This window comes from Ruegeria sp. BC7 (assembly GCF_056539165.1).
In genome coordinates this window covers 221,788-279,458 of record NZ_JBQFUL010000003.1, presented here as the reverse complement: position 1 = coordinate 279,458, position 57,671 = coordinate 221,788, and the positions used below count along the sequence as shown (strand labels likewise).

The window sequence follows — 57,671 nt, the reverse complement described above, 5'->3', positions numbered from 1 at the left end:
GTTCGGCACCCAGACCCCAAAAGGAAAGCAATCTTCTTGAGTGTATACAGTTCGGGCTTGTCGTGGCGCGGCAGGGTAAGTTGGGCGGCGGCTTTCAATAGCGCCTCAGCTTCTTCTGGATGGAGCCAGCGAACTCGCTTGTTATCTGTGGATGGCCTTTCCCGATCCAAAGGCTTGCTTGAAATTTCTTCCGATTTCGGTGCTTCAATCTGCCATCACAGACCGCTCACCAAGGGATGACGAAGAAGCCTTTATGATCTCTGCGGAGAAGCGGCACCTGAGAGGTCTTGAGAGGGCTGCAAAGAAACGGAGGAAGCAGGAATCCCGCTATGCGCTACAACCCCTCTCAGAATTGCCCAAAACCATCGAGAGATCAGCTAAAGACGCCGGAGTGCTGGATGCCTTTCGTCCCAAACATTTCGACATCCTGACTAGACAAAGCTTGGAAAGCCTAAAGGGCTTGAAGATTCGGTTTCCCAACGCCGAAGCAGCAATTGGCCTGGTGCACGATCAGCTCTATAGGCATTGGCAGTTTGGTAACGACCGGTTGCAAATGCGTCCGATCATCCTCGCCGGCGAACCCGGGGTTGGTAAAACCAGATTGTGCCGCGAGATCGCAAATGCTCTCGACATTGATGTTACCATCCGAAGCGTTGCGGGTCATGCTGACGCAAACATTTTTGGAGTAAGTGCCGGCTGGTCGACCGCAATGCCAAGCGTCATCACAAAGGCTGTTTGCAGTTCAGGAGCAATCAATCCGCTCATCATGATCGACGAGTTGGACAAAGCGTTGCCAAGCCACAATGGTAGTGTTTGGGCGGAACTTCTGGGGCTCCTCGAAAATACAGAAGCTCAGACATTCTACGAGCGATTCCTGGCCACAAACGTGAATGCGTCCCACATCAGTTGGCTGTTCACAGCAAACGATTTGAGCAAGCTTCCTCGGCCACTGCTAAGCCGCTGTTTAGTCGTTCACGTCGACAGTCCTAGCGTTGAACAGGTTCCTAGTATCATTCAAAGCCTGAAGGCTGACTACGCTCAAGAACTGGGTGTTGACGAGCGGATGTTTGGGATGACCGTGGATGACCATGACTGGTTGTTAAACACATGGCCTGAACATCAATCTATCCGCGTTCTTTCAGAACTTTTAAGAAATTTGATCGACAGATCTCAAACTCTGATTGCCTCGGTCTAAAAGGCAGAAAGTGAGTTGAACACATCCATCGAAGATGGGGTAAACCGGGAACAGTCTGCGATATCCTGTACGGGTTTTGTACGAACAACCGACAAAGAAAGAGACCTGATTGACCGCTGGGTACATGCTGGTCGGTGGAATATCGCGGTATAGACAGAAGCGAAGAACAAAACTTGAATATTTGTTGCCAGAATCTTGCCTCTTACGTGCGCGCATTCATGCTTTGTTCTGCTTGGTTTACATTTTTTGCGGCATTCCCACAAAACTCAATCTCCCATCCTTTTTGGCCTTGTGGGCATGGCGAATAGAGTTGTATACGCATCAGCGGAGACGTGGCCGAGTGGTCGAAGGCGCTCCCCTGCTAAGGGAGTAGGCGGGAAACCGTCTCGAGGGTTCGAATCCCTTCGTCTCCGCCACCATGCCCGTAAAAGCTTTTTGATTATAAAGCCTTATTGGGCGTTATTGTGCGGAAACCCACCAAAAAACCCACCATAACGATCTTGATTGCCTTAATTTGCGTTCTTGCTTGAGTTCTGTGAGTCGACAGGAGCGCCCCGTGACGCGAGAAGTTCTAGACCGGGGTTGGTCGCCCACGATATCCCTGCTCCGGAGTTCAAACTATCAGAATCTATTCGAGTGCGAAGCAATGTTGCTTGATTCGGGTAAAGCCGATTTGCGCTTTAATTCTCTGCGTAACCAAGACCACTTGGGGCTTGGTTTGATCATTCGCCGAAATTTCGAGAGTGACCACAATACGGACAACGCTAAACGCAGTTACAAAAGCCTCCGCTTGCCGCAAGAAAAGTCTTCGAAAATGACCTGTCAAGTATCTGTTTTTCGCCTAACCAGCTTAGACTTGTAGGAAAGCAAGGTTCAGAAAGCGAAAATACTTACTAGAACACTGCTAGCTAAAACTCACTAGTCTCGCATTCCGTGTTGAACTCGGCCCACGTGTCGAAAAATATCAGTGAGCATAGCCGTCATCAGGCCAAACATAAAAAAACCGTTTGCGCCCGTCATCCCACCTAGAAGGCGCTGGTTTTGCGGGACCACCACGTCGCCAATGCCCAAAGTTGTATAAGCTACCAGTGAGTAATAGACCGCCTCCTCCCATGTCGTGAATACCGACATTTGCACAAAAACCAAAGCCCACAACCAAACGCCAATTGAAGTTACGGTCATTATGCAAAACAAAACCATGAGCAAAACAACGACGAACGAAATAAAGCGATATTTTGGACGGCGAAGCCATAGGTCCATCCTTCCAACTACCTCGTTGAGAATGCCCCACATTATTGCACCAATCATTATAGCAACTACCGAAATGACTGAACCCAACAATAATTGACCAAGCACGAGGTGTTTCTCCTTTTCCAACTTGTGCAGCAGGGCCGCCAAGGTTGACACTACCACCCGCTTGTGCCCGCGCTCAGACGACGAAGTCGTCCAGCCTACAACCGAACTGCATCTCGTAGGCGTTCAAGCGAAGGGAAATAATAGATGCAAATAGAAATCGCGACTTTAGCTCTGATAATCTTGCCGTCGGTAGTCACTGTACTGATTGTCGTCATTTTGCCAAAAACCTGTTTGGTGATCGCAGTCGAGGGGACAAGAAGCAATGATTGGTATGGATGACGTCATTGAAGACGCGCAGTTTCTTGAAAACGGCAAATAGAAGGGAAAAGATTTTCACCTGAAATAAGAGATGAAATCAGAGATCTAGAGGTCTAATTGGGGCTCTCTGCGGACATCCTACAGATTTGGTCAGATGACTTGTTTGAGACGCAAGCAGAAAATCTTTTCAGATAATCAAGCCAACTCTAACCAACGACCTTGTGGAGATTTTGGTGGAACACATAGGATCTTCAAAAGTGGAACGAAATCCGGTGGTGGCCCGCTCAACAAATCCTTAGGTCGCTAAATTGTTTCATTTTCAATTCAAAATGCCGTCCCCGTCTTTGTCGCCCGATACGAAGTCTTCACTCATTTGAGTGGAAAACTCGCTGGGAGATACCGTTCCGTTTCCGTCATCATCCAGAATTTCGAAGGCGTCTCCAGCTAAGTAGTCATCCACTTCGTCTGCAGACAGTTCACCGTTGTTATCTGTATCAATAATGTCAAACGCATAGTTGGAGAATGCATCGTACTCGGATTTCGATACTGCGCCGTCACCATCTTTGTCCAATGTGCTAAGGTCACTTTGGTCCATCTTTAACTCTTCAGTCAGTGCTGTGCCTGAACAAGCGAACAGAATTGGAATCACGAGTTGCCGCACTTTCATAGCGCTCTCCAAGTTAACACGCGTATCTTTGGCCAGCTGCACCGCCAGCAACGGCGCCTCCAGCTGTCAGAATATCCTGACCACTGCCACCACCGAACTGATTTCCTATCGCCCCTCCAATCAGAGCACCCCCGACTGTCCCAGACAAACATGCAATTTCATGTTGTCTTTGTGCCTGTTGCTCAGCTGTTGGAGCAGGCCCGCAAGCTTGCAGCACAAGCGCTAGACAGCTGAAAACTATGGAAGCAAAAAAGATACTTTGTTTCATTTCTTCCTTCTCCACTGATCTAATGGCTAGTCTTTAGAGCCTCACAAAAAATCTGTGTGGTACCTTGCGGCCAAACCCCGATTGTACGAGCTCAAGTCAAGAGAATGCTCGAACCACGTAATACAACAATCTCAAGCGAATAGAGAGCAATTCGACAAAGCGTCTCCGATTTTGTCGTGAAATGGGAATGACAAGCTCTCAAAAATCTCAAGAATTTGTATTTGAATAACGGACTGGCATGGGATTTTCGCTGTCGCCGAAATACGTGAAGAGTTGGATTTTTGATGCGGGTGCGGACGTTTCGACCAGACTAATAATCCGTGTCGAACATGATGCCGAAAAGCCGTATGAAAACAAGAAGTTGCGACCTCTGTTGACGGGAAGAGGGCCCTATCAAAGGGAGTAAGGGAGAATGAGATTTCGGGCATTTCTTGCATTGATAATTTTTGTCATATGCTCAGGCCAGGCTAGTGCGCAGTCTCCAGTGGATCTGGGCAGCTTGTCCTGTTCTCTCGCGCAAGCTAGGAACTTCATTTTGGTTAGCAAAATGGACTTGGACTGCACCTTCATTCGGATTGATGGCGGTAAGGAGAAATACCAGGGCAGAATCCAACGGGTTGGAGTCGATCTTTCGATCAGAAAAAACTTCGTTGTCGTTTGGAATGTGATCCTCTCCGGCAACACGAAAAATCCTGGCTCGCTGGCCGGAGAATATGCAGGGGTTGGCGCCGATGTATCTTTAATCGTGGGTCCTGGAGCGCGAGTGCTTGTTGGCGGTGGAGACGACGCTATCACTCTCAAACCTCTCAGCATTACCGGCGTGAGAGGTACGGGTGCCTCACTGGGTGTAGAGAGCTTCGTGCTCTCGCCAGCGTCGTGACTAGGTAGCGCAGCCGTTTCCCCAAGTGGGTTAGAAGGCAGAGCCGATATCCATTCCTTAAGCGGTTTCTGATCAATTGGCCCTATAGACACGGGACCGCAACCAAAGGTGAAACCAATATCGCTACGGTGGTGCAGTTTGAACCACTTCCTGCGGAAGGCCTTAAATTTATAGTGTCCGCGTTTCTTACAACGGAGTGCGCATTGCGCTGAATAATGGATAGGCTTGCTCTTGGACGGCGTCGCGTCCGAAGCAGAAAACGCCAAGAAATCGAAGCAAACGAATGCCCGCTTCGGCTTCACTAAGCAAATAGCAGACGTCGGTTACTCGCCGGGAAAAGAAACCGCAGTGCGATCCATACACCAGCAGGTATTTTAGTCCCGCTGTGATGTTGGTTCAACTTTTGCGTCATCTAGAACAGTTTGCAAATTAGGTATCGATGTTTCGACAATTCACAGCGTTCATGTCTTCGTTTTTGCTAGTTGCGACCTCGGCCCTGGCAACTTCGGGTCAGGTGACTGCGAACCTTAATCTCCGAAGTGGCCCCAGCACGCAAGACGCGATTATTCTCACGATTCCAAATGGGAGCGCTGTAGAGATTCTCGACTGCAACGAGTCTGGGTCATGGTGTGCGATCAGTTTCGGGGGGCATTCAGGATTTGCGAGCGGTCGTTATGTGGTTTTGACCGTACCTGAAAGCGCCACGAGTTTCCCGCGCGCCTATGCGGGCAAGAACGACACTTTCATCGTACTTTACGAACCTCAGTACAGTGCCTGGACTGATTTCAAGGACCTCCATGCGCTAATTGCTACAGAGGTACGAAGGAGCGAAGAGGCGGAACCAATCTTCGGAGTGATCGGTGTCAGCGCGTCCACAACGGCGGTGACCGAGGATCGTAAGGTTATCGCCAGTAATATAAGGGTTACGCAACTTGATTTCTCGTCCTTGTATCGCGCCGAACTCGAAGGCTTAGCCGTAGGTGTCGGCGGCCTGCTACCAACGGAGCCCATTACTCTTGCCGAGGAAAGAATACTGGCAGGTCTTGCCAGCTATCAAAACGTCCGGGATGTCGAAGGTATTAAAGCCGACCCACCTGTCATTTTGGTCTCTTATGTACCAAGCAGGCTTGTTCAAACTGACGGACCAGCAATTTTTGCACCAGTCCCGGGCTCTCAGGGTATCGAGTTCGTAGTAAACACCAATTGGGACATCCTTCGTGTAGATGGCTCCTTCTGGATACGTGACCAAACATCCTGGGTAACCGCTTCTACTCTGGAAGGACCATGGACTGTTGTTCAAGAGTTGCCTGACGCTATCAAAGACCTTCCCGACGACGGAAACTGGGACGCAGCGCGGGCGTCCCTGTTGCCAGTCACTTATGACGAAGGTATGCCAGAGTTTTTCTACAGCGACCGGCCGGCCGAGATTATCGCTTTCGATGGGCCCGCCGAGTTTGAGGCTGTCCCTGGTACCGAACTTCGTTGGGCGTCCAATACTGAAAGCGATCTTTTCCATCACCGGTTGACAGATCAGCTGTACTACTTGGTGTCCGGGCGTTGGTTCAGTTCACCATCGCTGAAAGGTCCGTGGTCATTCTCGACTTTAGACTTGCCGCCGGATTTTCTAAGGATCCCTGAAAACAAGCCTTATTACACGGTTCGTGCAAGCGTTCCCGGGACATCGGAAGCCAACGAAGCTCGACTGCGAGCATCGATCCCGGAAGTTGCACAGGTCACGCTTGACGGCATGGAGAGTCCAGAAATCGTCTATGATGGCGATCCGCACTTTGTGCCGATCGACGGAACGGATTTGGCCTATGCCGCCAATACATCGGCGCAAGTGATCCATGTCGCGGACCAGTATTTTGCCGTAATCGACGGGATATGGTTTGTCTCCGATAGCGCCATGGGACCCTGGGAACCGGCCTTACAAATTCCGCAAGACGTCTACACGATACCTCCTTCTTCTCCGATGCATAACGTTACATACGTGAAAGTTTGCGACACGAACCCAACGTCAGTCACGTATTGCTACACGTCTGGGTATAAAAACACCTTTCTTGCATGGGGTGTGCTGGCCTTTGGATTAGGATGGTGGTTCGGAGACCGGGGGAATAAGTATTACTATCACTATTACCCTTACTATCCTCCCGGCAGATACCCGCCCGGTTACTATCGGCCACCGCCGGTGACCTATGGCGGCGGAGCGTATTATAATCCAGCGCGCGGATCCTTCGGGCGCTACGGATATGTTTATGGTCCTTATCGGGGCGTCGAAGCCCGAAGTGCATATGATCCCGCAACGGGAACTTTTGTACGCGGCGCGCGTGCTTATGGTGCAGAGCGTACCCGTGGTTTCGTGCATGCATCAAACCCGCGCACGGGTACTACCGCAGTAGTGCGAGGCAAAGAGAGTATTTACGGAATGTGGGCCACTGGAGCGGTCAAACGCGGCTCTGACTACGTGCGCGTGACGGCGGGCGAGGGTGCCCGGGGCGGTCAGGGCGTCAAATGGGACAGCTCTCGTGGCAGTGGCTTTGCGTTGAACGATCGTCGCGGTAACACTTTTGCCGGTAGGGACGGAAACGTCTACCGCAAGTCAGGCGACAATTGGCAACAGTGGGACCCTAATGGCGGTTGGCAAGTCGTCCCGAGACCTAGTCGCGATCAGTTAGGGCAACAAGGCCAAAGTTGGGAGACACCTGAGAGGGGGCGGCAACGACTGGGTGACAAAGACCGGTCCTGGACCGGGCAACGCGTGAATTCCGGGGCGCCGTTGCCCAGCCAAGTTCATCGTGATGCCGCGGCTCGCGCTTCAGCCAACCAACGCTCGCACGCAGTGCGCAAACAACGTTCCCCTAAGGGCGCAAGGGCACCTAAGAGCTCTTCTCCCCGAGCCACATCGCAAAGAGCGCAAACCCCGACAATTCCTCAGTCGTCAAACAAAGCTCGATCCTCCGCCCCTCGATCGCCGTCACGGGCAAAGGCCGGCGCAGTTCGAACCGGCAGAGCGCGAAGCGGAGGCACGCGAGGCGGAAACGCCAGAGCGGGAGGACGACGCTGATGTCTCCAACAGATTAGACTCGCTTTATCATTGCCAGCGGATTCAAATTCTAGAATCACCTTGGTGGTCACTGGCGAGCTTGGTAATAGTCTTGTCAGAAGGAATTGGGAATTGGCGGGCACGCAAGGGGCGTAAGCGGTATCCCAAGCTGCCCGGACAATAAAATAAAAGTATCTGCTGTCCAAGCGGGTTTAACAGACGCGAAACCGCTGCATGATTGCTTTCACCTTTGTCGACTTATAGGCACTTTTAGATGGCAGCATAGCCCGCAGTGTGGACCTCAGGGCAAATTAATTCTAACCGCCCTTCCACGAACACAGAAGACAGCTCATTCTAGACCAAATAGGACTATTAAAAAGGATATGCGTAACGCAGGGCAACCATTTCGCTTCCCGGATTGAATGGATTGGTCGAAGCGTTCGACTTGTGATCGATCGCGAAAGATATCTTGGCGCTGTTTTCGAGACGGTACCCAAGTCCTATTAGTGATCTGAATTGAAAATCTCCGCCAAGGTCTAGGCCATCTGAACCTTTGTGATAGAGACCTGGCATCAGACTACCTTCAATGAACCAATGGTCGGAAATTGACCATACCGCCGAAATGCCAATACCAGCCCAGAAGTCTGCGTCCGAATCGATCTGCGCTGCAACGCCAATAGCATATTCCGAAATTTCTCCTTTGAAAAAGGGAGTTAACCGGTACTCAACAACTAGTGCTGGCGCTATTTCATGTTCAAAGGAGTCCTCCGCGCCTACTCCTATCAAGAACTCACCTGCAACTGCGGGTGCTGTCCAGAAACTCAAAACGAAAAACAGAGATCTTGGAGCGATATTGCTCAACATTGGATTCAAACCAAAAAAAAACACTAGTCATTCAGCGGGTGCGTATGGATCCAGGGTTCCAGGCTTAATCGGAGGCTCTTTCTGAAGAGAGACAACGTGCTCCGTAAGCTGTCGTAGGGCAGCTTGAGGAACCCACGTCTCAGGGAACAAAACGTTCTGTGTTTCGCCAGGATCTTTATATAAATTGTAGATCCGCGGCACACCGTAGTCCACGGTACCCGTAAGAATGTTCTCCTGCTCCTTAAGATGTACTTTCCAGTTGCGCCATTTTACGCCCCAAACGTTGTTGCCCATGTAGACAACTACGCCTTCTCGATTTGAAACATCCTGATTTCCAAGGAAAAATTCAGTTTGATCGACCCCATCTATCATCCGGTCGTCCGGTACCACACCGTTGGCTATGTTGGCGAATGTCGGAAACAGATCCATTTCGTGAACGATTTCATCACTGGTTGCACCAGCTGGAATTCTTCCCGGCCAGCGCACAGCGAAAGGCACACGTAGACTGCCCTCGAAACCGGTAAATAACGATCCGCGCCATGGGCCCGCATTGCCAGGTATGAAGTATTCAATAGAGGGTGTGTTTGACCCTTCGGGCAATATCTCTGGACCATTATCGGCGGTGAAAATGAAGATCGTGTCGTTGCGAATGCCCAATTCGTCAATAGCGTCCAAAAGCATTCCGGAGTACGCATCGATCTGCGCCAACACATCTGCGAACCTCCCGTTTCCGGTAGAGCCTTCGAAGTCCGGATGTGGAACAAGGGGGTAGTGCGTCATGGTGTAGGGCAGATAGAGGAAAAATGGGGTTTCAGCTGCGACCTGACGCTCCATAAAGTCGATTGCCCGACTAGTTAACTCGGCGTCTATCAGCGCGCGCTGCTCAAGATCATAGTCCGTGACCTGTTGAGGCGTTGACCCGCGCCTTCCCTCGTAGATATAGGTGCCCGAAACACCGCTTTCGGCAAAGCCATCAAGCGTCGACCAGGGCGTTTCGTCGCTTGAGTTCGGAATCCCGTACCACTCATCAAAGCCTTGATCTGTGGGAAATCGACCTTCTGTGTGACCGAGGTGCCATTTGCCAAACATGCCCGTTGCATATCCCGCGTCAGAAAGCATTTCGGCCATGGTAACTTCCCACTGCACCAAGCCGTATACACCCCCGCCGAGGGGGATTGTGCCGTTGCCAGTCCTAACAGCGTAACGGCCAGTCATTATCGCTGCGCGTGAGGGAGTGCATTGCGATTCAACGTTAAAGTTGGTGAGTTTCAAGCCTTCAGCCGCCAATTTGTCCAAGCGTGGAGTTGGTGCGCCTCGCGTTATGCCACCGCCATTAAATCCCGGTTCGCCCCAACCGAAGTTGTCCATGAACACCAAAACAATGTTAGGTTTTTCCGCTGCGCAGACAGTCGCGCCAAACAGCGTCGTGACTGCAACAGCAAATGCATTAAGCGTTCGGCCCTTCATTTTGCCCTCCAATAGGAAATTTGAGTAGTGAAGGAACCAGAGTTCAAAAGATGTATTTGATCCCGCCCTCAAAGTTCCAATCCAGTGGTTCGTCCGGTCCCAAGCCAACCCCAGGGCGACCATAAAGAGTCACCCCAGTTTTCCACGTGTACCCAACCTCCGCGTCGAATACACCGCCTTGGAGATCGTTTTCCCAATCGACAATGTATTGGGGGTTGAGAAGCATGTAGAGCTGCTGCTCAGGCCATTGTTTTAGGAAAAAGATATCGAACCTTGTCTCATTCACATCGTCTCCAACATTCGATCCCACGTTGAAAGCGTGTTGTATGCCAGGAAAAAGCCCTGAACTCTCAATGCCGAACGGATTGAAAAACGCATAAAAAAGCTGCGGGCCTAAAACGACGTCATCGTCGCCCAGAATATCTTCTGACGCGGTGGGCAACCAGACTTCCAACCCGTACGCGAAGGCTTGCCGCGTTTCAGGATTAAGGTAAGGAACAGTCAAAACTCGAAAATTGATATCGCCAAGTCCGGCTTCATCAAAAAAGAAGCCGGGACCGGAGACATCGACTGATCTATGAGGTATTTTTATCCGAAACTGCCATTTACCTTTGGCGAACGGCGTCCGGTATTCAAATGTAGTAACGTTTCCAGTGTTCCCACCTCCCAGATCCTGATATTCGTGATAGAGGCGGATGTCTTGCTGGAAATTGATCGGATTGGTTCCAGTCTTGTCATCCTTGGAACGGAATTTGTCGGCAGACGCCTGCTCAGCATCTGCACCTTCTTGCGCCAGCGCCGGGTCTATTGGTTGCAATGCGAAAAGGCAGATTGATAGGACTAATGGAACGAAACTACGCTTCATTTTTAACTCCGTATTCTGATGGCATCCAGCGCCTGGCTGACGAAGCTATTAGGAGCGCGTCATTGCATTTTTTGTACCATTCAGCGAGTTGGGAAGTCGTTGCCATTTAACGACAAAATTGCCTGCACCTCCAATGCTGCTCACATAAATGAACTTGTTGCAGCGCGAAAGTTGAAGCTACCCCAACTACCGCTTTTGGCTATCGCTAGAAAAAATGCGCACCAATACTGCAGACGTGGACATGTGAAATCTAGCGAACCTACCTGTTGAACTGAACTAAATTGGCATTATCGCCGCGGGTCTTGGATCAGAAGCGAAGGAAGGCTCACAGTCTCGCCGCCAGCGACCTCTCCCAGAGAGTTTGTGTCCTGTAAACCTCGGCCAATAAGCTGCACAATTTGAGGGGACTCCGCAAATTTTCCATGACTTTTGGTTCCAACGTCATCTACTTCGCTAAGGTCAATTACTGAAACCCCAAGACCTTCCAATTGTTCGAGATTTGCGTGCCCAAGCCGCGTTTGTCGTCCAGCTATCAGGCTTGAAAATTTTAACGCGAAGTCGGCTTTCGACGTGAGGATGTAGATGTCGTCGACAACCTCTGGGATCAGCGTAAGCTGTGCTCGAAACAGATCCAGGTCGATATCCGGTGAGGCGAGAATAACATTTTTCAGTCTATTTTTGCGATCGAATTGGCCAGTTGTAGCCGCATAAACGATGCCTTCCATTATTGCGAAGCTGCCCATGGACCATGCTAGAACATCAACCCTTTTGGCATCACTACGGGTCAACAAATTTGCTACGGAAACCATTTGAACCCTGGATTGAAGCGCACTGTTAAGGTCGTAAACATATCGGGTAACGCTGGCATATGATGCCCATGAAAACAGTACAGGAACGCCTTCGAAGCCGGAGTCTTCAACGAATTGAGTTAACCTAAGTGTCGCGTCACTCAGGGTCATATTATACCCATGGATGAAACCCAAAATAGTTCGATCCTCTGGCGGTCTTTTTGCCAGTTCTCGATTTATACTAGACAGAAACCCATCGTCGGTTTCGTAGACGACAGGTTCGACAACTGTGAAACTCCTACGCGGGTCCGGCGGATTGCTCTTTGATCTTTCGATCTTTGAAGTGGCGTGGCGAGGTGGCACGGTCACAATGACCGAGGAAAGGCCCAGCTGCTCGGATCGTTTGCGAGAATAGAATTCTGCTTCTACGCTACTTCGAGCTCTGGATGTCATGATAAAAACTTTATGGCTTTTGATGCCTGGCACGTCAGTTGAAGACACCTCTGGGTGTTCAACACCAATCAAATCCGGCGGACGTGAGCAGCCTTGCAAAACAAGGCAAACCATCAAGGAAAACAACACCTTCAGAAAAAAACTCACCAAAAAATATGCTCCCTATACGCCTGTGAAACCTCCGTAGTCGGCCGAGTTGGGTTCAACACACAGTCGCAAGCTGGACTTACGATAACCGTACCTAAGAAGCATACTCGGTTCTGAATTCGCTCGGTGTAACTTCGAAGACACGTGAAAACGCACGCGAGAAATGTGAAGTAGCGGAGTATCCAAGTTCGTTACTTATGATCGCTACTGTCGCGTCGGTTCCTCGCAAAAGCTCACAAGCTCGTTGCATTCGAACCCGCTCCAATAATTCTCGGAAGCCAATGCCGTATTCTTCAAGCCGGCGTTGCAAAGTTCGCGGTCCTATTGCCATCTTACAAGCGGTATCTTCCAGTCGGCTCTTTCCATCCGGCAAGTGTATCCTGATCAGGTGGGCGACAGAGCCAACAAAATCTAGGGGCAATTCCTGGCCCAAATAACGCAGGTCTTCGAGCGAAACCACTTTATCACAACTAGGCGGCGCAACGGTTTGTGCTCCATCAAACATATCTCGATCTAATGTGAACGCTAAGCTTTCTGAACAAAAATGAGCGGGTGCTTGGAATGCATCTTCGTAGTCTTGTGCCCAAGGCCCATTCGAGCATGCCAGTCTCACGCTACTTGGGTGCCAATCGGGGCCCAGATAGGTTTGAATAACGGCTTCAATGATACGCAGCGTCATATCACCCGCTTGCCGAAAACCTACAATGGATTGAAAGACGTTCTGATAGCCAATAATGCAGTCATTTTCAGAAAAACAAACTGATATTGCGCTACCACTTTCGTAGTAGGGTAAAGCGGCCTTGAACCTTGCCAACGCTCCTTTCAGCGTTGTGGCGCTAAGAACAAAATCCGCCATTTGACCGTATTCGTCTAAATCAACGTCTTCGGCGGCGACCAGACCGAAGGATCTTATACCCGTTATTTCGGAAGCGCTTCGATATAGCCCAATAATGTCTTTCATTGGTATAACGGCGTCACTGTCATCCAGTATTTCGCGAGGAACAGACTGACGCTCGAAGACTCGAACCAGCGCTTCTTCTCCGCCCAAATCTAAGATAAGCTCGGGAAGTCCATTTAAGTCGCTGACTCGTCCAAAGGTCATTTCATTCATAGTTAAATTTCATCGCTTCTAGAGCCCCATGTCAAATTGGCTTTGTTCAAGAGCTCTCGCTTTGGCTCCAGACAGCAAAGCCACCTCGTAGTGAGGGCAAACGCGTTTCCAAAACCATTGCAAGGCAAACTTGCGAATTTGATCAAGCCCTTGCTGGAAGTTTGTCGTGAAATGGTAACGCCGTTCTTCAGAAAAAAGGAGCAAGCAAAATTCAAACAGCATATCATTGGCTTATTGCCGAGACCTGCTCGTTTTGAAAAGGGGGCTAATCGCAAATTCGTTCAGGTCGTCCTCGTGTAACAGTCGTCGCTCTAGTCGGCAATTCTGGATGGTTTCCGGCTTTTTTAGAGGAGGTTCGATTGAGACGGCTGCGGCTGGGTTGGGCGTAGTTTATAAGAGCTGAGGCATTCTTCGCTCGACGATGAAATCCACCAATGTGTTTCGGCAATTGTTTGTATCCGTACCGCGACCGGATGTCGGTATTCAAATATTGTAGATACCTGAACCTGAACATTTTGGTCGATCTAATAAAGGCGGCGTCCGGACAGGACACATAAACCGGGAGATTGAAAGTGAACGCCCAAGTCCTGTCGTTACGTGCTCTATTTGTATCTGTTGGGGCAATTCAACTTGCCACCGCAGCGCTCGGAACACTTGTTCCTCTTCAAATCGCGGCGATCGGAGGAACACAGGAAGCCGCTTCTATTGTCGCTGCAGCTTATTCACTTGGCTTTATGATCGGTTGCTTCTACATTGCCAAGCCTCTCGCGCGGATAGGACACATCAGAGCGTTCGCAGCGGCAGCGGCCGTCTGCGCACTCTTCACACTATTTCTGTCGAGCACCCAGGAACCAGTCGTGATGGTAATGGTACGGTTCACTACTGGACTCGCAACGGCAGGTCTTTACGCGATTGGAGATGCTTGGATCAATGATACGGCTGGACCGAAAAACCGAGGACGTATACTTGCAGTCTACGCAACAGTTCTTGGCATTGTTTCTGTCCTAAGTCAGGGATTTGTAATTCGCCAATCAGGTGAGCTATCAGAAGCCTTTGTTTTCGTATCGATGTTCTACTGCATCGCGATCATCGTGCTTGCAACAACTCGGACCAACCCGGTCGACTCTGGGGGAAAAGCAAATGTCAGGCTTCGCGAAGTCTTCGGCGAGTCACCCACCGCCTTCGTCGGAGTTTTTGTGAACGGTCTCATTGTTACCGTTATGTTAACCGTTGTTCCATTTCGCGCCAGTGTGCTGGGACTCGATCCTTCGACAATCGCAATTGGAATTGGGCTGGCCTATGCAGGCCGAATTTTCTTCCAGTTTCCACTGGGCAGAGCCTCGGACCAAATGGATCGGCGGATAATAGTTGCCGTCGTCGCGGGCTTAACTGCCGCAATCCTGTTCCTGTTTGTCGTTTTGGGCAAGGGTGACGCAGCAGCTGCCAAGGGTAGCTACGGTGTAGGTTGGCAGCTCTTTGGGTTCGCTCTGGTTTTCCTGATGGGTGGCATGCTACTCCCTACTTATTCATTGCTAGTCGCGCATGGGATGGATCGGACTGTGCCTGTCTACGTCCCCTCTGCCGCAGTTACGCTACTCTTCGTCTGGACGCTCGGTGGAGTGACTGGCCCGATTCTGGCGGCAATCGTGAGCCAGTTGTTAGGCGACGGAAATTTATTTCTCATGTGCTTCGTGATTGCGTTCGCTTTCTCACTCTTCGTCGTTTGGCGAATGCAACGCCGCGATCGTGTGCCGCGGGCCGCTCAGGTTACGCATGTTCCCGGCACCGCAACAAGCGTCGAAATGAAACCAGAGCAGAAGCGAAAGCAGACTACTGATCCAACTCTAGGCGCAAAGGAGGAGGGATGAAACTCTGTAACTACGCTTGCCGCAGCTTTGTGAGCTTTGGCAGAGCATGTCTTATATTGTGTGATCCGACTACGCCCCGCTGCCTTTATGTGGCCCTCCGCCAGGCAACCGGAAGTGAGACCAGTGCAGGTCAATGCTTGAAAACGTTTTCCTAAAGCAAGTCACGTCAAATTCAGGAACTCGAAGTAGGAGGAGCAAAAAATGCAACGCAAAAAGAGCACTTTGGTGATGTCCTTCTCCAAAACACTATTTGCAGGATGGTTGATGTGCATACCCATCGCTCCTTCTTTCGCGCAGACTATAGATACCGAATGCCCAGAAAACCCCGTGAAATCAGGAACGTTCACATTGGATGGTCAAAAGCGAGGACTCTTCGTTGCATTCCGATGGGGAGAAGGCATCCTTACTCTTAACAATGGTCAGGAGTTTGAGTTTTCGGTACGTGGGTTGAAATTCGGAGAAACAGGATCCAGCACCGTGCAGATAATGGGCGATGTTTACGGACTTAATAACTTGGATGACTTTGTCGGGTACTATGAAGGAACAGCTGGAGGCTTCCTGCCACTTATTGATAAAAAAGACGTTCAGCTTGTAAACGCAAATTGCGTGACACTCGTTGCCAGGGTCGTGGAGTCTGGATTGCACTATTCTCTTGAAGCGGGCCAGAGCTTCTTTGTTGAGTTCACCAACGACTGAAACTTGCGTCGCTTCGAAACGAACGACGGATCGGCCCAGAGACTATTATGCCCCGCCCTAGAAACCGTCGCGTCGGTGAAACACAGGTCAGTCATAAACGTGCGAGCTAGACTGGCAAATTAGCTTGCCGGCCTCACAAAGGCCAGATCAATGGCACGAGTACAAGGCTGACGGCAAGAAAGAGCAGCATCAGCGGAAAACCGACCTTCGCATAGTCAAAAAAACGATATCCGCCCGGCGAAAAGACAAGGATATTTGTGGTCGTCCCAATAGGAGTCAGGAACGCTGTCGATGCGCTAATGGCGACAATCATCAGGAGCGGATGCGGCGATACGCCGAGACTGGTTGCCGCCTGAAGCACGATCGGGGATACCAAAACAGCGGTGGCGGTGTTGTTGATAACTTGGCTGAACGCGGTGGTCAGTATGAACACACCGGCCATGAGCGCCAGTGGAGACACTGTTCCCAACGTGGTCACCAGCCACTCGGCAATGAGCGCTGCACCGCCTGTGATTTCCAGGGCCTTACCCATCGGGATCATTGCTGCAATCAGAACAACGCTTGACCAGCTAATCGCTCTGTAGGCCTCGCGCGTGGTCAGGCAGCCGCCAAGGATAGTTGCAGCTGCGGCCATCAGCGCGGCAAGAACTGTTGGTACAAGGCCTGTAACCATGAGCACTACCATGCCAACCAGTGCCGCGATTGCCATACTGGCACGCGGACGCAAGCCAGAGACTTCTTTTGCCATCGCTTCTGGTGCACCGACGACCACGAAGTTTCTCCGTTCTGCCTTTAGCTCGCAAATGGCGTCCCAGCTGCCGCGCACCAGTAGAGAATCGCCCACCTCTAATGTCACAGGGTGTTCTTGGAGAGGTGCGCCTTGCCGAAGTACAGCCAGAATCTGTACCGCGTAACGCTCTCCAATCGTTCCGATTTGAACTGGCCGACCCAGGTAGTCAGACCTAGGGGTCAGAAGTACCTCGGCCAGTCCGATTTCTTTGGATGCGACCGTATCCGGTGTCTCGGCTGGCGGCACAAGCGCCAGACCTAAGTCCGTTGTAAGCTTGTCCACATTGTCAGCAGATGTGCGCAGGACGAGTACGTCGCCCTCGCGAAGCGGGTCGTTCAGCGCGAAAGGCCGCCCTTCAATCCGCAGAACCGGCGCGCCATAAGTCGGCCCGAGCGCGGCTTCGGTGGGTAACTTTCCTATCAAACTAGAGCCCGCCCGGATGCGCAGCCGGAACTGGTTTTCCTGAAGCGCATAGGCTTGGGTCAGCTCGGCAAGGTGGGCCGCGGCATCGATAGGGCGTTGCTCGTTAGATTGTACGGGCAACAGCCGGCGCCCAATCAGCACCATGTAGGCAACGGCTACGACCAACAGGGGACCACCCACAAGTGCGAACTCGAAAAAGTTAAAAGCGCGCAAGCCCTGGTCCTGAAGAGCTTGGGTGACGACGATGTTCGGCGGCGTACCGGTTAGGGTTAGCAAACCGCCCGTATTGGCAGCAAAAGCAAGTGGTATAAGGAATTTCGATGGCGTGGTATTGGCAGCCCAAGCTGCCGCGACAACTGCCGGCAAAAGCGTTGCAACCGTGCCTGTGTTGCTGATGAAGGCTGACAGAACCGCGGTACCGATCATCACGACGACAAGCAGCCGGGAGGTAGAGCCGTGGGCGACAGCGATCAGCTTTTCACCTCCCCATCCGGTGACGCCGGTTTTGGACAACGCTTCGCTCACTACAAACAGGGCCGCAATCATCACAACCGTCGAATTGCCGAATCCGGCGAGCGCGTCTCTTGTTTCTATCACGCCAAACAGTGCCAGGGAGAGTAGCGACAGAACAGCAACAAGATCGGGTGCCCAACGTCCCCATACGAACAGCACAATAGTGATGCCGAGAATGGCGAAGGTGAGTATCATTCTTTTCCTTTCATTGACTTGTTACCGCCGTTTGACGGACATCGGTTGGCTCGCCAAATCGGGGCTGATCGGTGACTACAAGCCGGCCCTACGACTGCAGAACTCTGACTGTGTCTCGGAGCAACATCATCGACACGGCTCAAATGAGCGAGGTGAAATGTATGTACCTTGAACGATACAGCAACTCGACTCTTCGATCTCGTTCCAGACTCCAGTAAACTCTGTGAGCGGCTCCGATACGATCATGCGCGAAGATTCAGATACTTCCTCAAGGCGCGGGTTGTCCGGATACAAAATTCGGAGTGTCTCAACGTCTGTCGTATGGAATAGCGATGGTGCATCGCCACCAGAAGCATAACGAAATGCCCATAATCGTTCGCCATCTGAAACTGCGAGACTCATCTTAAGTGGGTTTTCAACACCGTTTCGTTCGGCGATCTGCTCTACGATGCCAGCCATACGCTCTACCGCTGCTATAGGGTTTTCGGTTAAGCCCATAGTCAAGGCCAGGTAGAACATAACCTCTGAGTCCGTTGATCCCTGAATGTTGTTAAAGAGCTTCGGATCTACTTCTATGACTAGATCACGGTGCATTCGTTCGAAATCACGTATCACGCCGTTGTGCATCCAGAGCCAACGACCGTGCCGGAAAGGGTGGCAATTTGTCTGCTGTATAGGCGTCCCGGTCGAGGCGCGGATATGCGCAAAGAACGCATGGGACGTAACATGCGTAGCTAATTCGCGAAGATTCTGATCGTTCCAAGCCGGAGCGGTGGATCGGTATAGCCCAGGACCACCGATGTCGTTGTACCAGCCCAATCCGAAACCGTCGCCGTTGGTGGTCAAAACACCCATGCGCGCGTTCAGGCTTTGGTCGATAAGTGAATGCCCAGGCTGAAGCAGGAAGGTTTCGATCGGAACTGGCGATCCAATGTAGGCGAACCAGCGGCACATCAGAACGGAAGTTCCGTTTCAATATGGACCCGTGACAGCGCAGCTCGCCCAACTCGTCGAATTGCGAGTACGAATGCCGCAGTCCGCAGGTCGATATTGTATTCATCCGCAGTCTCGCGCACGGCTTGGTAAGCAAGCTTCATCTTCTTATCCAGTTCCAGGTTCACGCGTTCTTCATCCCAGCGGAACTGCTGGATGTTCTGGGCCCATTCAAAGTAGCTCACCGTCACTCCGCCGGCGTTTGCAAGGATGTCCGGCACAATGAGCACACCGCGGTCCACCAGAGTCTTGTCGGCTTCCGGAGTTGTTGGTGCATTGGCACCTTCTACGATGATGCTGGCTTTAATGTCGTTTGCATTGCCCTCGTGGATTGCGTTTTCGAGTGCCGCTGGCACGAGAACGTCGACATCCCAAGTTATGACTTCTGACCCGTCAAATGCATCTCCGCCCGGAAACCCTTTGACACCGCGGTGTTTGGCAACCCACTCTGCCAAGTCAGTGACATTGAGCCCGTCCTCATTGGCGACGCCGCCGGTATGATCGGCCACTGCGACGATCTTTGCGCCCCGCTCAGCGATAAGTAGAGCGGCATTGCTACCCACGTTTCCGAAACCCTGTACTGCAACCGTCACATCGGAGAAGCCTTTGCCTTTCTCCTCGAGTGCGGAGGCGAGCACATCCATGACACCACGCCCAGTTGCTGCGGCACGGCCCTCTGAGCCAAAAAGATCCAGCGGCTTTCCCGTCACGATGGCCGGAGAAAACCCCGCGTACTTCGAATACTCGTGCATTATCCACCCCATTATCTCGGCATTGGTGTTCACGTCCGGGGCTGGAATGTCGGTAGTCGGTCCTATCACGTCCTTCATACGCTCTACAAAAACGGTAGTGATAGCGTGAAGGTCTTTTTTTGAAAGTTCATGCGGGTCACAATTAATACCACCTTTGGCGCCGCCGAATGGAACGTCGACAACGGCAGTCTTCCAAGTCATTAAATTAGCCAGCGCACCGGCATGATCCTCATCCATCTCGGGATGAAATCGCAGACCACCTTTCATCGGACCACGGGCTGTGTTGTGCTGTACGCGGTATCCCTCGTAACTGTGCAACTCGCCATCCGTACCTTCGATTGCGATGTCGACCTTTACCGACCGGTACGGTGTCAGGAGAATAGTACGAACCTTCTCCGGAAGACCGAGCACATCGGCCGCCTTGTTGAAATAGAAGTGGCTTTCGGCAAGCATGTTCTTTCTCCTCCATGAAAGCATCGCGATCCGACCGCTACTCTGGCGGATCGTCAGCCGGGGTATTAAAAATTCGGGCAATACGCGATGCAGGGCCGCGTACGAGCAGGTACGGCAGGAAGCCAATCACAAAAGCAACTACCAGCGCCTCACCCGGGTAAAGCGCCTGCAAAAACCAGAGCTGGTATGCGACATCAATAAGCAACGCAACAATCATGACACGTGCAGTCGCAATGAATCCACCACGCCATGCCTCGCGCCGATGGCTGGTCTTCAGCGAAAGTGCTAATCCGTACGGCTGTGCGCCGCTACGAGCGTCCCGAAGTCCATCTCGAACCCCTAGCACCGCGGCTGCAATTGGTTGCAAAACAATGCGAAACGCTAGTGGACCCTCCGGGCGCTCGAAAAGGTTCTCAATTCCCCGCTGTGCCGCTTCCTCAAGACTCATCGCCCAATAAACCTATCTTTGCCTACGCATCCAAAACGCCATTTTGGAAATGCGAGAGCATACCTCCAGACACCACGCTGGCCTTAAGGCCCATTTGCAGAAGCATACGAGTGGCGTAGTAAGCCCTCTGACCAGACCGACATACCACCAGGATCTCCCGATCTTTTGGCAACTCGTCCACTCGGCCTCTCAGTTGCCCGAGCGGAATGTGCTTAACGCCTTCCACGCACTCGACCGCCAATTCGGGCAATTCTCGAACGTCAAGTAGAAACCCTTCCTCCGCGTTGTCCCAGTGGCGAATTGGCATGTCGCCACTCAGGACGTCAGCCGCCACCATTCCCGCGAAGTTGACTGGGTCCTTTGCGCTTCCATATGGCGGGGCGTAGCAGAGCTCGGCCTCGGCCAGATCATCAATCGTAGCGCCCATCTGCAGCGCAAAGGCCAGCGTACTGATACGCTTGTCCACACCGTCAAGCCCCAGCGCTTGAGCGCCAAGCAGTTTCCGGTTGGATTTGCGAAACAGTACTTTCATCGCGATCGGACGAGCACCTGGGTAGTAACCGGCGTGCGAGTTGGGGTAGATATAGATCTTCTCGTAATCATCGTCCCCCCGTCGCTTCAGGGCCTTTTCGCTCTGCCCTGTCCAAGCTGCAGTACCGTCAAAGAGACCAATCACAGAAGTTCCCTGCGTTCCCCGAAATCGCGCATCGCGTCCTGCGATTACGTCCGCAGCGATGCGTCCCTGGCGGTTGGCTGGTCCAGCGAGCGCGATGAGGCTCCATTCCCCGGTAACAAAATCTCTGACCTCCACGGCGTCGCCCACAGCAAGGATGTCGGGATCCGATGTGACCATCCGGTCGTCTGTTCTTATACCTCCGCGCTCACCAATATCGACGCCAGCGGACTTGGCCAGCATAGTATCGGGCTTGACCCCTAGAGACACGATGACGATGTCGGCAGAGTACACCGAACCGGACTGGGTAGTGACATCAAGACCGCCATGTTGCGCTGGCGAGAAGCTTGCCACGCCATCTCCTAGCACAAGTCGAACACCGTGGCGCTCAAGGTGTTTTTCAGCGATCAGCGCCATCTCGCGGTCGAGCGGCATGAGAATCTGATCGGCCATTTCGACAACAGTCACGTCTAAGTCGCGGTGAACGAGATTTTCAGCCGTTTCCAGTCCGATGAAGCCTCCTCCGACAACGACCGCCCGAGTCTTCGGGCGTGCGGTCTGAAAACCAGAATATTTGTGCATACCTGAAAGGAAGGGCGAGCCCTTTTCGATCCATTGTCGAATAACCCGTGTATCCGGAACCGTCCTTACCTCGAAGATACCAGGCAAATCGATCCCCGGGATCGGCGGCCTTACGGATTTGGCACCCGGAGAAAGCACAAGCTTATCGTAAGAAACCGTGGTTACGTCACCCATCGTGAGATCACGAAGATCGACGGTCTTTGCAGCGGCGTCTACTGAAATAGCCTCGCAATTCACGCGTGCGTCGATATTAAATTGCTCCCGAAACAGCTCTGCGCTCGCGACCAGCAATTCAGCCTCGTCCTGGATAACCCCGCCGACGTGGTAGGGCAGGCCGCAATTCGCGTAGGACATGTAAGGCCCGCGTTCGACCAGGATGATCTCGGCATTTTCATCAAGCCTCCTGAGCCTTGCTGCACAAGATGCTCCGCCTGCGACTCCACCAATGATAGCAACTTTCATAGAACCTCTCCCTATCGAGTGTGTCCTGGCGCGGCACGAACCTGTTGAGGATATTCAAACCGGCAAAATTGGGTATTGATTCAGATCATGGATGGCACACGCTAATAGCTCCTTGCGTGGACGCGATATGGTTATTTGAGCAAGTCATTCCAAAGACGATTTCGTGTCCAAAGTCGCCACGACTTATCTGAATGGATATTGACGCGATGGTTGGATCCAAGACCTTTGCTAAAGCTTGACGGCAACAATTTAGAATGCAGAAGCATCGAGCTTGAGCGATCGCCAATTTAGGGGCGGTAAATTGCTTCGGAAACCTACTTAAGAAGCTATTTCGACAATCGCCGTGTCTACTGCTTTGTACATCCGATGATTTTCGTATTCGCGCCGCGGCACGTTTAAAGTCATGTCCGGCCATCTAAGGCAGCAACATTCCGCGGATCATGAAAAAGAACATGGCTGCAAGAGTGCCTGCCAAAGGGACCGTTATAACCCACGCAGCTGCAATTCGGAGCAATAGGTTTCGCTTGACCAATTCGATCCGATGCACCCTGCCGAGAGCTTTTCGTTCTTTCTTAGCCAAAACACGGTCGGATGAAGCCTGTGCCTTCATATCACGCAATATCTCGCCCTTAGTCGTGACGTCAGCAGCTTCAAATCTCTCGAGGAATGCTTCAACCGCTTCTGGGTCATGGTCCGCGTGGTGCTCTCTAATTTCGTCCAACATGCGGGCGTAGCTGGACTTGATGTATTCGCGCAAGAATCCGACACCGAATACACCCCCCACAGCGATATGGGTGGAACTGACTGGTAACCCCAGCTGCGAGGCGACAATAACCGTAATCGCCGCCGCCATCGCGATGCAATATGCGCGCATTTTATCAAGTTCGGTGATCTCGCTTCCTACGGTTCGGATCAATTTGGGTCCATAAAGCGCGAGACCGAGAGAAATGCCTATGGCTCCAACCGCCATTACCCATATCGGGATAGAGGCTTTCGTGGCCACGGCACCGGCGGCGATCGCTTCGTTGATACCGGCGAGTGGGCCCACTGCATTAGCAACGTCATTGGCACCATGAGCAAAACTCAGGAGCGCTGCTGCGAAGATTAGCGGAACGGTGAAGAGATCGTTCACGCTTGATTTTTTGTTTTCCAGACGCTTTGTCGTGTTTGCGACATACGGACGAATAAGAAAGTAAACGACGATCGCAAGCAACAGGCCAATCACCAGCGCTGTGGGGAAGTCAACCTTCACCAACTTCTTCACACCTTTGAGCATAAGATACGTGCCGAAGGCCCACGCCATAACGGCAACAAGGAATGGCACCATTCGGTTGGCTGCAGTCAATACATCCGATTTATAGGTTATTGTGCGCTTGATGATGTAAAGGAAAGTTGCCGCAATAACTCCTCCAAGGACGGGAGAAATTATCCAGCTCGCTGCGATCATCCCAACCTGATACCAGTCCGCTATGCTCCAACCGGCCGCAGCTATCCCAGCCCCAAGGACGCCACCGACGATTGAATGCGTTGTGGAAACCGGGGCACCGACAGCTGTGGCGAAGTTCAGCCACACCGCTGCTGCGAGCAGAGCCGCTGTCATCAGCCAGATGAATGTGTCTCGGTCCGCCACCAAGTCCGGATCGATTATGCCTTTTTTTATTGTGCCGACAACATCGCCCCCCGCAATCATGGCGCCGCCGGCTTCGAAGAAAGCCGCAATCAGGATAGCGCCGGTCAAAGTAATTGCCTGAGACCCGACGGCGGGGCCAACATTGTTCGCCACGTCGTTCGCGCCAATGTTCATAGCCATGTATCCACCGATCATTGCGGCGACGATCAAGAGCACTCCGTCTGTTCCGCCTTCCGATCTGGCCATTGCTACCAGCATGATGCCGACGATGAAGAGCAGAGCCGTTCCAAACCGGAAAAGTTCTTCGCGGTTTAGGCGAACTGCCTTTTCTACTCTTTCAGTTCTCAACATGTTTGGTCCATCGGTCTCATGTAGCACATCAGTTCAAAGTTTAGTGTCAGGCAAATTCGAACCAGTTTGAGCAAAGCCAGTAAACTCGCAATGCTCCGATGCGTGCTTGGGTAGAAACGGTTCCATCTATGGCAAACATTCGCACGAATTGTATCGATGCCACGATTTTGCAAAAAGTCTTTCGATTTTCGAAGTGATAGTAACAACCGATCGATACTCATTTTTGCCACGCGAGTGATCCCGGGCCTCGGTTTGAAACAAGTGAAAGGCAAACGTTTCATCATCGAATCAGGCTAAGAAAACCATCCTCCAACCTCAACCGATGTTCTTCTGACCAGCCTATGCTTGGGGTCGTTTTGTCGTGAAATGGTAGCTTCCAACAGCAAAAAACTACAGCGAGACAGGCCGTTAAGGCATATCATCCATTTTGGCTTATGGATTTCAGAAGACGGGAGGTCCTATGACGCGGATAGCTTTGGTCGCGGGAATAGTCACTGTTTCCAGCCTAGCCGGTTGCTGGGAAGAAGAAGTAGTAAATGTTGCGCCTGAGCCTAGGCCCGTCCTTGCAATGCAGGTCGGCGAGACGGATTTTCTTGGGCAAAGAAGTTTTCCCGGCCGAGCGCGCGCTTCTAGAGAAGTGTCTCTTGCGTTTAGGGTTCCCGGTACAATTAGCCAAAGGAAAGTGAGTATCGGGGACGAGGTTCAAGAAGGCGATGTAATAGCCGTTCTAAACCCTGAGCCTTTTCAAGCCGATGTTGCACGTCTCGAAGCCGACTTGGAGGCCGCGAGAGCCGACTTTTTTGCAAAAGACGAGCAGTTTAACCGCGTTTCGAAACTTGTTGAGAGTGGGACGTATAGTGCAGCGCGCGGAGATGTGTCGCGTGCCGAACGCGATACAGCTGCCGCACGGGTTAGTTCGGTGAGTTCCGCCTTGGAGCGCGCACGGATCGATCTATCTTATACTGTGCTAAAAGCACCATACGCAGGCCGAGTGGTCGCGGCTTACGCTGAAGACTTCGAGGAAATCGCAGCACAAAAGCCGATTATCCGCTTGCTCGATGCCTCTTACGTTGAAATGATTATCGACATTCCAGAAACCCAAATTGCGTTGGTGCCACTCGTTGAAGAGTTAATGGTTAGTTTCGACGCGTTTCCTGATGTTGAATTGGTCGCAGTGGTTTCAGAAATCGGTTCAGAAGCCTCTCAAACAACTCGCACATACCCGGTCACTATTGTCATGCAGCAAGCAGATCAGTCCACGATCCTGCCCGGCATGTCAGGCAGCGCCCGAGCGAGCAAGGTAACGGAACCAAACCGGGCATCCGGTGTTATTGTACCGGCTAGTTCCCTTCGACCGCTGCAGCCGGGGGGCGACCAAATGTCGGTATGGGTAATTAACGAGTATTCTGGCGAAGTAACTTTACGACCTGTCCAAGTTGGCCAGCTGCTTTCCACCGGAACAGAAGTCACGAGCGGGCTTTCTGACGGAGATTGGATCGTCACGGCAGGAACGCATAGCCTTAAGGAGAACCAAGTAGTCAAAATTTTGAACACCGCAGAAGGTGATGAGAAATGAGCTTGCAAAGAGCGGCGATTGACAACAGTACGGTCACTTGGTTCGCGGCGGCGCTCATATTAGTTGGCGGCGTCGCAGCATTTTTTTCATTGGGCCAACTCGAAGATCCAGAATTCACTATCAAAACTGCAGTAGTTTCGACCGTCTACCCAGGTGCTTCTCCACAAGAGGTTGAGCACGAAGTAACTGAAGTAATCGAACTCGAACTGCAAAAGTTAAAAGAGCTGGATTCTATTGAGAGTTTCTCGCGCGCAGGCCACTCGCGCATAAAGGTGAACATTAAGGCAAGCTACAGCACTGACGAACTACCGCAGATATGGGACAAAGTGCGTTCACGCACCAGCGAGGCTGCTCGGAGTCTTCCTCCCGGGGCTGGTGAGCCGATAGTCATTGATGATTTTGGGGATGTTTTTGGCCTTTTGCTGGCGTTGACGGGCGACGGCTTTTCACCCGCGCAACTAGAACGGTACGCCGACGACATTAAACGGGAGCTGAGTCTGGTAGATGGTGTCGCCCGCGTAGATCTCTGGGGAGTACGAGAACGGAGGGTGTATCTTGAAGTTTCGGCGAACCGCTTGAAAGACCTCGGCTTGTCGGACGTGACCATTGCACAATCAATAGCGAACCAGAATGCAGTGGTTGATGGAGGTCGGGTCTTTCTACCCAATCGCGCGCTACGCGTCGCCCCAACGGGAGAAATCGCAAGTGCCGCTGACATTGAGGATCTCATAATTCGCCCAAGTTCTATAGACGTGATCCGAAGAAGCGCTGCCTTTGGCGATCTAGTTGGATCTGGCGACGAAGTGCTGCGTCTTCGCGACATTGGGGATATTGTAGAAGGGTACCAAGATCCGCCTACTCAACTTCTGCGGTTTAACGGTCTTCCGGGTGTGGGGATCGCAATCACTAATCGCCCAGGCGAAAACGTAGTAGATGTTGGAAAACGTGTGGATGCGCGACTTGCTGAACTTCAGCAGGACTTACCCGTCGGACTTGAGGCGCAAAAGGTTCATTGGCAGTCAGACGATGTGGACGCCTCTGTCCAAGGTTTCTTTGTGAGCTTGTTTCAGGCAATAGCTATCGTCCTATTGGTGCTTACATTACCGATGGGTTGGCGTATGGGCGTAGTCATCGGGACCGCACTTGTTCTGACAGTTATGGCAACGTTCTTAATGATGAGCGTTTTGGGGATCAACCTTCAGCGGATGTCACTGGGCGCGCTGGTAGTCGCACTAGGAATGATGGTCGATAATGCGATTGTTGTAGCGGACGGCTACGCTGTTCGCGTCTCACAGGGCCAAAAGCCACGTGATGCAGCCATTGAAGCAGCCAGCAAGCCTTCTTTGCCCCTTCTTGGTGCAACTGTCATCGCGGTGATGGCATTCTATCCGATCTTTGCGTCCGAGGAGAATGCCGGCGAGTACTGTGCTACGTTGTTCTCCGTTGTGGCTGTATCGCTGCTTGCGTCGTGGGTTTTGTCAGTAACTGTTACACCACTTCAATGCATGACCATCCTGAAGACTACTGCAGACAGAAACGAGGGGAACCAATACGAGGGAAAGCTTTACAACCATTTCCGAAACGTGCTGCATCTTGCTATCCGGATGCGGTTTGCCACGATCTCACTCGCGGTATTGCTACTGATGTCGTCCTTGTCCTCCTTTGGGGCGGTAAACAAGCTATTCTTTCCCGACTCGGCAATGACCAAGTTTATGATTGACTACTGGATGCCTGAAGGCACCCGCATCGAAACGGTCGCTAGCGATATGAAAGAGATTGAGGCACAGCTACGATCGGATGAACGAGTAAAAGACGTTGCCTCTTTCATTGGTTCTGGTCCACCGAGGTTCTATCTGCCCGTTGAGCCTGAACCTGCTAATCCCGCCTATGGCCAGCTGGTGGTCAATGTTCATGATTTCCGGGAAATTGACTCGCTAATCTCTGACATTTCTCCGCTACTGGACAGCTTCTATCCGGATGCACTAATACCCATTCGTAAATTCACGGTAGGGCCAGGGGATACCTGGAAGTTCGAACTTCGAATTAGCGGACCGGGAAACGCGGATCCGAAAATCCTTCGTGAACTTGGCGAAGAGGTGCTAACAGTAGTTTCCGCCAGCCCGTTTGTTGGCCTCATGCAGACCGACTGGCGTCAACGCATGATCGAGGTGCAACCCGACTTCAACCAATCACGAGCAAGCTGGGCCGGTATCACACGTGACGATGTCGCGCGTGCGATCAAACGGACATACGAAGGTCAAGTGATTGGTCTTTTCCGTGACGATGACGACCTTGTGCCGATTGTGATGAGAAACGTGTATGAAGAGCGTGCTCAAACCGGCAATCTTGATTCGGTTGGTGTCAGTTCTTCAGCCGGTACAGTCCAGGTGCCCGTCCAACAAGTTGTGGACGGAATTGCGTTGAGGCCTCAGGAAGCGGTAATCGCCAGATACGACCGACGCCGTACACTGACTGTTCAGGCGACCCCAGCGCTCGGTTCAACTCTGCCGACGCTTTACGACGACGTCGTAATCGCATTAGAGGAGATCAAGTTGCCGCCTGGCTACCGAATTGAATGGGGTGGAGAACGGGAAAACAGCGTGAAAAGTCAGTCTTCGCTGGTTCCGGGTATTATCCCGGCAGTGGCAATCATGGTGTTCCTGATGGTCGCACTTTTCAACGATTTGCGGCCGCCAATCGTGATCTTGCTGACGATTCCCTTTGCGCTAATTGGCGTGATCTTCGGTCTGCTTGTTACCGGGGTACCATTCGGGTTTGTCGCATTGCTTGCAGCGATGAGCCTCGCGGGGATGATGGTGAAGAACGCGCTTGTCTTGATCGACGAGGTCGGAGCCGGAATCGAGCGTGGGCTGGACCGCTACGACGCCACTATTGAAGCGGCGGTGTCACGCCTTCGCCCCGTTGTACTGGCGGCGGCTACTACCGTTCTTGGCGTGGTGCCGTTGCTTCAAGATGTCTTTTGGGTTGGAATGTCGGTGGTCATCATGGCGGGCCTGTCTTTCGGGACCATTCTTACCATGATCCTTGTGCCGACTCTTTATGCCACAATTTACGGTTTGAAACGCCCATCATCAGAAGCGCCTTCGCGCCGCGCCTCGTCCAATCTAATGTCCAAAACCGTTGAGAATTGATAAAAAAGTTCACATGGATAGGTTCCGATCAATACAATTGTGGCTCCGCAAAGGTGTGAAAAGGTGCCTGGAAACCTTGGAGGATAGGGTGAGCCGCAAGCATTGGTTGATTTCCGGCGCAGCAAAATATGTTGCCGCATTTTTTAGAACAGTAATCGACCAGAACTTTTCCCAACACCGCATTTGGCTTAGCTACTTTGGGAAGGAAGCAGCTCTAGATTAAAATTGTCGATGTTGGCCTGTGAGGTTCAGCTGACAGCGGGAGGTTAATCCATGTCGAAAACGGTAACTCGGTTGTTGCCTTACCTTTTTGTTGCGTTTGCTTTTTTGAGCTTCAGCGCAGCCTACGCTCAGTCAGCGGAAACGGCAGAGCAGCAAGTAGACTGGCTGCAATTGGGCATGGGATTGTTTGGTGGCTTGGCGCTCTTTCTGGCAGGGTTGGATCTTTTGTCTGAAGGGTTAAAGAAGGCCGCTGGAAACACGCTTCGCAATGTTCTTCAGAAGTTGACCGTGAACCGGTTTATGGGCGCTGCAACAGGGGCATTCGTCACCGGTGTTCTGAATTCTTCCTCTGTAACGACGGTATTGGTCGTAGGATTCGTTACAGCCGGTGTTATGACACTGGCACAGTCCGTCGGTGTGATCATGGGCGCAAACATTGGTAGCACCGTAACTGCGCAGTTACTTGCCTTTAACCTCTCCACATATTCCTTGATCGCGGTCGCGCTTGGCTTTTTCATGACCTTTGGCAGCAAGAATGAGCGCCCCAAGTACATCGGTATGATGATAATGGGCCTTGGCCTTGTGTTCTACGGAATGGGCCTGATGAGCGATGGCATGAAGCCTTTGCGCAGCTATGAACCCTTCTTGGAAATTCTCGCCAGCATGGAACAGCCACTTTTCGGAATTCTGGCAGGAGCTTTGTTCACCGGGCTGGTCCAGTCCTCCGCGGCCACCGTAGGCATCGCAATAGCCATGGCCAGCGAAGGTCTTCTGTCTCTTCAGGCGGGGATTGTTCTAGCCTTGGGGGCGAACATAGGAACCTGTGTTACGGCATTGCTAGCGGCGCTTGGAAAACCGGTAGAGGCTGTCCGTGCATCCGTTGTCCATGTTTTATTCAACATAGCTGGTGTTCTTATTTGGCTGCCGTTCCTAAGCATACTTGCAGATATTGCCGTCAATGTTTCACCTGCGGCGGCAGAAGGTCTGGATGGTAAAGACAAATTAGCCGCAGAGGTGCCTCGGCAGATCGCGAACGCCAATACGATGTTCAATGTCCTCAATACGATGATATTTATTGGCTTCACGACAGCCTTTGCACGCCTAGCGGAAAGATTGGTCCCGGATCGGCCCGAGCCGGAAGACATTATTGTCCAGCCTGAGTTCCTAGATGACGCAGCGCTGGAAGCACCCACAATCGCGCTTGAAAACGTCAGAAGGGAGATCGAGCGAGCCGGTCACATCGCATTGGAAATGATGGATGCTTTAGGTGAAGGAGCCGTACATCACAAGAAGGATGAGTTGGAGAATGTAGCAAGACGCGATGATGAAGTGGACATCTTGACCTCGGAAATCATGAAATATCTCGGTCGCATACGGCAAAGCTCACTCACGGAAAGCGAAAGTGAAATCCACCAAAAACTCGTGACGGCAATTATTGATATCGAGAGTGCGGCTGACATCATCGAAACTGATATGGTTGAACTCCTCAAAACATTCTTCGACGGAGAATATTCCGAAGGCAGTCAAACGACCCGAGAAATGGTAGAGGGGCTGTGGACTTGTGTAAGGGAAAGCCTTGCACTTGCAGTTCGGGCTGTAGGGAATAGTGACGAGCGCTCTGCCCAAGAAGTTTTGTTGCTCAAGGACGATATTCGAGACCTGTCAGATCAGCTATTCGAAAGACATGCCAAGCGTCTAAACGCTGACGACCCTCGGTACTTAGAACGTGTTCGACTGCTTATGACCTTTATCGAGCAATTGCGCCATATGTATACGTTGACAAAGCGCGTCGCAAAAACACAACTTCCAGTCGAGGTCGCCACTGAAGCGGCCTAAGCAGTCTTCGAAGCAGGTTTTTCGAACACGGCACGTTATTATGGTATAGGAGGATTAAACATCCATCCTAGGTAACCATATGGTTTTATTGAACTTTGGCTGCGCAAAGGCTTTCTTGAAGCAAAGCCTCTTCAGCGACGAAAACAATCGCCGCTTCGACGACAAGTAACCGCTTTGCGAATAAAGCCACCTTGTGAATTTCCAGCAAAAGTCATTGGTTCCGTAGCTCGGCGGTTCCGGTAGATCGATGCAGTAAAGTTTACTCCAGCCGGAGTTCGCCACTACAGTTTCAAAAAAACTAATATGGCTTAGTCTATCACGTCGAAGGGCCGGGGCGATCTCATCGTTTCGTGCACAGGGCAGTATTGAAGACCTTCTCGATTTCAGAAAGCCTCTCCTTCAACCGAGAGATCCTTGAGCGCAGGCAATCCATGGCAGATATTGCGCCAGGTCCATTCGGCCAGGGCCTGCGGATCTCCCCAGTCCAGGTGATCTGGGCGTTCAACATCATCGATGTCGAAATGTAGCCAGGAGCAGCCAAGGTCTTCGAGAGTTGGATTCGCGCCATTTCGTGGTTTGGCCAAACGGCGGATTTTTTTGTGATGGCGGACCTCTTCCTTCACAGATCCAGACACCGCAACCTTTTGCACTGATTGAGAGAGTTCGGAGATTAGGGCAAGAAGGTCTTCAAAATCCGAAACTTCTCGCTCTTCAAATGTGAAGTTTCGTGCCCGGCTCGAGTTGTCTACGCCACCTTCATGAAATCGTTTTGTTTGAATACGTCCTGGCCGGGCTTCCAATATTGTGAATTTGGCAGGCTGGTATTCTTCGGAATGTGTTTTCTGTTTCAAATTGACTGCTCTTGGATCCGCAGGACGGAAAGCGATCAAAATGAATTGGTGCTGAAATAGGTCTTTCGTTGGTCACTGCACATTCTCCGGCCCGGCGGCTCTTGCTGTTGGCCGGCGGGATTGCCGGCACGCGCACACTCGGACATCTGGGTTTCGCCAGAATTAAAGCTGGGAGGTTTCCTGGGACCGGCTGAAATTCGGGCGGATTCAGAGCGAAGGAACTGGATTTCTAGGATCAAAGGTTAACGAAAGATTAAGAAATGGGTTTTGGGAGAGGGACATACCCTGACTTACCCCCCCCTATTTCCGTTAAACAGAAATAGGGGGGGTAAGTCCCCAGCCGTTCACTTAAGTTGTGCCCCCGACGCCTCGTTGGGGGTGTCATTTTGTGGTCAACTTCAGAAAGCTACAAAATGTTGTGGATTCGACGAGGAATTGCTTTTCTGCCGGTTGCCACGAGAGCAATAGATACTTCGCGATTGTGAAAGGTCAGATTCCTTGGTGCGCTGCGATCACAGTTGTCCAGGAAGCCCACAGTTCCCTGCGGGCTTTCAGAACTTTTTTATCCAACGATTTGAAAATTAGTCAATTTTCGCAACATCGTCGGGTTTCCAAGTTTGGTCGAAGAACTCGATACCCGTTCCAAACAGTCGCACAGCTGTCAGGAAGTTTCTTCCCTCAACGGTCTTGATGAAATTGGACTCAGGAGCGCCGTCTGGCAGCGTCGGACCGAAGTAGAGATCAACCGAACCATCATCATTCTTCTCGTAATCGTTGAATTGATTGATAGACGGCATGAACTGGTCAGTTTCCGGCATCGTCCCATCGGTTACGTTGTAGAGCGTTACTGCCCAGAACAGCTTCGCCGGAATACCCGCCGGCAGATGTAGCTTGTAGTGGTGGCTACCATTCAAGAATTCGCCGTCCGCGTCTCTGGCAGTAACCGGATATTTTGCACCACCATTGATAACGCGTTTAACCATTGCTGGTGACGTGCTGTATGCAAATTGCATAAAGGCAGCCCTTTGGTCGATGTCGAGGTAGCCGTCCTGCATAAACTCGGCGGTAGCTCCAGACCAAACGCGTTCATACTGTCTGTCATAGTAATAGAAGTTACGGCCATCCGGTCGACCGACCTGCCTGGAGGCAAAGATCATCTTTGGTGCAACTTCCATCGCCTTGTTCAAGGATTCCATTTGCTTGGCAGTTGGATTAAATGGCTCACCCTTCTTGATGCCGAGGGAAGCCAAAACACCGCGAGTAGCCGGCGGAATGGCCGAGTAAGGCTCATGGTCCACGAACTCTTTCATTTTCGTCCAAAAGTCGAAATCGGTTTCATACATCATGTTGAGGCGCTTGCCCGAGGCGTTCGGGAACTCCATTGCCGGAATATCCTTCTCCACTTCCCAAAGTGGGTAAATACGAATTTGTTCCGCCGTCGCGACCGCCTCGGAGGGATCTGGACCACCATCACCCTGCTTCATGATTGTGCGAAAGAAGATAAACACGTTGTATGTCGGAGACTCGAACGTGTAATACCCGCCATTCGGAACCGGGCCATCGTAGTTGGGTGGAAGAAGGAGATACAGTCCGCCTTTTCCGCCATCTGGACCAGCGGCGCCTACGTCCGTCAACGTTACTTGGAAGAAATCTGTGAGCATGCTCACTGTATTGGGTGGAGCCGCAACAACCAATGGGCCGGTTTCTTTGAGATCTGCGTAACCCATTGAATAAATAACGTCAGCGTTAGGTGTCGGAACCCAGGCGCGGGAGTCCATTCTTTCTTTCCAGATCGGAATGACGTTGTAGCCCGCTCCAAACACTGCCTCAGACCCATCGCGCAGGCCAATGGTGTTCATTGCCGGTAACATGTCGTAGTAGGCCTGAATCGCTCTATGATAGTAGAGTTCGTCTACCAATTTCTGCGCCTCAGACTCCTCAAGCCAGTTGCCATTGTTGATTTGCTGCATCAATGGCGGAAGCTCCGTTGAGACAGTGTCCTCATTTGCATGGGCCTTGGAGGCGCTGGCGCCCGCCGCAATGAGGCTGAGGGCAATTGCCGCCGATAAATGATTGGTAAGAAGTTTCATGTATCTCTCCTAAAAAATTTGATCGGAATTCTTGTGGCTGAAGGCGCCGCTGCGCAACCATCAGACTACTCGACAATGGTGGCCTCTTTGGCTGTCAAAATCACGCATCATTCTTATCCAAAATCTGCAAACATCTCTTGAGACTGGGTTTTTGAGACTAAACTTCCGTCTAATTGCGATGCAGTGTTTCCGATGGCAGGCAGCCGAACAGCCGCTTGTATTGGTTCGTGAAATGCCCTTGATGGTGAAAGCCGTAAGTCGCGGCCACGCTGCCTATTGTAGCCCCATTCGAGATCGCGCCTTGCAGTTCGCGATGCACTCTATTGAGCCTCATGCGTCGCAGCCAGGTCGCAGCTGAAAGGCCCGTGACATCTTTGAATGCATAGTGAAGTGTCCTAAGGCTGACACCATAATGAGCGCAAAGAGTGGTCAATCCTATGTTTCCGGTCACGTCGGATAGAACCAGATCTGTTGCGTCCCCCTGAGCCTCCCCAACTGAACTGGTCCACCACTATGTTTAGGAAATGGAGGACCAAGAATGGCGAATAAGCGACCGAAGCCCGAAGAGATTGTCTCGAAGTTGCGGCAGGTTGAGGTACTGATGGGACAAGGCATGTCCCGTCTTGATGCGATCAGGCAGATCGGCGTTGTTGAACAGACCTATTACCGCTGGCGGAAGAAGTATGGTGGAATGGGAATAGACCAACTGAAGGAACTGAAGCGGCTTCAGAAGGAAAACGAGCGGCTGAGGCGCGCGGTATCTGATCTGACGTTGGACAAACTGATCTTGGCGGAAGCCGCAAAGGGAAACTTCTGAGCCCCGCTCGCCGTCGCGCCTGCATCGATCACGTACGCAGCCGGTTCAACGTTTCTGAACGCCGGGCCTGTCGCGTGCTGGGGCAACACCGATCCACACAGCGGCATATCCCGCGCGGCCGGGCAGACGAGGACCGGCTGGCGGCCGACATGATCGAGTTGGCTAGGCAGTACGGCCGATACGGCTATCGCAGGATCGCTGTGCTGCTAAGAGACGCCGGGTGGTCCGTCAGCGATGGACGGATCGAACGGCTGTGGCGACGAGAGGGGCTGAAAGTGCCAATGAAACAACCGAAGAAGAGTCGGCTCTGGCTGAACGACGGATCATGTGTTCGGCTTCGGCCGGAGTATCGCAACCACGTGTGGAGCTATGATTTCGTGCATTGCAGGACCGATGATGGCAAAGCCTTCCGGACCCTGAACATCATTGATGAGTATAGCCGGGAGTGCCTGTCCATCAGGGTTGACCGGAAACTGAACTCGAGCAACGTGATCGACGCCCTGACGGATCTGTTCATCCTTCGTGGTGCACCCAGCTTCATACGCTCAGACAATGGACCAGAGTTTATCTCTCTGGCCGTCCGGGACTGGATTGCCGCCGTCGGTGCCAAGACGGCTTACATCGAACCTGGGAGCCCTTGGGAAAACGGATACTGTGAGAGCTTCAATGGCCGGTTCAGGGATGAACTTCTCAACGGCGAAATCTTCTACAGCCTACGCGAGGCACAAATCCTGATCGAACAATGGAGGAGACACTACAACACAAAACGCCCTCACAGTGCTCTGGGCTACCGACCGCCAGCGCCGGAAACCATCATCCCGATGGAACGCAGGCCAACGATGCACTAACAATCAACTTGGACCAGTCAGATCAGGCTGCTCAACCTACCAAGGTCTTGAGCGAGTTGGAGGGGCTAAAAGGCGAAGTTATCGAAACTTCGCTTTCCGTCAGCGACGAGAAAGAACTCCGCGCTGCACTTTCGAAGGGCTGAGAGAAGCATCATCGGTAACTCCTGACCGCGGCCAATTATCCACGGTCAGGAATCTGCCGAGAGATGCTGACACAATCAGACGAAATTCTCCTGTCCATAATGAAGAGTTCATGTCAGCTGGCAGGGCAAACCAAGAACCGTGGTGGCCGAACCGAGGATTGATGGAAGCGTAAGGGAGCGCAGAAAATGACAGAAATCATCAATGATCATCCCAAAAGCTGGGGCTGGTTTCTTGCTCTTGGCATTTTTCTGATGATTGCTGGCGGATCCGCTTGGTTCGCCCCGGTTTTGGTTGGTCTGATCGTTGAAACCGTAGTGGGAATTGCTCTGTTCATTGGAGGGGCAATCGGGCTCGTTCAAGTGGTCATTACCAAAGAAGGCTGGAATGCGCGGATAATTTATCTCATCCTCGGTGGGTTTAACGTGCTTGCAGGGCTAGTCCTGCTGGCCCGTCCGCTCGAAGGTGTTTTGGCTATTACACTGATCATGATCGTTGCCTTTTTCGTGAATGGTTTAATCCGTTTTGCCGTCGGTATCATGTCCAAGCCACAAGAAGGTGCAGGATGGATGATTTTCGCTGGTGGCTTGTCGGTCGTTCTATCGATGTATTTGCTGGCCCTGTACCCCGAAGTCAGTGTCTTTCTGATCGGCATCGTTGCTGGTGTGCTATTGGTCAGTGAAGGCGCGGGCTACGTGAGATACGCATATGGCCTTAAGAACGACATTTCCATGTCCCTGTGAAACGAGGTCATGCCAATTCTATTCTGATCACGCTACCAATCGGGTGCAAAGCGAAATCGCACAGCAATACTTGTCCCAACGCGCGGGGCGTAGCCTGACAATAAAATTGGCTTACTGGTCCATTTCAAACCCAAACTAGGCGACTCACAACGAAAGCGGACTGTCTCAGCTACAAAGAAAAACCAATTACCGAACCTTATGCAACCGTAGTAACCGGAGGCGTACAATGAAGCTGCTCGAAAAGCCAAGCTGACGATATCCAGATCCGAACTAGAAACTGAAACCAAAGAAGTTCAGCGGTAGTTTGAACAGAAATCAGAAAACGAAAACTGATCGTTCGGTAAACTCCAAACTAACCTGTCAGAGCGTCGTGGCTGTGCAGGTTTATCGTCTGCGTCGGATAGGCAAGCTCTGTATTTGCCGCCTGTACTGCCTCAAGGATCTTGAGCGACAGACGCTCATTCACCTGAAGGAAATTGTCATAATCAGGGTTGATTGTCCAAGCATAGAAAATCAGCGTTACGGCGCTGTCCGATAGTCCTTCGACATAGACATGTTGCGGAGCATCCTCTGACAACTCAAAATCTCCACTGGTCGTCAGGTGCTCCCGCAACGCATTCCGAACTTGCACGACCTGAGCCTCGGTGCTGCTCAATACCAAAGGTATGGAAAGCATGACCCGCCGATGGTGGCGATGCGAGAAATTGAGAACAACCGCATTGGACAACTCGGAATTCGGGACATAGCGGGGAATCTGATCGAACCCCCGGATAAGGGTGGAACGCAGGTCGATGGCCTCGACCGTGCCGACGAAAGATCCGTCGATCTGGATTGCGTCCCCGACTGCAAAGCGCTTCTCGCTCATGTTGTTCATACCTGCGACAAGGTTGCGGATCAGGTCCTGCGTCGCAATGGCCAGCCCGGCCCCCAACACACCAACCCCGGTCAACGCGGCACTGATGTCGACCTGCCAGACTTCCAGAAGGGAGGTGATACCAAACAGAAGGATGCCAAAACGGGCAACGCGCTCCATCCACCCGGTTTCCATTCGGACGTCCGAAAAGCGGTCGCTTTGAAGCAGGGATACAAAAGGTCCACTTAGGTTGTACCAACCGGAAAACACAGCAATCACGGCCACCGAAGCCAGAATTCGCCTGAACAGATCGACGGGCATTCTGGGAAAGTTCAAAACCTCCATAACCCCAAAGACGGCAAAGGTCACAAGGAGAACCGATGTCGTTCGTGTCAATTCCTGCACAACACTGTCCGAGATATCGATGGACAACCGCTTTAGTAAGGCCGAAATCAGCGCCATGATCCAGCGGGACAAAGACTTCCGACAGAGGACGACAACCACAAGGAAGACCACCAAGGCAACGACAACGCTCAGGTCCAAGCCGTCCAGCCAGTGATCAAACCGGTCGCGCACTTCGACAAAAGTGTCCATTGACGGGATATCACTTTCTTCCAGCTGGGAAACCACCTTCCTTCATTGACCTGGGCAGTAAGTAAGCCCAAACCAGAGCTTGTTTCGTTCTCAAAAATAGCATCCAAAACTCTTTACGAATACTACAGTTCTTTCCGGAGAACCTGATTAACACTTTCGGTAAAACCGAAATGGGTACACGGACCAAAAAAATGTCCTCGCAAAAGCTCCGAGAATTGGCAGAATTCCCTCACTGTTGCATACTCAAACTCAATTGATTTTTCCGCGCCGAACGTCCAACCCTCAAACCTTGCGGTCAGTTGGCGCAAGCTGAAGAGGGCCCAATTGTGTCTACAATTCTGATCCTGTTGCTGATCCTCCTGGAGGCCACTGCCATCTGGTTCGCTTGGCGGGCGATCTCATCGGCCCGAACGTCTCAAGGCGCCGTAGGTTGGGTTGTTTTCCTAGTTACCGCCCCATATCTGGGCGTTCCGCTGTATCTGTTTCTGGGTCATCACAAGTTCAGTAAATACCTGACCGGGCGCCGAAACAGCGAAGAGGTGATCGAGGGCATCAAGACTTTTCGCGAAGCCCATGCACCTGAGGTTCCCACCGAGTTTCCTTCCGAGGCATTGGAAAGAATTTCGGAACTCCCTGTAGTGCGTGGCAACAACATGCGCATTCTGATTGACGGGAACGAGACATTCGATGCGATCTTTGAGGCCATTGACGCTGCGCAGAACTATATTCTGGTTCAATTCTACATCGTGCACGATGACGAACTGGGGCGGGTTTTGCGGGACCGCCTGATCGCCGCTGCAAAACGCTCGGTCACGGTTCTGTTCATGTGCGATCCGGTCGGCAGCATCAAATTGCCTAACACCTATCTCAACGAGCTTCGTGCGGGCGGCGTTCGCGTGGTGGATCCCAGTCAGATGCGGGGGCCGAAAAACCGGTTTCAACTCAATTTCCGCAATCACCGCAAGACTGTGGTCGTGGACGGAACGGTCGGATTTACTGGTGGGTTGAATGTTGGAGACGAATACATGGGGCGAGACCCGAAGTTCGGTGACTGGCGCGATACGCATGTGGAACTTCGCGGTCCGGTCGTTTCGCAGTTACAACTTGTTTTTGTGGAAGACTGGCACTGGGCAACCGAAGAAATCCTGATTCCGGACATGAACTGGGAGGCAGGTCACATGGATGAAAACATGTCCGGCTTGATCGTGCCAACCGGCCCCGGGGACGAAATGGAAACCGGCGCCCTTTTCTTTTTCACGGCCATCGCAAATGCAAAGAAACGGATCTGGATCGCCTCGCCGTATTTTGTACCCGATGCCGATGTGCTCACAGTCTTGAAGCACGCCGCTCTGCAAGGGGTTGATGTACGCATTCTGGTTCCGGAGGTCATCGACCACAAAATCCCTTGGCTAACGGCCTTCGCCTATTTCGACGAAATTCGGCAGGCTGGTGTGCAAGTCTGGAGATACCAATCAGGCTTCATGCATCAGAAGGCTCTGGTCGTGGATGACACCCTGGCCGCGATTGGCACCACGAATATGGATAACCGCTCTTTCCGCTTGAATTTCGAGGCGATGGCCGTTTTCTTCGACAGCCGTGCTGCCAATGCGACCGCCTCCATGTTGGAAAAGGACTTTGAAAGGTCGTTGGTTCTGAACAAAACACTGGCGGAACAACCCCGGCACATCCGCGTCGGTGCCCCGATTGCAAGGTTGTTCTCACCGGTGCTTTGACGGTCAGTAAAAGGCGTCAGGTAGCGCGAATTTCAGCCTTCGAGGCAGAACCGAGATTTCGAATGTTGTATCCACCATCGGTTCCCCATCAAGATTCAAATGAAACGGCTTTTCGGTTTCCAGAACCGCCTGCTTGAAACGACTGCGCTGAACAAGTCCTGCAATCGGGTCGGTCAAGTCCGGCAAGCGTCCGAAAGGCAGTTTTTCCGGAAGCAGCCCATCGGTTGTCAAAACCCCCAGATCGAGCAACCCGTCGAACATGTCAGCTTCAGGTGTGACCTCAAACCCGCCTCCGGCGTAACGGTTGTTGCCTATGACGAGGGCGGAAATGGACGCCGAATGCGGCTCTGACCCATCTAGAGAAATCCGGGCCTGCGTGGGCTTCAGTTCCGAAAGCCGCGCCAGACCAGTCAAAGTATAGGCCAAACCGCCCAGATGTTTCTTGACCTCCTTAGGGGTCGTCGCGGTGATCATCGCCCCAAAGCCGCCACTGGCGACGTTCACGAAAGGGCGACCGTTGATCAGCCCGACATCAATCGGCCTTGCCTCACCCGTTGTCGCTCGCTTTAGCGATGTAGTGAGATCCAATCCATCATCACCGTAAGATCTGGCAAAGTCGTTGGCGGTGCCAAGGGGGATAAGCCCCATCGTTACGTCCGGCCCCGCATCACACCGCAGCAGGGCACTAGTCACAGCGTTGAGCGTCCCGTCTCCCCCTCCTGCAACAAAGTGAGTCGCCCCTTTAGCCAATCGCTTGCGGATCAACTTGCGCAACTGTTTGCCTGACCATGGGATAGTGACCTCGATGCCGAGTTCCTTTTCCAGAGGCCGGACCGCCGCTCTGACGTCAGGGCGGGCGGCAGATTTCCGGTTAAGAATGAGCAGCGAGCTACAAACCATTTTATCCAATCTCCGCTTAAGTCTTGAGGTTCTTGATCACAGCTTTGGCAACCGATCCCGCCAGCCCCGGAGCAAATGTCCCGAGTGGGTCCCGCGCCATCTTCTTGAGCGCATCCGCGGCAGACCTGGCTTCTTCTGCTGCAACGCGCAATTCGGCTTCGATGTCCTCCAGCGCCATGTCGCGAACCTCGGCCACAGGGGCGGTCTCCTCAGCAACCTTCGAGTTGTTGGCAAGCGCTACCAAAAGAACGGCAAGCGCCAAGTTAACTAGTGCGACTATCAGTGCTGCCGCTGGCCGAGAAATCATGTCAGACAAGGCAAAGAACGCTGCAACATTGAGCATGATCAAACCCACCCCGGCGGCAATGCCCGCCGCTGCCATCAAGCCGGTCTGCCGTCGGAGCACCGCAAGATGACGCTGTGCAATAAGGCGCTCGGAGCGCAGGACGATTGAGATGTTTCTTGAAATTCGGTTCATATCCCGTCTCCTATCTTGAGCGACCGATCAAATAACCCAGAGCAAACACTCCAAGCGCAAGCAGTATCGTCTTTTTGTGCGGAACGTCGTCGAACTCGGCCAAGAGATCGGCGATGTCCTTTTCCAAGTTTGGGGGTTCGGCCGCTTCTTCCTTGGCTTCGGTTGCCACGGCTTCCGATTCAGGGGCCGCAACCAACTCTGGTCGCTCAGCCAGTTGCTGACGCAATGCTGCAAGTTCCATCTCAAGCTCGGCTTTAGTAGCCATTATGACTTATCCTCCAACGCTGACTTAACGATTGACTAAGGACACATTCCACAACCCGCCAGGTCCAAATTGTTCGAACCACCCAGAAAGGCAAAAAAGTCTTCTTGCGCAAAAATTGTCCCCGCGGACACGCTGAATATGCAACGCCAAATAGTGTCCCGGATCAAGTGAGATGGCTATTCGGTTCGTGTAATGGAAAACTTGGTTGGTATCCTGTCCACTGGGTCCATATTGTCCTTTGGAAAGCTCCTGAGCCAGACCCATGGTCTGCCAATCACAAACCTGTTGAGGATGTTCAGTCGAAATTTCTGAAAATTGGCGCAACACGGAGATGTAAAAACCACCTTGTCTGGGGCTCCTCCATCGCGCTGCTCTGGACTATTCTGAACTTGTTGAAGACGCAGAAAAAAGCTTTGCTTTGTCCGGTCAGACGATCAACGTAGACACAGCATCTGAAATTTTTTCGTTGATACGGACCTAAGGGTGCCCGACGAGACAGCGTGATCCAGCACAGGGATAGGCCGAATAGATCCCATGAAACGCATTCTGCATCTGATGGTTTCGACAGCCGTTCGCTTTGACCGCAACGATGGGTGGGCGCACAGCAGTCATATTGCTCTGTCAATGCTGCTGGCCTTGTTCCCATTCTGTATTTTTGCACTTTCGCTCGCAGGGCAGCTCCACGCCGACATCAGCACGCAGGAATTGGCAGATTTCGTACTTGGAGCTTGGCCTGACGACCTGGCGGAACCAATTGAGCGCGAGATTTTGGCCGTTCTGGAAGCAAGCGATACGACCAAAATTACCTTTGGCGCTGTCCTCGCCGTTTTCTTTGCTTCGAACGGTATTGACGCCATTCGTAAAGCGGTCTCAGGCGCATACTACGAAACAGATACCAGACCGATGTGGTACACACGCCTGATCTGCATCCTATTTGTACTTTTTGCAGCTTTCGTTCTTAGCCTTGGGGGTCTTTTGACCGTCGCACTACCAGCTTCTTTCAGCTTTGTAGAAGAGTCAGCACCCGAACTGTATTCGGCGTTGTTTTCGAGCGAAATCCTCAGAGGAACAATCGCAGTTATGTTTCTAACCTTGCTAGTCACGGCTAGCCACATTTGGCTTCCGCAAACTCACAGACCTTTGAGACGCGTGTTCCCTGGGGTCTTTGTGACCCTCGTATTGTGGGGGAATTGTGGCTGGGGGTTCTCAATCTACATTCGTGATATATCAACTTACAGCGCAACATATGCGGGGCTTTCCGGCATCATGGCGACTATCGTGTTTTTGTATCTTATGGCGGCCGTGTTCATTTTGGGCGCTGAATTTAATGCCCAGAATGCCGAAACGGAAAGCTCCATCTGACATTTCGACCTATTCGAGTCCCGCCTGGACAACACGCTTGCAGTGATCTCTAGCACGTTTTTCACGCCACGCAGCGTTTCTATCGTCACTTTAGCTTTGAACTGATCCGTCAAACTCCGGGGCTTCGTCAATTTCGTATCTTTCCAATGTGGTCCGATACAATTTCGCCAGCCGTCTGATTTTCACAGACCACTTATGACGGTTCAAAGCAGTTCTCTTTTTTAAGTTTGGAGGATCAAAGAAACTGCATGTTTAGGGCGAAATAGACCTGCATCTTTGGTTGGCCAGCGCCCTTGTCGCGAACCGACCATTGCGGTTCTACAAACAGGTTGAAGACGGTCTTGTCACGCTTGACGACTTTGCCCAAGCGAATGCCCAGGGGAACAGAGTAGTTGTTGTTGCGGAAGTTGTATGTCCAGATAGGCGCACCGCCCGTGTACCAGCCGTTGCCCAACTGGTAGAAGGCAAAAGGCTGGAAGGCGCCCAAGCTGACACGGGGCCCGCCTTTTGTATCGCCAACCCCTCCACGCCAGGTCAGCAGGTATCCGTACTGGAACTTGGGCGATGTGGCATTGAAATAGACATTGGCGATGCCCAGCTGCCATTGATCCGATCCCAGCCGATTGTCGGTCGCCGTTGGCGCGACAACCTGCGGTCCTACCGCAAAACTGATTGCCGGGTTGCCGGTATCTATCTGGTAGGCGGCAAAAATGTCAAAATCACCGATCCCATTGACGGTCGATCCCCCGGTGCCGACCGGGAAGCTGTTGTACGGCAGCGAGGCGCGGATCAGCCATTTGGAATTCCCCCATTGCACGGGTTTGGCATAGCGCAATACAAACTGGTTTCCCGATTGGTTTCCCGGCCCGGTGAACTCGTCGATGTAGTAGTTCTGAATGTTGAACGCCGTTATGTCGGCCAGCGGGTTGTTTGCCTGTGCTTCTGCGTTCTGCGCAGCGGCTTCTTCCGAGTGCAGAGCTAATGCAGTCAGAGTGGCAAGAACCAACACCCTGAAAATTGAAAAATACCTAGAAGAAGTCATATACCAATTCCTTTCCAACAGGGTACAAACGCCGCCGTTTTAGTGCTGTGGGTTTGATTTACCTAAAGTCCGTCATATTCGGCGGCGACGGATTGGGGTGATCCTTCAGCGTGGCGAGATAGGTGTTGATGATTTGCAGATAAGGCGCCATCGCCCAGCCTGCGCCGGCATGAGCTAAGTTCACTCGTTCCTTTGGGTCCGCTTCGATGTTAAAAATCTGCGGGAAGCCGGCGGTATCGGTGATCGCACCCATGTAGCCGCCTACAGCCGGGTTGGTTTCGGTAACCCCGACTTCGAACGGATAAAAACGGAATTGCCTCCAGCGAACGGCGGCGATGCGGTCGCCGATGAAGGTGATAAGACTTTCGCGGGCCGATGTGTCCGAGTTACCAAGCAAGAAATCAGATTGGTCCACTCCGTCAATGGGGCGGTCGGTTGGGATATCTGCGCCAATCAAGTTGGCAAGTGTCGGGAAAAAGTCGTGAATGGCAAACATCTCGTTGCTGACCCTTGGTTCGACTGCTCCCGGCCACCGGATCATGCCCGCCGTGCGGATTGAGCCTTCGTAGGCGTCCCCCAATTCCCCTCTGAATGGCCCGTTGTCGCCCTGATGCACTTCGTCCAAAGACGTTGCGGTCACCGTCGCACCATTGTCCGAAATCCAGATTACCATTGTGTTGTCGCGGATGCCCGCCTGATCGATAGCAGCCAGAACCTCGCCGGTGCGAATGTCCAATTCCATAACCGAGTCGCCGTATTTGCCAGCGCCAGACATGCCCATGAATTCGTCGGTTGTGTCATTAGGGAAGTGTGGCCGGGTCCACCCGATCATCAGGAAGAATGGGGCCTCCGCCTTGGCTTGCTCCGTGATGTAGGCGGCAGCCGTAGTGGCAATGTCACCTTCGATCTGTTTGCGGTATTCGAAATCATAGGGCCGCACAAAGGAGGTTTCGCCCGGCCCCCTGGCCTCGATGATCTTCGCACCGTATGCCTCTGCTTCGGCATCCGACATACCAAGCGCCTTGATATTTGTGCTGTAGGCGGAACTGTCGCTCGTGCCGGAAAATCCCACCAGCCATTGATCAAAACCCTGGTTCTGTGGCTGGCTGACAGCCTGCGGACCCAAGTGCCATTTGCCGACATAGGTCGTGTCATAGCCGACTGATTTGAACAACTCACCCAAGGTGACGTCATCTTCCTGCAACCCGCCACCGGCCCCGGGCGCGATCACCAGGGACATGCCGTTGCGGATGGAATACTGCCCGGTCTGCAATGCCGCCCGCGACGGAGTACAGCCCGGTTCCACCATGAATTGCGTCAGTCGCAGGCCCTCGGAGGCAAGCTGGTCGATATGTGGGGTGCGCATCCCGCCCCGGGTGCCACCGTTGTAAACACTGAGATCACCGAACCCGAGATTGTCGGCCAGCATCAACACAACATTGAGACGTTGCTGAGCGATGGCAGCAGTCGAGGCAAATGCAAAGAAAATCCCGACAAATATAGCCGCATAGCGCAGTTTCATAGTGTTCCCCTTTTGAGGTTTGAAAAGTTGATGCCGCTGGCTCGACAGAGTTGTCATCACTATCCTGGCGGAAACGCGGGTCCTGTCCCACGCTTCCATTTGCGCTCAACCTTCAGGGGTGTACCAGATCGGCGAGGTGTAGGCCCTGTCCTGCAAGATCATAGGAACCTCTGGCGCCATTTCGATGCCATAATACTTCGCGTCATGAGCTTGCCAGGTCGGCTTGGGGATCTCCAAAACGCGAACATAGTAAAAGGCGCGCTGGGAAGGATCGAAGTCCGGATCGGTCCAAACCACAGCCAGCATCGGATCACCAACGGTATTGGTATAGCTGGCGTTGGCGATATCCACCGTGTTGCCAACATCGCTGTCGCAGGCATGATTGCTAATCGTACGACCGTCAGAACAGGCCATGTCGTAAACCTTTTCCGAGGTTGTCCCATCTGCATTAAGCCAGCCTTTGACCATCTGTAGCCGGTCTAGGTTCGCATTATCTGGATCACGCAGGGCGCGTACCATGAAGGTTGGTGCCTCGTCGGCTGGCGCATTTGTCAGGTCTCCCCCCATCGGCACACCTGCGGCATAGCCACGCTCAGCGAAATCGGGCCGTTCCACCTCGTCTACTTTGAAGTCCCAACCACCGAAGACCCGCACGGTTATGCGCGACCCTGTAGTGGCGTAAACTTCTTTGCGGTTGATCGCGTCAAACAGCGCTTCCCGGGTATTCTCGCGAGCCCAGACACCGGTCAGGCCGGAAGCCAGAGTTTCCCAGTTGTAGTAATCGGTTCCCTCCAGTTCGCCCTTCATGAAGACATGGCTCCAGCGACCCGGATCCGGTTCAGCCGGAGGGTTTTTGCCAAAGAAGTTGTCCTCGCGGGTAGTGACCAAAGAGGTATGCGCATCAGTCGAACCAATCATGCCGAACTTAAACGGGTTGGTGCCTAAGGTTGCCTCATGTCTCAGACCAAGTCGTAAGGCAGATCGTGCGTATTGATGCGGCAACATCTCTTCCGTGATCCGATTGCGCCCACCAAGGTCCCCTTTGTCCCAAGTGCCAAAATCGGCCCAGCGATCATCTGGCGAGAGGGCCGGATGAGTTTCACCATCCCCCTTGATCTGCGTCATCTCGTAGATCGGTTCAAAGCGCATCCGCTTCCTAGCATAGGATTCATCTAGCGGTTCGCCATTGTTGCGGTTGTCAGAAAACATCAACCCGGTGCCCCAATTGCCATTGTGCGCGGCCGCAAGAGTACGCCCTCCTGTGTTGTTCTCGTAGGCTTCCATCCAATCCCAAAGGTCTTCAGGATCGTCCGAATCAAAGGTTGCAAAGGGAATAATCTGGCCAGCGCGATCCGCACCATCGCGGAACATAACCACTCGGTGCAGATTGTTGCCGTTAGAGGAGGACGACCACTCAAACCCAATGATCGACGTAAACACACCGGGGTCATAATACTGTTCAGCGTAGGCTGTTGATTTATCCCAAGCCGTACGCTGAATCGAAGGGTTTTCGACCAGATTTTCTAGTCGGGCAGCGGAGTCCACAACCTCATAGAAAGCTTGCATTCCCTGATCCGGATCGCCGCTTTGGCGCATCTTGTACCAGCGCGCGGTTACCGGATCTTCTTGAATGACCGGATCGCCTTTGGCCAGCATGTCCGCCAGCCCGAAATACTCGGCATGGTCAGCCACAACCAACCAATCCAGAGGCCGATGAAGCCTAACGCGGCTACCAGTGCTAGATACCATTTCTTCACCACGGGCAAATCGATAGGCATCGCCTGGATCCAAAGTATTTCCAAAAAAACCGCCATCAATAGAATACGACGTGTGGAGGTGGGTGTCTCCCCAGAACACCTGATTAGGCATGTGCTGGTCGACAAAAGGTGAATAGTCTGGGGTGTTCACACCGACGTCAGCGGGATCAAGTGTACCGTAGCCAAGACCTTCTTCCCGGTCCTGTGCGGCAGTTGCGGTTCCTAAACCTGCTACAAGGCCTAAGGAAACTAGGCTCGAAGTCAGTCTGTTCATAGCATTCTCCTCGGACTTCTTAGTGACATTTCTCCTGTGGCGTCTCTTGCTCAAGTACGCGAGTTTCGGTGCCACGACGGGCGGATGCCTTATCGCAGGCGGCAGTTTTGTATCACTTCGTGTATTCGTCGAAATTCTCGACCCGGTGGATGTTTGGCAATTGGTAGGTGCCGTCAAAGAACTCGGCATGTGCCCCGTACGCCCGGATATACGGGAACCAGCCCCGGCCTGGTAGTGTACGGACATAGTTGGTTTCCCACCCCTTCGGAGCGGCGTCCGGCCCCAACATCACGGCAAAGGACCCGTCCTCGTTCTTTCTCGGTTTGTGCTCGAGACTGTCGATGGTCACATCATCTCCAGACTCAAGCCCGCGATTGTCCAAAAGAACACGTGTGTCAGGATCATAGATCGTTAGCGACCAGAACAAGTCTGTCTTTGGTTCTCGGTCAAACAGCATAACATATCGCTGTTCGCCCTTGAGCCGCTCTCCATTCGAGTCTTCGAACTTGGCGACATATCCCTGCGCTTTCCCGGGCCGGGGTACGGTCATCGAAGGTGAGGTCAATTGCGCCTCGTAGGTATACCGGGCCCGGGGATCAAAAATGTCAAAGTTCTGAGTGCTTTGATCGTACTTGATTCCGTCACCCCATTCCCCGCCGAGCACGTAGCGCCAGTCGAACTCTCGCAAAACGCCATCCAGACGTTCGCTGAACACGAAGGACTTGGCCATCATCTCGCCCACCTTGGCCCCGTCCAGCAGCGCCGCTGTTTGACGTTCGTTCGGTTCGAACGGCTTCCCTCTCTCGATGCCAAGAGACCGCAGCCAATACATGAACAGGCGGTCTCGTTCGGCAAGATGCTCATTGTTGATAGCGGCGTGCAGGACTTTCCAGAATGCCATGCCACGAGGCTGAATCGTCGGAAGGAACTTGTCCCCGCCGGGGTGAACCGTCGTGGCCGGTTCGGAACCGTAGCGATACATCTGAATCTGGTTCCAGGTTTTCTGCACTGTATCCACATCCGCTCCGGCCACTCTAGCCAGAACGACGGCCCGGTCTGTTCCGATCTCGTGAACCTGGAAGTCATCGCCAAGCTTTTTCTGGTCGGGTCGCATGTGTTGTGGCGTGTTCGGGCCTACAATGACGTGCTTGCCGCCTTTGCCTTCAAACGGTCCGAAGATGCCAATATCCGTCGGAGATTCCTGCCACATGTCGATGACCATGCCGATGACGATCCCCGGCGGGACATCCAGCACAGTCGCGGCACCCTTAGTGTTGAGCAGACCCAAGGCGTAGTTTGTAGTTTCGTTCGCAGTCAGGTATCCGCGACGCTCGTTAAACGACTCGATCCGTACGAAATCACCGTAGTCAAAGTCGAAGTTGTTGAAGTAATTCTGGGCAAGCCGTTCCTGCGCTACGATTGGCAAGGCCCACAGATACAGCTGTGCGGCTCGTTGGTGGTCGATCAACTCATAAATCCGAGCAGCAGATTCTTCCGTTGGAAAACTGTGTTCGAGATCAAAATCACCAAAGAAGGTTTCGACAGATCCCGTGACCGGCATCGCTGCGGAGAACTCGTCATCGCTTTGAATGTCAGACAGCCGCATCTCTTCGGCTACTGCATGTGTGCCCAAAAAGGCAAAGCTCGTGAGAGCCGACACCAGCAATAAGATTTTAGCTTTCATAATCTAAACCTCCAACAAAGGGGCAACTGGCCAGTTTGACTGGCCAAGGAATAAGATCCCGCCCAAGAGATGCATTTCTTTCGGGCGGGTGCCTGATCAATCAGCCGCCCAAATCAAGGTTGACCACAACCTTTTCGATCCCACCCGGGAAGTCGAACGGCACATGGTAACTTTCGCTCACAGGCTCACCCGCGTCCGAGCCAACATCAAAGGTCTCGTCCAGCGAAATGCGGAAACCCATGGTGCGGTCGATCCGGCCTTCACCAACGAGAGTGTCATTTACGAACAACTTGCCGGTGCCACCCTTGCCAGGCCCGCCGCCGTCGTATTCGAAATCGTAGCGAATGACATGTTTGCCCGGTGCCAGCACATCGCCTTCGATGTTGTACCGCTCGAGATTGGCAACGTTGTATGTGTAGACCGGCTTGCCGTCGAGCACATAGAGCGCCCATCCACCAAAACGACCGCCTTGAGTCACCAGCATGCCGTCAGTGTCCCCTTCGCCAATCTCGACATGCGCCGTGATCGTGTGCGACTTGTTTTTGAAATCAGGCGCGGTGCCTTCAGGTATACGCTTCATGTTGTCGTAGTACGTGAACGTATCGCGACCCAAAGTCAGGCTGGGGCGAAGGGCCACGTCTAGTCGCGGCTTGCGTTGGCTATCAATCGGGAAGGCATCATATTTTCGCGCCTCGCCGTAGAACAGGATCTGTAGTTCTTTCAGCTTTTCCGGGTACTGATCCACCACGTTGTTGGACTGGGAAAAGTCCTCGGCCACGTGGTAGAGTTCCCACTCCCAGTCATTAATTACATCGCTAGGTCTGTTCAGACTGGCCCAAGGAACGTCGAACGGTGTAGTCGCCGCGACCCAACCATCATTGTATATGGCACGGTTGCCGAACATCTCGAAGTACTGCGTGCGACGGGTCGATGGGGCTTCGGCATCGTTGAATGCATACATCATGCTGGTGCCTTCGATGGGAGATTGCGCCACACCATTGATCGAATGCGGTGCCGGCAGGCCAGCGGCCTCCAGAATGGTCGGCATGATATCGATCACGTGGTGGAACTGGTCACGCACTTCTCTTTTGCCTTCGATCTTGGCAGGCCAGCGAATGATCATGCTATTGCGTGTGCCGCCAAAGTGGCTGGCGATCTGCTTGGTCCACTGGAACGGCGTATCCATAGCGTGCGCCCATCCGACCGGGAAGTGACCAAAGGTATTCGGCCCACCCAGCTCGTCCATCCGTGCATAGGTGTCCTCGAAAGGCACTTCGATGGCGTTGAACATGGTCATCTCGTTCAACAGACCGTCTGGGCTGCCCTCGGCGCTCGCTCCATTGTCGCCCATTAGGTAGATGACCAGCGTGTTGTCCAATTCGCCTGTATCCTCGACCGCATCCAGGATCCGGTTGATCTGGTGATCCATATGCGCCAGCGCGGCTGCGTAGACTTCCATCATACGGGCGTAGAGCTCTTGCTGCTGGGTCGTCAGTGAATCCCAGGCGCGAATATCCGCTGGGCGTTCAGTCAGTTTTGTGCCTGGGGGAATGATCCCCATTTCCAGCATGTTGGCATGGGTCTGCTCGCGGACGGAATCCCAGCCCATGTCAAACTGACCTTTGAACTTGTCGATCCATGCTTTCGGCGCATGGTGCGGCGCGTGGCTCGTTCCCGGAGCATAATAGACAAAGAAGGGTTTGTCGGGCGCCAGCGCGTGTTGTTCGCGGATATAGTTGATCGCACGGTCGGCCATATCCTCGTCGAGGTGATAGTCCTCGGTGTTCGGTGGTTCGACCGGTTTGGTGCCCTCAAAGATTGCCGGCGTGAACTGGCTGGTGTCGCCGCCGATGAAGCCGAAGAATTGTTCAAAGCCCAGCCCTGTTGGCCACAGATCGAACGGACCGGCCTGGCTGGATTGCCAATCCGGCACATTATGGTTCTTACCGTACCAAGCCGTATTGTAGCCGTTGCCTTTTAGGATTTCGGCAACGGAGCCGTTCTCCTTCGGCATCAGCGAGTTGTAACCCGGGAATCCGGTTCCCAGTTCCATGATCACACCGGTGGCGTTGGAATGGTGGTTGCGACCGGTGATCAGCGCAGAACGAGTTGGGGAACACAGTGCCGTGGTGTGCATCTGCGTGAACAGCAGCCCATCCTGTGCCAGACGCTCATACGCCTCCGTCGGAACCGGCCCGCCGAATGGCACACTGGCCCCAAAGCCCACATCATCCGGCATGATCAGGAGAATGTTCGGAGCGCCTTTGGGGGCCGTAACCTGTCTTGGAAAATCCAACGTCGACTCGTTGGTTCGCAACCCGGCATGACCACGGAACTCGGTCATGGGTATCGGTAAAACGGAACGGTCCCAATGGTCTTTGTCGTCTGCTTGCACAGCAGCAGGCAGACCACCCAACGTGAGTAACCCAGCTAACAAACAAATGAACCCAGCTTTCATTAGATTGCCTCCTAATTTCTTGATCTGTCGGTTCTGGTCGCCGAGGCTATCTGGGTCGGAAAAATTGACTCCTTCAGGGAACATCAGCGGATCCGTAATCCCCCTATGATGCACAGACCGAACCGGGCACGCAGCAGCTTTTACTATCCCAAAAGTGCAATCGGGCTTCAGAAATTCACCCTTTCGAGTATTCTCTTATGCAAATTTATTTCGGTTTCGAAATAGTTGAGAAAAGGAGCGAGACCATTGAAGACTCTGCCTTTCATGCAGCACTCGACCTACGAAACGACCGATTTCGAGGACCTGCAAGAGGCTGCATCGGCGTGGGACCAGGAGTACACTCAGCTATCACCGGGACAGTTTTTCGGGAGCATGGAACTGACGGAAGTTGGCACCACTCAGGTGATGCGCGAGAAGTGGGGGCGCAAAATGAGGTACAGAGGTGTTGGCATTCCGGGTGGGTATGGCTTTGCACTGCCGCTGGGGTCTACGAACTCTGTGAATTGGCTCGGCAGCAGTGTTGAGCAAACCTCAGTTGTAATGCAGTCGCCTTATCTAGAGGCTCAACTCGTTTCCGACGACACTTGGGACAGCTTAGTATTATCATTCCCCATGGAAGAGGTTCAGGCGATTTTGATCGCGCTTTCCGGGGGAATTGACTTATCTCACCGACTCCATGGAAACCTTGTATTGAATCAGGCGAAGGCCGATAGGATCAAACGCGGGGGCCTAAGCCTTCTGCAAAAAACTAAATCCTGTTCCCCAAAAGACCATGCCGTGTATGCTGCTCAAGTAGACCAATTCAAAAAACAGTTCTTGTGGACATTGTTAGAATCCTTCAACGAATTCTTGGTTCCTTCTCCGCCGTCGAAACAGGGCATTATCGTTCAAAAAGCAACAGACCTTGCCCTAGCTGATTTTCCAGAGGTCCTCGGGCTGATTGACATTTGTACAAATTTGGGGATCAGCCTTCGCTCGTTACACTACGCTTTCCAGGATGTAGCCGGGATTTCGCCCGCAACTTGGCTGCGTCGCGTTCGGCTGAACCAAGTCTACAGAGTCCTCAAAAACTCAGACCCGATGGAAACCAAGATCAAGCGTGTCGCCGCCGAACATGGATTCCTGCATCTCGGACATTTCAGCAATCAATACAAACAACTTTTCGGACACTTGCCCTCGCACACCCATCGGGTGAACTAAGGCTGTTGTCTATGCTCAAGCGGCTTTGAGATTATGCACTTTGTATTGAGTTTGGCAGTAATGGCGTTTGAAGTTATGAACCTAACCGTCTCTGTTTTCGAACTCGGCCCGCAACTGCTTAGCCTCTTCCTCTAGCTTTTGTTTCGTTGAGAGAGGCGACCGACGGACACTCGCGTATTCGGTCTGTTCGTCTAGTTCGACGGACTCTTTTCCATCTTGCAATTGACCGTCGCTGGACAACAGAACAGCGATCCAACGGGTGGCCGGGATTTCCGAACAGATGACCATGGTCACAACCATCATCGGTATTGCCAGAAATGCTCCCACACCGCCCCAAATCGTTGCCCAGAACGTCAGCGAAACCATTACCATGAATGTGCTGAGGTTGAGGGACTTGCCCTGCATCGTAGGTTGTATCACGTTGGCAATGAATTGATCAGCAGCGCCGTATCCAAATAGTACGATCAGGAAAGGCGTAAGGCTATCGAACTGTATCAAGGCTACAAGAGATGGAAGCGCGATCCCAATAAATGCGCCGATATTAGGGATGAACCCCGCAACGAATACGGTCAGTGCCAGAAGCGGTGCGAAATCAAGGCCGACCCATGAAAAAATGACAAAGGCAACTCCGCCGCTCATGGCGCTGGTGACAGCATTGACCCACATGTACTGTTTCACGCCAACTGAAATTTTGTGCAGGACTTTCCGGGCGCGACGGGTTCCTTCTTCAGTCGCAACCAGCCTCGGCAATTTGTCGACCCAAGCCAGACGTTCGCCGATCAGAAAAGCAAGGTACAGCGCGACGAGACCGATTGTCGACATTGCGCCTCCAAACTGCCCCACAGCCGTTCCTAACCAAGACCCTATCTCGATGTCTTCAGCTGCCTGGCGACCAGCTTCAACGAATTTGGGACCCAGAAACCCTTCTAGTTTCTCCGTCAGGCTCATCAACCGTTCCTGATACCTGGGCAGTGCGTCTTGTACGTCGTCCACCGAGGAGGAGACGATCAGCCCAAGGACCAGCAGCGCCCCCACTATCACGATGATGCTGAGGAGTTGGGCCAGCCAGCCTGGAGGAGACCACCCAAGCAGGTTTGTGCGCTGGATCCTGTCCACGAGCGCAGAAGAAAGAATGAACAGAAGCCCTGTGATCGCCAACGGAATCAGAAAATCGCGCCCAAACCACAAGAAACAGATCAAAAAAGCCATGGTCCCCAGAGCAAAGAACCAATTCGAGATGAGAGTCCTGTTCAAGTTGTCAGAGGTCATGTAACGCCGCACGTTGATCTGGTGTTCCGCCGCAGTAGAAACGCCATAAACATTCGGTGCAAGTTTTAGCTGGTGAAACTATCTTTCCGAGAAGCCAAGTTCCATGAAAACGAACCTCCAGCTCATAGGATTCGCGCAAGAGATACCGACAACAACGTCGGCTATTCACAGATTTCGAATTTGGCCAAATTCCTAGCGAAGGTTTTTTGCCGGTCAAAGCGCCTTCGGGCAATGACGGCTTTGGGCTGGACCTGCCGAACGCAAGTGCAGCATGCCTTCGACTTTTGGTGGCAGGTCTGGGCTCGAACCCAACTTTCGGCAGTGCTGAGTTGCCTCGGACTTTTGCACATTTTGGATGTCTGCTTAAGATGAGAAACCCGTACCACCTCGCAGACGCAGCTAATGACCGGAATCCGCCCAATCTACCGAAATAGCCCCCCAACTTGCCCATTGCATCTGCTCGCACACTTACCTGTGCAAGGGGGCGCCAAATGCCTGGAAAAATTAGCTTCAGATTGTACAGAGACATCATTCTCAGCGAGCCCGGCCAACCGGTTTGGAGCGCCGTCGGCAAGATTTCTGAAGGCCGATTTCTTCTTCTAGGACAAATCGAGACGTACTCGAAATCCGAAGGTGCGCTATGGCTGGAAATCAGCCAAATAGGTGCAGAGATCGGCAAGAGCAACCGTGGCAAACTGGATGTCCTCCGGCATCGAAGAAAGGACACTGATCCCCACTTATTTGGCTATCTGAAGGTTCTCGAGGAAATGTATGCGGCGGCGGCCTGGATGTGCCGAGATGACGAGAACGCCAAGTATCTTCATCTGACACTGCTGAAAACAAAAAAGCCGCCCATTCTGAAGGCGGCGCTTTCAAGAGCTGCAATGTGAGCCGCAACGCAGGCTCATGATACCGGCGCTCAGAACAGGGCTCTTTCACTTATCTGATAGACCAAAAATTCCATGATTTGCTCCTGGTCACGCGTGTGGGATCAAATCATAGACTTCGCCGATAACCAGCGAAACATGAATGATGACAGCTGCAATGTGCAACTGGTGGTAAGCCTCTTTGATGAAATGGAACATGTTGTTCCCTCCCGTTTTGAATGCGCATTTTCTATCGCGTAAGTGCGACCGAGTCAACATATAAATATTTGATAAAAAACAATAAAGTCAATAATTCCACCAATTCCACGCCGCTCAAAATCGGTTTCCTAATCTTTTGGAAAAATAAGAGGTCAGCACCAAAAATAAGAGGGGGCCACGGGAAAAATAAGAGACCCAGAAAACGGCACGACTCCCCACATAACGAAGGCAGGGAGCCGGGCTTTTTAGGGCTGGTCTTACAGATCGAACGTTTGTCCGTGCTTTTCCAAATATGCGATCAGAGACAGCTCGACGGCTCGCACAACCGCTTGCTCTTTGTCCTCTCGGATTGCGTTCCAAGCAGCATAGAGATCTGGATTTACACTTACGGAAAGCTTTTGCGTACGCGCGGCCGCCCTGCGCTTTGAAGGGCTCATCTCTGGTTGGAGTGCGAGGCTCGGCTTACTGGTCGATCCGAGTGGGAAGCCCATGTCACCTTGCTCGACTTTGTTAATGTCGCCGAGACTGGGCATATGATTGTGTTTTGTTTTATCCATCATTGTTTTTCCTTATGCAGCTTGGAGAATTTCTGAGAGGGTCGTTGAGATTTCCTGCGCCAAAGCGGCAACGTTTGCGTGCGCTGATTTTGGGGAGGATCCTTGGAACGCTTTTGGTAAGTCCAGATAATCCCCACCGAAGCTCACCATCGCTTGAAAAATAGGGCGATTTGCAAGCTGAGTTGCAAAAACGGGCGCGTTTGCTTGCTGTAAGACTGCTTTGATTTCTGCGGTGATCCGATATTCGACCGCCCCTGGTTCTGTCTTGGTCAGCAAGACACGAGCCGCAATATCGCGCCTCAATACGAGGCTTTTCTGGCGCACCTGTTTTAGAACTTGGACCACCGCCAGCGCATCCAAACGAGATGTCTGGGTGGGAACGATGACAAGGTCGCTTACGAGAATGGCATCAATCAAAGATGCATCGTCTGATCCCTCGACGTCGATCAATACGTAGTCGAAACGTTCGGCCGCCGCGAAAGCCGCCTCGGTCAGGTTTCGCTGTTCGACCTGACGAACAGTGAGATTCTCGGGAAGCGGCTTCGCGCTAGCCCATTCAGACAGCCACCGTTTGGGATCCGAGTCCAAGATACAAACAGACATCCCAGCCCGGGATGTTTCGAGGGCCATTAAAATGCATGTTGTGGATTTCCCACAGCCCCCTTTTGGTGAGCAAAATGAAAGTGTTGGCAATCGAATTCTCCTTAAGAAATTGCTTCCGATAGATTGCCAGAACAAGGTTTAGGAAAGATTTAAGGATAATGGATTTGGATTTCTGGGGAAGAGATGCCTGCGGAAGGCATCGGCAGCAATTGGTTCTCAAGGAAAGAATTGAGAAGCAAATGGCTCAACTCAACTCAACGCTTCGCCTTTGACGCTGTTAGTGACTACAAGCCCAAAGTTTCCTAGGTTGGGTAATTCAGTGTTCGACAAAATGGGCGGAAAGCTGACTTTCGTTGTGTCCGCATAATAGGCAAGGACCTCTGCCGAAAGCTGACATTCGATTGATTTTGCAACTAAGATAATCACTGCGCCGCCGAAAATCGGCTGCAAGATCAAGATCACCAGATTGCATCCAGCCGATAATGAGAATAGAAAAAGCCATGAAACCTATCACAAGAAACTGACCAAAACACCATGGCTACAGACCTTAAATCCTATGGCATCGATGCCGCCTTTACCCGTGGCGCACTCAAAGGTTCACAGATTGAGCCCAGTTATTCCGGCGCTCTGAGTTTTATGCGCCGCAAATACACAAAGGATCTTGAGGGGGCGGATGTAGCGATCACCGGAGTTCCCTTTGATCTTTCTGTGAGTAACCGTCCTGGAACCCGCTTTGGCCCAGAGGCAATTCGCAAGGCAAGCGCTCAACATGCCTGGGGCCCAATTTGGCCCTGGCGGTTTGATCCATTCGATACGCTTGCAGCAATCGATTACGGTGATTGCGTTTTCGACTGGGGCGTGCCCCAAGACGTCCCGTTGGCCATAGAGCGCCACATATCGGAGATAATCTCGGGAGGAACGGCCAGCCTTGTTCTGGGCGGCGATCATTTCATCACCTATCCGGTACTTAAGTCCTATGCTGAGAAGTACGGCCCAATCGGTCTCATCCAGTTTGATGCCCATCGGGACGTCGAGCCCGACGAGGGTGGACGCATGGATCACGGCAGTATGTTCAACCTAGCGGTTCGCGAGGGCATCATAGATCCGCAACGGACCGTTCAGGTGGGCATCCGCACCTGTTTCGAGGGCGAAGAGACCTATGGCATGAAAATCTTGCATGCAGACGCCGTACATGCTGCTCCAGCTGAAGAGATTGCCGCAACCATTTTGTCCACCGCTGGGGATGGTCCGACCTACCTGACCTTCGACATAGACTGCCTCGATCCGTCCACTGCTCCCGGGACGGGCACACCGGTCCCGGGCGGGCTTACCAGCTACCAAGCGCTCGCCATAATCCGGGCCATGAAGGGGCTCGATCCAGTCGGCATGGATGTGGTCGAAGTCTCCCCCCCGTTTGATCATGCGGAGATGACCTCCAACGCAGCCGCAATGATCGCCGCAGAACTTCTTTGCCTGAAAGCCTGGGCCAGAGGAGCTCGGGCCGTTTCAGAATAGCCAATAAATCGTCTGTTGCTTGTCTCACAAGTGGAGAATAGCTGCGTGCGGCT

General features: G+C 52.5%; 45 protein-coding genes, 1 tRNA gene and 1 pseudogene (1 of these 47 running past the window's edge). 17 read left to right on the top strand and 30 right to left on the bottom strand.

Annotated elements, in window-relative coordinates:
* On the bottom strand, positions 1-170 hold the 5' end (the start) of the coding sequence (locus tag ACR0KS_RS10375) for a tyrosine-type recombinase/integrase (protein WP_480693191.1). The gene continues 502 nt to the left of window position 1, outside the view; the window shows 170 of its 672 coding nt (coding positions 1-170); its start codon is at positions 168-170; its stop codon lies off the left edge, out of view.
* Between ACR0KS_RS10375 and ACR0KS_RS10370 the strand changes: the two genes are divergently transcribed.
* Positions 152-1,195 (top strand): AAA family ATPase, encoded by a 1,044-nt coding sequence (locus tag ACR0KS_RS10370; protein ID WP_170563903.1) that lies wholly within the window; start codon positions 152-154, stop codon positions 1,193-1,195. The two genes, ACR0KS_RS10375 and ACR0KS_RS10370, sit on opposite strands and share 19 nt — an antisense overlap.
* A gap of 326 nt (positions 1,196-1,521) precedes the next feature.
* A tRNA-Ser gene (locus tag ACR0KS_RS10365) sits at positions 1,522-1,611 on the top strand.
* 502 nt (positions 1,612-2,113) lie between these two features.
* Here the strand turns inward: ACR0KS_RS10365 and ACR0KS_RS10360 are convergent.
* Positions 2,114-2,593, bottom strand: coding sequence for an ion channel (locus ACR0KS_RS10360; protein ID WP_170563900.1), 480 nt, complete (start codon positions 2,591-2,593; stop codon positions 2,114-2,116).
* A gap of 535 nt (positions 2,594-3,128) precedes the next feature.
* Positions 3,129-3,518, bottom strand: coding sequence for a hypothetical protein (locus ACR0KS_RS10355; RefSeq protein ID WP_348540231.1), 390 nt, complete (start codon positions 3,516-3,518; stop codon positions 3,129-3,131).
* A gap of 638 nt (positions 3,519-4,156) precedes the next feature.
* Here ACR0KS_RS10355 and ACR0KS_RS10350 point away from each other — a divergent pair.
* The 3 genes and pseudogenes from ACR0KS_RS10350 to ACR0KS_RS10340 all read left to right on the top strand — a co-directional run bounded on the left by ACR0KS_RS10350 (position 4,157) and on the right by ACR0KS_RS10340 (position 7,688).
* Positions 4,157-4,624: a DUF992 domain-containing protein gene (locus ACR0KS_RS10350; protein WP_170486466.1), complete on the top strand. Its 468-nt coding sequence runs from the start codon at positions 4,157-4,159 to the stop codon at positions 4,622-4,624.
* 439 nt (positions 4,625-5,063) lie between these two features.
* Positions 5,064-5,291: pseudogene (locus ACR0KS_RS10345) on the top strand (SH3 domain-containing protein); the annotation flags it as partial.
* A 15-nt stretch (positions 5,292-5,306) separates the two neighbouring features.
* Positions 5,307-7,688 (top strand): hypothetical protein, encoded by a 2,382-nt coding sequence (locus tag ACR0KS_RS10340; RefSeq protein WP_480693226.1) that lies wholly within the window; start codon positions 5,307-5,309, stop codon positions 7,686-7,688.
* Positions 7,689-8,039: 351 nt separating this feature from the next.
* Here ACR0KS_RS10340 and ACR0KS_RS10335 read toward each other — a convergent pair whose 3' ends face one another.
* The 5 genes from ACR0KS_RS10335 to ACR0KS_RS10315 form a co-directional block, all read right to left on the bottom strand.
* Complete coding sequence (locus tag ACR0KS_RS10335) at positions 8,040-8,528, bottom strand: acyloxyacyl hydrolase (protein WP_170486464.1); 489 nt, start codon at positions 8,526-8,528, stop codon at positions 8,040-8,042.
* 30 nt (positions 8,529-8,558) lie between these two features.
* Positions 8,559-9,998: an arylsulfatase gene (locus ACR0KS_RS10330; RefSeq protein ID WP_170563890.1), complete on the bottom strand. Its 1,440-nt coding sequence runs from the start codon at positions 9,996-9,998 to the stop codon at positions 8,559-8,561.
* A gap of 43 nt (positions 9,999-10,041) precedes the next feature.
* On the bottom strand, positions 10,042-10,863 hold the full coding sequence (locus ACR0KS_RS10325; RefSeq protein ID WP_170486462.1) for a hypothetical protein: 822 nt from the start codon (positions 10,861-10,863) through the stop codon (positions 10,042-10,044).
* Positions 10,864-11,150: 287 nt separating this feature from the next.
* On the bottom strand, positions 11,151-12,251 hold the full coding sequence (locus ACR0KS_RS10320; RefSeq protein WP_170486461.1) for an alpha/beta hydrolase: 1,101 nt from the start codon (positions 12,249-12,251) through the stop codon (positions 11,151-11,153).
* Positions 12,252-12,345: 94 nt separating this feature from the next.
* Positions 12,346-13,362, bottom strand: a complete 1,017-nt coding sequence (locus ACR0KS_RS10315) for an AraC family transcriptional regulator (RefSeq protein ID WP_170563887.1) — start codon at positions 13,360-13,362, stop codon at positions 12,346-12,348.
* Between the two features lie 572 nt (positions 13,363-13,934).
* Between ACR0KS_RS10315 and ACR0KS_RS10310 the strand changes: the two genes are divergently transcribed.
* Both ACR0KS_RS10310 and ACR0KS_RS10305 read left to right on the top strand, forming a co-directional pair.
* Positions 13,935-15,230 carry an MFS transporter gene (locus ACR0KS_RS10310; RefSeq protein WP_170486459.1) on the top strand — a complete coding sequence of 432 codons (1,296 nt, stop codon included), beginning with the start codon at positions 13,935-13,937 and terminating at the stop codon, positions 15,228-15,230.
* A gap of 201 nt (positions 15,231-15,431) precedes the next feature.
* Positions 15,432-15,926, top strand: coding sequence for a hypothetical protein (locus tag ACR0KS_RS10305; RefSeq protein ID WP_170486458.1), 495 nt, complete (start codon positions 15,432-15,434; stop codon positions 15,924-15,926).
* Positions 15,927-16,059: 133 nt separating this feature from the next.
* Here ACR0KS_RS10305 and ACR0KS_RS10300 read toward each other — a convergent pair whose 3' ends face one another.
* The 6 genes from ACR0KS_RS10300 to ACR0KS_RS10275 all read right to left on the bottom strand — a co-directional run bounded on the left by ACR0KS_RS10300 (position 16,060) and on the right by ACR0KS_RS10275 (position 24,191).
* Positions 16,060-17,847, bottom strand: a complete 1,788-nt coding sequence (locus tag ACR0KS_RS10300) for an SLC13 family permease (protein ID WP_170486457.1) — start codon at positions 17,845-17,847, stop codon at positions 16,060-16,062.
* Positions 17,848-17,973: 126 nt separating this feature from the next.
* Positions 17,974-18,801 carry a class II glutamine amidotransferase gene (locus tag ACR0KS_RS10295; RefSeq protein WP_170486456.1) on the bottom strand — a complete coding sequence of 276 codons (828 nt, stop codon included), beginning with the start codon at positions 18,799-18,801 and terminating at the stop codon, positions 17,974-17,976.
* Positions 18,801-20,045 carry a glutamate dehydrogenase gene (locus ACR0KS_RS10290; RefSeq protein ID WP_170563884.1) on the bottom strand — a complete coding sequence of 415 codons (1,245 nt, stop codon included), beginning with the start codon at positions 20,043-20,045 and terminating at the stop codon, positions 18,801-18,803. The genes ACR0KS_RS10295 and ACR0KS_RS10290 overlap by 1 nt, the downstream gene beginning before the upstream one ends.
* A gap of 37 nt (positions 20,046-20,082) precedes the next feature.
* Complete coding sequence (locus ACR0KS_RS10285; protein WP_170486454.1) at positions 20,083-20,493, bottom strand: hypothetical protein; 411 nt, start codon at positions 20,491-20,493, stop codon at positions 20,083-20,085.
* Between the two features lie 22 nt (positions 20,494-20,515).
* Positions 20,516-22,210 (bottom strand): FAD-dependent oxidoreductase, encoded by a 1,695-nt coding sequence (locus tag ACR0KS_RS10280; protein WP_170486453.1) that lies wholly within the window; start codon positions 22,208-22,210, stop codon positions 20,516-20,518.
* 415 nt (positions 22,211-22,625) lie between these two features.
* The gene (locus tag ACR0KS_RS10275) at positions 22,626-24,191 is read right to left on the bottom strand and encodes an inorganic phosphate transporter (RefSeq protein ID WP_170563881.1); all 1,566 of its coding nucleotides are present in this window, start codon (positions 24,189-24,191) and stop codon (positions 22,626-22,628) included.
* Positions 24,192-24,651: 460 nt separating this feature from the next.
* Between ACR0KS_RS10275 and ACR0KS_RS10270 the strand changes: the two genes are divergently transcribed.
* The 3 genes from ACR0KS_RS10270 to ACR0KS_RS10260 all read left to right on the top strand — a co-directional run bounded on the left by ACR0KS_RS10270 (position 24,652) and on the right by ACR0KS_RS10260 (position 30,977).
* On the top strand, positions 24,652-25,767 hold the full coding sequence (locus ACR0KS_RS10270; RefSeq protein WP_170486597.1) for an efflux RND transporter periplasmic adaptor subunit: 1,116 nt from the start codon (positions 24,652-24,654) through the stop codon (positions 25,765-25,767).
* Positions 25,764-28,919: an efflux RND transporter permease subunit gene (locus ACR0KS_RS10265; protein WP_170563878.1), complete on the top strand. Its 3,156-nt coding sequence runs from the start codon at positions 25,764-25,766 to the stop codon at positions 28,917-28,919. The genes ACR0KS_RS10270 and ACR0KS_RS10265 overlap by 4 nt, the downstream gene beginning before the upstream one ends.
* A 273-nt stretch (positions 28,920-29,192) precedes the next feature.
* Positions 29,193-30,977 carry a Na/Pi cotransporter family protein gene (locus ACR0KS_RS10260; RefSeq protein WP_170486599.1) on the top strand — a complete coding sequence of 595 codons (1,785 nt, stop codon included), beginning with the start codon at positions 29,193-29,195 and terminating at the stop codon, positions 30,975-30,977.
* Between the two features lie 383 nt (positions 30,978-31,360).
* Here ACR0KS_RS10260 and ACR0KS_RS10255 read toward each other — a convergent pair whose 3' ends face one another.
* From ACR0KS_RS10255 to ACR0KS_RS10245, 3 genes are all read right to left on the bottom strand, one after another.
* Positions 31,361-31,828, bottom strand: a complete 468-nt coding sequence (locus ACR0KS_RS10255) for a hypothetical protein (RefSeq protein ID WP_170563876.1) — start codon at positions 31,826-31,828, stop codon at positions 31,361-31,363.
* Positions 31,829-32,409: 581 nt separating this feature from the next.
* Positions 32,410-33,918 (bottom strand): DUF1254 domain-containing protein, encoded by a 1,509-nt coding sequence (locus ACR0KS_RS10250; protein ID WP_170352520.1) that lies wholly within the window; start codon positions 33,916-33,918, stop codon positions 32,410-32,412.
* A 169-nt stretch (positions 33,919-34,087) separates the two neighbouring features.
* A complete protein-coding gene (locus tag ACR0KS_RS10245) occupies positions 34,088-34,369 on the bottom strand; it encodes a helix-turn-helix domain-containing protein (RefSeq protein ID WP_480693190.1) in 282 nt (93 codons plus the stop codon).
* 87 nt (positions 34,370-34,456) lie between these two features.
* On the opposite strand from ACR0KS_RS10245, the gene ACR0KS_RS10240 reads away from it, so the two are divergent.
* Together ACR0KS_RS10240 and ACR0KS_RS10235 are read left to right on the top strand one after the other, a co-directional pair.
* A protein-coding gene (locus ACR0KS_RS10240) for an IS3 family transposase (RefSeq protein ID WP_170563870.1) occupies positions 34,457-35,583 on the top strand; the annotation gives its coding sequence in 2 pieces (ribosomal slippage) (positions 34,457-34,721 and positions 34,721-35,583; 1,128 coding nt in all).
* Between the two features lie 329 nt (positions 35,584-35,912).
* Complete coding sequence (locus ACR0KS_RS10235; protein ID WP_170563867.1) at positions 35,913-36,467, top strand: DUF308 domain-containing protein; 555 nt, start codon at positions 35,913-35,915, stop codon at positions 36,465-36,467.
* A 352-nt stretch (positions 36,468-36,819) separates the two neighbouring features.
* Here ACR0KS_RS10235 and ACR0KS_RS10230 read toward each other — a convergent pair whose 3' ends face one another.
* Positions 36,820-37,950 (bottom strand): mechanosensitive ion channel family protein, encoded by a 1,131-nt coding sequence (locus ACR0KS_RS10230; RefSeq protein ID WP_170563865.1) that lies wholly within the window; start codon positions 37,948-37,950, stop codon positions 36,820-36,822.
* Between the two features lie 290 nt (positions 37,951-38,240).
* Here ACR0KS_RS10230 and cls point away from each other — a divergent pair, with 290 nt between their 5' ends.
* Positions 38,241-39,647, top strand: a complete 1,407-nt coding sequence (gene cls, locus ACR0KS_RS10225) for a cardiolipin synthase (RefSeq protein WP_170486477.1) — start codon at positions 38,241-38,243, stop codon at positions 39,645-39,647.
* Between the two features lie 3 nt (positions 39,648-39,650).
* On the opposite strand, the gene ACR0KS_RS10220 is transcribed toward cls, so the two are convergent.
* From ACR0KS_RS10220 to ACR0KS_RS10210, 3 genes are read right to left on the bottom strand one after another with little or no spacing between them, the layout of a single operon-like run.
* Complete coding sequence (locus tag ACR0KS_RS10220) at positions 39,651-40,547, bottom strand: YegS/Rv2252/BmrU family lipid kinase (RefSeq protein ID WP_170486476.1); 897 nt, start codon at positions 40,545-40,547, stop codon at positions 39,651-39,653.
* A gap of 16 nt (positions 40,548-40,563) precedes the next feature.
* A complete protein-coding gene (locus tag ACR0KS_RS10215; RefSeq protein WP_170486475.1) occupies positions 40,564-41,025 on the bottom strand; it encodes a phage holin family protein in 462 nt (153 codons plus the stop codon).
* Between the two features lie 10 nt (positions 41,026-41,035).
* Entirely contained in the window at positions 41,036-41,290 is a 255-nt protein-coding gene (locus tag ACR0KS_RS10210) for a hypothetical protein (protein WP_170486474.1), read from the bottom strand.
* A gap of 534 nt (positions 41,291-41,824) precedes the next feature.
* On the opposite strand from ACR0KS_RS10210, the gene ACR0KS_RS10205 reads away from it, so the two are divergent.
* Positions 41,825-42,652, top strand: a complete 828-nt coding sequence (locus ACR0KS_RS10205) for a YihY/virulence factor BrkB family protein (RefSeq protein WP_170486473.1) — start codon at positions 41,825-41,827, stop codon at positions 42,650-42,652.
* A gap of 235 nt (positions 42,653-42,887) precedes the next feature.
* Here the strand turns inward: ACR0KS_RS10205 and ACR0KS_RS10200 are convergent, their stop codons facing one another.
* The 5 genes from ACR0KS_RS10200 to ACR0KS_RS10180 all read right to left on the bottom strand — a co-directional run bounded on the left by ACR0KS_RS10200 (position 42,888) and on the right by ACR0KS_RS10180 (position 51,389).
* On the bottom strand, positions 42,888-43,694 hold the full coding sequence (locus tag ACR0KS_RS10200) for a hypothetical protein (RefSeq protein ID WP_170469327.1): 807 nt from the start codon (positions 43,692-43,694) through the stop codon (positions 42,888-42,890).
* A 58-nt stretch (positions 43,695-43,752) separates the two neighbouring features.
* On the bottom strand, positions 43,753-45,216 hold the full coding sequence (locus ACR0KS_RS10195; protein WP_170469324.1) for a sulfatase-like hydrolase/transferase: 1,464 nt from the start codon (positions 45,214-45,216) through the stop codon (positions 43,753-43,755).
* A gap of 105 nt (positions 45,217-45,321) precedes the next feature.
* A complete protein-coding gene (locus tag ACR0KS_RS10190) occupies positions 45,322-47,247 on the bottom strand; it encodes a DUF3604 domain-containing protein (RefSeq protein ID WP_170469321.1) in 1,926 nt (641 codons plus the stop codon).
* 112 nt (positions 47,248-47,359) lie between these two features.
* Positions 47,360-48,931: a DUF1214 domain-containing protein gene (locus tag ACR0KS_RS10185; RefSeq protein WP_170469318.1), complete on the bottom strand. Its 1,572-nt coding sequence runs from the start codon at positions 48,929-48,931 to the stop codon at positions 47,360-47,362.
* Positions 48,932-49,031: 100 nt separating this feature from the next.
* Positions 49,032-51,389, bottom strand: a complete 2,358-nt coding sequence (locus tag ACR0KS_RS10180) for an arylsulfatase (RefSeq protein WP_170469315.1) — start codon at positions 51,387-51,389, stop codon at positions 49,032-49,034.
* A 246-nt stretch (positions 51,390-51,635) separates the two neighbouring features.
* On the opposite strand from ACR0KS_RS10180, the gene ACR0KS_RS10175 reads away from it, so the two are divergent.
* Positions 51,636-52,589, top strand: a complete 954-nt coding sequence (locus ACR0KS_RS10175; protein WP_170486472.1) for a helix-turn-helix domain-containing protein — start codon at positions 51,636-51,638, stop codon at positions 52,587-52,589.
* Between the two features lie 81 nt (positions 52,590-52,670).
* Here ACR0KS_RS10175 and ACR0KS_RS10170 read toward each other — a convergent pair whose 3' ends face one another.
* Positions 52,671-53,858: an AI-2E family transporter gene (locus ACR0KS_RS10170; RefSeq protein WP_170486471.1), complete on the bottom strand. Its 1,188-nt coding sequence runs from the start codon at positions 53,856-53,858 to the stop codon at positions 52,671-52,673.
* A 491-nt stretch (positions 53,859-54,349) separates the two neighbouring features.
* On the opposite strand from ACR0KS_RS10170, the gene ACR0KS_RS10165 reads away from it, so the two are divergent.
* Positions 54,350-54,748 (top strand): hypothetical protein, encoded by a 399-nt coding sequence (locus ACR0KS_RS10165; RefSeq protein WP_170469306.1) that lies wholly within the window; start codon positions 54,350-54,352, stop codon positions 54,746-54,748.
* 452 nt (positions 54,749-55,200) lie between these two features.
* Here the strand turns inward: ACR0KS_RS10165 and ACR0KS_RS10160 are convergent, their stop codons facing one another.
* From ACR0KS_RS10160 to ACR0KS_RS10150, 3 genes are all read right to left on the bottom strand, one after another.
* Positions 55,201-55,503, bottom strand: coding sequence for a hypothetical protein (locus ACR0KS_RS10160; RefSeq protein WP_170469303.1), 303 nt, complete (start codon positions 55,501-55,503; stop codon positions 55,201-55,203).
* A 9-nt stretch (positions 55,504-55,512) separates the two neighbouring features.
* Positions 55,513-56,193, bottom strand: a complete 681-nt coding sequence (locus ACR0KS_RS10155) for a ParA family protein (protein WP_170486580.1) — start codon at positions 56,191-56,193, stop codon at positions 55,513-55,515.
* Positions 56,194-56,352: 159 nt separating this feature from the next.
* A complete protein-coding gene (locus ACR0KS_RS10150; protein ID WP_170486579.1) occupies positions 56,353-56,565 on the bottom strand; it encodes a hypothetical protein in 213 nt (70 codons plus the stop codon).
* Between the two features lie 72 nt (positions 56,566-56,637).
* Between ACR0KS_RS10150 and speB the strand changes: the two genes are divergently transcribed.
* Positions 56,638-57,618 (top strand): agmatinase, encoded by a 981-nt coding sequence (speB, locus tag ACR0KS_RS10145; RefSeq protein WP_170352649.1) that lies wholly within the window; start codon positions 56,638-56,640, stop codon positions 57,616-57,618.
* Positions 57,619-57,671 lie beyond the last annotated feature (53 nt).

Excerpts from the sequence above, each read along its gene's own strand:
- ACR0KS_RS10290 (WP_170563884.1), bottom strand. The coding sequence starts at position 20,045 with ATGCTTGCCGAAAGCCACTTCTATTTCAACAAGGCGGCCGATGTGCTC.
- ACR0KS_RS10285 (WP_170486454.1), bottom strand. The coding sequence starts at position 20,493 with ATGAGTCTTGAGGAAGCGGCACAGCGGGGAATTGAGAACCTTTTCGAG.
- ACR0KS_RS10370 (WP_170563903.1), top strand. The coding sequence starts at position 152 with ATGGCCTTTCCCGATCCAAAGGCTTGCTTGAAATTTCTTCCGATTTCG.
- ACR0KS_RS10315 (WP_170563887.1), bottom strand. The coding sequence starts at position 13,362 with ATGAATGAAATGACCTTTGGACGAGTCAGCGACTTAAATGGACTTCCC.
- ACR0KS_RS10305 (WP_170486458.1), top strand. The coding sequence starts at position 15,432 with ATGCAACGCAAAAAGAGCACTTTGGTGATGTCCTTCTCCAAAACACTA.
- ACR0KS_RS10275 (WP_170563881.1), bottom strand. The coding sequence starts at position 24,191 with ATGTTGAGAACTGAAAGAGTAGAAAAGGCAGTTCGCCTAAACCGCGAA.
- ACR0KS_RS10330 (WP_170563890.1), bottom strand. The coding sequence starts at position 9,998 with ATGAAGGGCCGAACGCTTAATGCATTTGCTGTTGCAGTCACGACGCTG.
- ACR0KS_RS10270 (WP_170486597.1), top strand. The coding sequence starts at position 24,652 with ATGACGCGGATAGCTTTGGTCGCGGGAATAGTCACTGTTTCCAGCCTA.
- ACR0KS_RS10235 (WP_170563867.1), top strand. The coding sequence starts at position 35,913 with ATGACAGAAATCATCAATGATCATCCCAAAAGCTGGGGCTGGTTTCTT.
- ACR0KS_RS10220 (WP_170486476.1), bottom strand. The coding sequence starts at position 40,547 with ATGGTTTGTAGCTCGCTGCTCATTCTTAACCGGAAATCTGCCGCCCGC.
- ACR0KS_RS10265 (WP_170563878.1), top strand. The coding sequence starts at position 25,764 with ATGAGCTTGCAAAGAGCGGCGATTGACAACAGTACGGTCACTTGGTTC.
- ACR0KS_RS10300 (WP_170486457.1), bottom strand. The coding sequence starts at position 17,847 with ATGATACTCACCTTCGCCATTCTCGGCATCACTATTGTGCTGTTCGTA.
- ACR0KS_RS10190 (WP_170469321.1), bottom strand. The coding sequence starts at position 47,247 with ATGAACAGACTGACTTCGAGCCTAGTTTCCTTAGGCCTTGTAGCAGGT.
- ACR0KS_RS10160 (WP_170469303.1), bottom strand. The coding sequence starts at position 55,503 with ATGATGGATAAAACAAAACACAATCATATGCCCAGTCTCGGCGACATT.
- ACR0KS_RS10295 (WP_170486456.1), bottom strand. The coding sequence starts at position 18,801 with ATGTGCCGCTGGTTCGCCTACATTGGATCGCCAGTTCCGATCGAAACC.
- ACR0KS_RS10165 (WP_170469306.1), top strand. The coding sequence starts at position 54,350 with ATGCCTGGAAAAATTAGCTTCAGATTGTACAGAGACATCATTCTCAGC.
- ACR0KS_RS10170 (WP_170486471.1), bottom strand. The coding sequence starts at position 53,858 with ATGACCTCTGACAACTTGAACAGGACTCTCATCTCGAATTGGTTCTTT.
- ACR0KS_RS10180 (WP_170469315.1), bottom strand. The coding sequence starts at position 51,389 with ATGAAAGCTGGGTTCATTTGTTTGTTAGCTGGGTTACTCACGTTGGGT.
- ACR0KS_RS10185 (WP_170469318.1), bottom strand. The coding sequence starts at position 48,931 with ATGAAAGCTAAAATCTTATTGCTGGTGTCGGCTCTCACGAGCTTTGCC.
- ACR0KS_RS10195 (WP_170469324.1), bottom strand. The coding sequence starts at position 45,216 with ATGAAACTGCGCTATGCGGCTATATTTGTCGGGATTTTCTTTGCATTT.
- ACR0KS_RS10205 (WP_170486473.1), top strand. The coding sequence starts at position 41,825 with ATGAAACGCATTCTGCATCTGATGGTTTCGACAGCCGTTCGCTTTGAC.
- ACR0KS_RS10215 (WP_170486475.1), bottom strand. The coding sequence starts at position 41,025 with ATGAACCGAATTTCAAGAAACATCTCAATCGTCCTGCGCTCCGAGCGC.
- speB (WP_170352649.1), top strand. The coding sequence starts at position 56,638 with ATGGCTACAGACCTTAAATCCTATGGCATCGATGCCGCCTTTACCCGT.
- ACR0KS_RS10350 (WP_170486466.1), top strand. The coding sequence starts at position 4,157 with ATGAGATTTCGGGCATTTCTTGCATTGATAATTTTTGTCATATGCTCA.
- ACR0KS_RS10250 (WP_170352520.1), bottom strand. The coding sequence starts at position 33,918 with ATGAAACTTCTTACCAATCATTTATCGGCGGCAATTGCCCTCAGCCTC.
- ACR0KS_RS10210 (WP_170486474.1), bottom strand. The coding sequence starts at position 41,290 with ATGGCTACTAAAGCCGAGCTTGAGATGGAACTTGCAGCATTGCGTCAG.
- ACR0KS_RS10200 (WP_170469327.1), bottom strand. The coding sequence starts at position 43,694 with ATGACTTCTTCTAGGTATTTTTCAATTTTCAGGGTGTTGGTTCTTGCC.
- ACR0KS_RS10280 (WP_170486453.1), bottom strand. The coding sequence starts at position 22,210 with ATGAAAGTTGCTATCATTGGTGGAGTCGCAGGCGGAGCATCTTGTGCA.
- ACR0KS_RS10260 (WP_170486599.1), top strand. The coding sequence starts at position 29,193 with ATGTCGAAAACGGTAACTCGGTTGTTGCCTTACCTTTTTGTTGCGTTT.
- ACR0KS_RS10325 (WP_170486462.1), bottom strand. The coding sequence starts at position 10,863 with ATGAAGCGTAGTTTCGTTCCATTAGTCCTATCAATCTGCCTTTTCGCA.